The following is a 55,481-nucleotide window of genomic DNA, read 5'->3' as shown; positions in this document are numbered from 1 at the left end:
GGGCGGTGATTGACGGCGAAGCTGGGTTTGGGTTCACTCTTGTAGAGGATGCGACACTGCCGCCACTAGGTTTTCTCCCGGAGGAAATCGAAGCATTGGTTGTTGGTCTCAACGAGGTCATGGAGGTCGGCGATCCGTCCTTAGCAAAATCAGCCAAATCGGCTCTAACAAAGCTTAAGTCGCGTCTACCAGAAGCGCAGTCTCATCGCCTTAAACACGCTGTTCTCACCGCAAAACGCTTTCAGAGGCCGCCTCCGCCGGGGGTCAATGCCGGCACTTTGCGTCAGGCTGCATGGGAGGAGCGGACTGTGATCTTTGACTATGCAGATGTAGACGGGCATCGCACCACACGTCGTGTGGATCCGCTGTCGATTGTGTTTATGCAAAGCGCACATTGTTTGTTGGCGTACTGCCATCTGCGCGAAGCATTCCGCTCCTTCCGGTTGGACCGCATGGCCAACTTACAGGTGACAGACAAATCGTTTCGACCACGGCGCATCCCAATGTTGCGCGCTTTTAAAGCGCAGCTGCACGCGGAGTTACTGGACCGACAAGCCGCAGTGAAGAGCTGATCGGCAAATCCTCGCGGTTGCGATTATGATCGCTTTTGCCATCCAGTGCTTCGCGTTACACTTTGTAAAAACAGGCGAGGAGCAGAGCCATGTGGGTTACAGGTAAGTGTGCAGGTTTTTGTGCCATCGCACTGGCAACAACGGTGTCGGCGGCTGCTGCGCCAACACCAGCCGTGCGCCCAATGGTCCGACCTGTACCGGCTGTGTCTTCGGCAGAGCCGCTGGTGTATCAGGCATCCGCTCCAACGGCGTCGTTGCGTCCTGTGTTACGCCCTCTTTCGGCTGACCTTAACGCGCCCGAACTTGCCCCAACGGCAGCCGCCAACAACGGGTTTCAGCGTTGGATTGATGGGTATCGATCGCGGGCGATACGGTCAGGAATCAGCGCGTCGGTGTTTGATGAGGCGTTCCATGGTGTGCAATACAACACCAACGTTATCCAAAAGGACCGAAATCAAAGCGAGTTCACCAAGACAATCTGGGAGTATTTGGACAGCGCGACCTCTGACACGCGCATAAAAAACGGCCAAGCTGCCCTGAGCAAACATCGCGAAAAACTAGAGCGTATTGAAGCGCACTACGGCGTCAAAAAAGAAGTCATTGTGGCGGTCTGGGGCTTGGAGAGCGCTTATGGCACATACAAGGGCAGCACCCAAATCATAGAAGCTTTGGCAACTTTGGCCTACGATGGGAGGCGTGGAGAGTTTTTTGAACAGCAACTCACCGCTGCATTGAAGATTCTGCAAAACGGCGATGTCAGAGCGGCGGGCATGACCGGCAGTTGGGCCGGCGCCATGGGCCATACTCAGTTCATTCCAACGTCCTACCTGTCCTTTGCGGTGGATTTCACTGGTGACGGTAAGCGTGACATCTGGTCAGACGACCCCACCGACGCCTTAGCTTCCACCGCTGCGTACCTCAAGCAATCGGGATGGGTTACGGGGCAGCCCTGGGGTGTAGAGGTCACACTGCCCTCAAACTTTGACTACGCCGCGGCCAACCGGAAAAACCTAAAGACGCCAAGCGCTTGGGCGAAGCTTGGTGTGCGGGACATGCAAGGTCGCGCAGTACCCAACCACGGATCCGCGTCGATCCTTCTGCCAGCAGGCAGTCAGGGTGCAGCCTTTATGATTTTCCAGAACTTCGCAGCGATTGAGCAGTACAATACCGCGGACGCTTATGTGATCGGGGTGGGTCATCTGAGCGATCGCATCGAAGGGGGTCCAGCCATTCAAGCCACGTGGCCGCGTGGGGATCGGGCACTGACCTTCAAAGAGCGCAAAGAGCTGCAACGCCGCCTGACCCGGGCTGGATTTGACACACAAAAGATCGACGGCAAAATCGGCCCGCTTACCATTCAGGCTGTGCGGGCCTACCAACACTCTGTCGGTCTGAAGCCAGATGGCTACGCGTCACTAAAATTGCTCAAAGAGCTGCGATAGCGTGGTGGTTTAGGCCTCGCGCCCGGTGAATACAATGACTTCACTGCCCATTGGAACTTGTTCGTAAAGGTATTCGATGTGCTCGTTTACCATGCGGATACAGCCATTGGAGCTCGGTGTGCCAATCGATTGCGGTGCAGTGGTGCCGTGGATCCGAAACAACGTATCCCGACCGTCCTGATACAGATACATCGCGCGGGAGCCGAGTGGATTGGTCGGGCCGCCTTTCATACCGTCAGCATATTTTTCGTAGGCTGGATTGCGCTCGATCATTTCTTGTGTTGGTCGCCAGCTGGGCCATTCGACCTTGCGCTCGATGGTGGCGCGGCCTTTGAAATTTAGACCCTCCTGACCAATCGCGACCCCATAGCGCACGGCGTTGCGCTCATCCATCATGTGGTAGAGATGATATGAGGCCAATACGACCACCAGCTGACCAGCTTGAAAGCCATATTTCTTTTTTACCCGTACCTCTTTGGGCTTCAGGTGTTCCATAAGTTCAAATGAATCGCCCTGTGCCGCACGCAAAATTTGCGGGGTGGCGAGTAGGCTGGCTGTGCCAGCAAGGAAGTGACGACGCTGCATTTAGAGCCTCCAGTGTTTTAATCAGGATGACACAGGGCCATCAACGGACAAAGCCGGGTTACCCCGACTTTGCCCATAATCACCAAAATGTGCTTTGAAATACCTAACGCAGGTTAAGTTGGGGACATGCCCCGCAACCTTTCCGAGCGCCGGCGCAGCAACTCTACCGTTGCAAGCAGTAGGATCGAAATCCCAACAAGGATCGTCGCCACGGCCAAGATGGTCGGGCTGATCTGTTCACGCAGACCGGTGAACATTTGCCACGGCAGCGTTTTCTGGCTGGCTGAGCCGACAAACAGCACCACCACAACCTCGTCAAACGACGTGATAAAGGCAAACAATCCGCCCGAAATCACACCGGGCAGGATCAATGGCATTTGCACGCGGAAAAAGGTTGTGACCGGGTTTGCACCCATATTGGCAGCCGCACGGGTCAGAGAGCGATCAAAACCTACCAATGTGGCAGTGACGGTGATGATCACAAATGGAATGCCCAGCACCGCGTGTGCCAAAACCACTTTCACATAGCCAACAAATGTCTTGTTGAGACCCAATGTGCCTTCCATCCAATTGCCGATTTGGCTGTAGAAAAAGAACATGCCGGTGGCCGAAATGATCAGCGGCACAATCATCGGTGAAATCATCACCGCCATGATGGCGCGACGGCCCGGAACATGGCTTTGCGACAGGCCAATCGCGGCCAGTGTGCCAAGGCTGACAGAGATGATAGTGGCGATGGGGGCGATAATCAGCGAGTTTTTGAAAGAACGCTGCCATTCGTTGTTGGTGAAGAAGTCCTGATAGTGCTTGAGAGAATAGCCAGCAGGATCAAGCCGCAGCATTTCAGGTGTAAATGTAAAGAAGTCCTGCGCATTAAACGACAGTGGCATCACCACAAGGATTGGCGTGATGAGAAAGGTGAAGATCGCGCCACAGATCACGCGGAAGGTATAATGCCACAACACCTGACCCGGTGTCAGGTAGGGCAACAGACGCGCACGATACCGGCCCTCATAAAGCCAATAGGTGAACCATTGAATGAACCAGCCATAGAGCGCGCCAATGATAGCGGCGGCAATACCGCCGAACACAAACCCAAGCACCGCATAGAGCGCAATGGTCAGCCATTTGCCCAGCGTCTCGTTCTTGAGAAGGTTGATATAGATTAGTGCGCCAATCACGGCCATGGCGGCGCCAATCAAGACACCAAGAATACCAGAGCCGTTGGCAGTACCAATAAAGAGCCCAAAGAAGCCCCCTGCAGCTGCCGTGGTGGGCAGAACCAGAGACATGGGTTTGCGGGAAATCGGAGTGAGTGCAGCCATGTTTCTTACCCCAATTTCACGTTGTCGATGCCGACGATCTTGTCATAGCACCAGTAAAGTAACAGGACGACGGCCAGTAGGATGGTTCCAAGCGCCGCGGCCAAGCCCCAATTGAGCGAGCTGGAAATGTGGTATGCGATCCGGTTGGAAATAAACACACCTTTGGTTCCGCCCACAATTTCTGGCGTGATGTAGTAGCCAATTGCCAGAATGAACACGAGGATAGATCCCGCGCCAATGCCAGGCACTGATAGGGGGAAGTAAACGCGCCAAAAGGCCGTCCAATTGGTTGCGCCCATCGATTTCGCTGCGCGTAAATAGGTTGGCTGAATGGTCTGCATCACCGAATACATCGGCAGGATCATAAACGGCAGCAGGATATGGGTCATCGCCACAACAGTGCCGAACTGGTTGTTGATCATCACAAGCCGTGCATCATCTGCAACAAGCCCGATCCACACGAGGACTTCGTTGATCACGCCTTGTTGTTGCAGCATCACCTTCCACGCCGAGGTGCGCACCAAAAGCGAGGTCCAGAACGGCAGCAGAACCAATATCATCAGAACGTTGGCTGTACGCGCAGGTAAGTTTGCCAGCAACCAAGCCACGGGATAACCCAGCATGATACAGCTGACAGTGATCATCATCGACATGATCAGCGTGCGCTGAAAGAGTTTGATCAGAATACGCTTGTCTTCTGGCTGAGCAGCAGCCCCGTCGGGCGTGCGTTGCATGTCGATGGCATTGAGAAAGTAACCATTTGTAATGGTTACGGAGTGCGCTTTGATAACCGCCCAAGTCTGCGGGTCACCCCACTTCTTGTCGACATCAATCAGCTTTTCTTTAAACGGGCCATCGGTTGCCGGATCTATCCGTTTGATCTGGCGACCGGATTTCCGGAACAGCGACGACATGCCGGTCTGTTCATAGTTCAGACGGCTACCAAGACGCGTGTGTTTCTTGGCCTCAATCGCGACCACCATGTCAGCAACAAAAGCGGCGTAGAGAGGCTCATCTGGCAACTCGCCGGTTGAGGCATCCCAGTTTTCCAGCTCAGCAACTGTCAGCGGCAGAGTTTCCACCACGATGCCGTTCTCGACGGAACGGAACAGCATCGAACCGATTGGGATAACAAAAGAGATGAGGACAAAGACAAGAAGCGGTGCAATCAGCAGCAGCGCTCGCGTTTTTTGCAGCCGAAGGGCGCGCGCGAGGCTCTTCTTCAGTGGTGTGCCGTCTGCGGCAAGCATCGGCCCGCTTTGGGAAGTGGCGTCGGTCATAATGTCCCCGTTGTGTTTCACGTGTCAGGCTTCAGATGCGCCTGATCTTTTCGTGCGGGGAGTGGGCCCGCCATCATGCGGCCCCACTCCAATTCTTTAAGCGAACTTATTTCGCCAGCCACGCCTGGAATTTGGCGTCGATGTCGTCACGGTAGTCAGCCCAGAACTCGTAGTTGTAGAGGAACGTGTTCTTCGCATTGTTTGGATCGGTTGGCATGTGTGGAGCCATATCGATACCCAATTCGGCGTGCTGACCAACCAGAGGTGCAGAAGATGCACGTGCTGGACCATAAGAGATGTATTTCGCTTGATCGGCCAGACGCTGTGTGTCTGTTGCGAACATGATGTAGTCCAGAGCTTGTGCTTTGCGCTCATCAGACAGACCTGCTGGGATGATCCAACCGTCAAGGTCAAACACTTGTGCGTCCCACAGCATGGCAACCGGCTGTTTCTGCTCTTCGATTACAGAGAACAGGCGACCATTGTAGGTCGAACCCATGATAACTTCGCCATCGGCCAGAAGCTGCGGTGTGTCAGCACCAGCAGACCACCAGATCACGTCGTCTTTGATGGTGTCGAGTTTGGCCAGTGCCTGATCTTGACCTTCTGGAGTGGCCAGAACGTCATACACATCGTCTTTTGCAACACCGTCACACAGCAGAGCCCATTCCATGTTGTTGATTGGGCGCTTTTCCAGCGAACGCTTGCCAGGATATGCATCTGTGTCAAATACGGCGCAAATTTCGGTTGGAGCCGTGTCGCCAACCAAGTCGGTGCGGTAACCGAATGTGGTGGAATACACGATCTGAGGGATGAAGCACTCAGAGACCAACAGGTCGCCAAAGTCATCCGCGGCAGAGGTGCCATCAGGTGCGGCTGCAAGCATGGTGTCTGGATCGATTTCCATTGCCAGACCTTCGTCGCAAAGACGGATCGCATCAGCAGCAACAACATCCACAACGTCCCATGTCACGTTGCCAGCTTCGTTCATCGCGCGCAGCTTGGCCACGGCTTCGGCGGAGCTGTCATCGTTGATGATGCTAACGCCAGATTTCGCAGAATAGGGCTCGTGATACGCTTTGAGTTGCGATTTGGAATACGCGCCACCCCAAGATACGATGGTCATTTCCTGTGCCATAGCGGCTGGTGCCACCAGAGCAGTTGTGACGGCAAGAGCTGTCAGCTTGGTTTTCATTGGATACACTCCTTGTTGAATTTTATAGTCTTTTTGTTTGTTGTTCCGGATCTTCGGCCCGGTTCATGCACACAAGCCTTTGTCAGGCCTCCAACGCGCGGCAATCTTCTGGAAGCCAACCGATTTCAATCTGCTGACCTGGCGTCAGGCGGTCCACATCCGGCGCGTTCCGTGTTTTGATTACGAACTCGTCGTTGCCTGCCACCGAAAGTCGCGTGCGGAAGATGTCACCCATGTAGATGAACTCTTTCACTTCTGCTTTCAGAGTGTGGGCACCTTCTTGAATACGGTCTTTGTTGTACTCGACCCGCTCTGGGCGAATTGAAACCCGTGTCCGCGCGCCCGGCTTCACACTTTCATGTACCGGGTTGCAGTCGATCACTTCACCACCATCAAGCTGCACCAGAGCACGACCGTTGTTGATCTCTTTTACGGTGCCTTCCAGTGTGTTGTTCTCGCCGATGAACTGCGCCACAAAACTGTTTTGCGGTTCTTCGTAGAGTGTGTCTGGCGCGTCCAGTTGTTGAATGCGGCCATCGTCAAACACCGCCACGCGGTCCGACATGGTAAGCGCTTCGGTCTGGTCGTGGGTCACGTATACTGTGGTGATGCCCAAATTATGAGCCAGGTTGGTGATCTCAAACTGCATCTTTTCACGCAGTTGTTTGTCCAGCGCACCGAGCGGTTCGTCCATAAGCACAAGCTCGGGCTCAAACACCAGTGCCCGCGCCAGTGCGATTCGCTGCTGTTGTCCACCAGACAGTTGGGCGGGGCGGCGGCCGCCAAAGGCCCCCATTTCCACCATGTCCAGTGCCCGTTTGATTTTCGCTTCACGGTCGGTTTTGCCCATTTTGCGCACTTCCAGAGGAAAGCTCAGGTTCTCCGCAATCGTCATGTGGGGGAACAGCGCGTAATTTTGGAACACCATACCGATGCCGCGTTTGTGCGGTGGAATGTTGTTGATCGATGTGCCGCCGAGGCGAATGTCGCCGTGTGTCGCAGTTTCAAAACCGGCCAACATCATTAGGCATGTGGTCTTGCCGGACCCTGATGGCCCCAGCATGGTCAGAAACTCACCTTTCGGCAGGCTTAGGTTCAAGTCTTTGACGACGAGTGTCTCACCGTCATAGCTCTTCTGAACGCGGTCGAACTCGACAAACGCGTCGTTAGATGCACTATCAGCCAAAATCGGCTCCCTGTGTTTTCTGTCGGCAGATTTTCTCTGCTCATCTGTTCCAAGTGTAACCACACCTGTGTTGAGAAGCGCAACCCGCATTTCCTAAGGGAAAGTTTGGCAAGCCTTGATTTTTTCCGATAGCCAATTGCGACGCTTCGTGTCTTTTTTTCGTCATGCTAAACATCAGAACGGTCGATTTCTTGCGAAAATAGCAGAGAATGGGCTCTGAAATGCGCAATTCCTTGCGGCAATTTTCTGTTTTGAAATGAAATGTTGCAAGTGTACTCGATCTGAAAAAAAGAAATTGCTTCGAGCAGCATTGCCGCTCGAAGCATCGAGTTTGCACAAACTATTGGCGATCTACTTGTAAAGACCCTCTGCTTTAACCTGATCAAATGTTTGATCAAGTGCGCGGGTTGCGCGATCAATCAACACATCGACCTCATCGCGAGTCATTACCAAAGGAGGCGAAATAATCATCCTGTCGCCTACATGACGCATCACCAAGTTGTTGCTGAAACAATGCTCACGGCATTTATAACCCACTGTCCCGGTCTCTGCTGCAAAGGCGGCACGGGTCGTTTTGTTGGGCGTCAGCGCGATTGAGCCCATCATGCCAACAATTTTCGCTTCACCGACCAGAGGATGGTTGGTCAGGGCTTCCCATTTGGTTTTCAGATATGGGGCCACGTTATCGCGAACATGCTCAATGACTTGCTCTTCTTCCAGAATGCGCAGGTTCTCCAATGCGACTGCGCAGGATACGGGATGACCCGAATATGTGTAGCCGTGGTTGAATTCGGTTGCGCCGACAACTTCGGCCACCTCATCGCACACTATGGAGCCACCAATTGGCGCGTAGCCTGACGACAGACCTTTGGCGATCGACATGATGTGCGGCTTGATGCCCACGGTTTGGCTGCCAAACCAGTTGCCGGTGCGTCCAAATCCACAAATCACTTCGTCGGCGATCAGCAGGATCTCGTATTTGTCACAGATTCGCTGAATTTCTGGCCAGTAGGTCTCGGGGGGGACGATCACGCCACCTGCACCTTGAATGGGCTCGGCAATGAAGGCGGCCACACGGTCCTCACCTAATTCAAGAATGGCTTCCTCCAGCTCCTTTGCGCGCTGCAGGCCAAACTCTTCGGGCGATAAGTCACCGCCCTCAGACCACCAATTTGGCTGGTTGATGTGGTGAATGTCAGGGATTGGCAGGCTGCCTTGTTGGTGCATGGGCACCATGCCACCCAAACTTGCGCCTGCCACTGTGGACCCGTGATAGGCGTTCTTGCGGCTGATAAAAACGGTTTTGCTGGGTTTGCCTTTGGCCGACCAGTAGTGTCGGACCAAGCGCAGATTGGTGTCATTGGCCTCAGAGCCCGACCCAGCATAAAACACGTGATTCAAATCACCTGGTGCCAACTCCGCCAGCTTTGCCGACAAAGCAATCACCGGCACATGAGTGGTCTTGAAGAACGTGTTGTAGTACGGAAGTTCGCGCATCTGCCGCGCAGCCACGTCAGCCAACTCTTCGCGACCATAGCCAATGTTTACACACCAAAGGCCCGCCATCGCATCCAAGATCTGGTTGCCTTCACTGTCTGTCAGCGTCACACCTTTGGCCTGTGTGATCACCCGCGCACCGGTCTCATTGAACTCATTCTGAGTGGAAAACGGGTGCATATGATGCGCCACATCCAGCGCCTGAAGTTCCGCTGTGGGCAGATGGTTGGTGATCGCGTTCATGGCAAACCTCGCAGAGCAAAAAGGGCGGGGCGCAGGTAATGCACACGGCCCCGAATATCTCTTCCAAAAATATGATCAAATTTTGATTAGTCAATCACGTCGCTGAAACCAGTTCCATCCAACATCGCCGCGCGGATCTGTTCCATGCCCTGAACCACGTCTTCGCGCATGGCTTCGGCGGCCGCATCTGTGTCTTGAGCGCGCAAAGCGGCCAAAGCGGTTTTGTGATTGTCCGGAAGGTTTTGGGTTCCCATACGACCACATACAACGCGCATTGATGGCCCAAAGCGCAGCCAAACACTGTCGGCTACATCCAAGAGAATCGGGGCTTGAGCCGCCCCGTAGAGCAACGCATGAAAGTCGTAGTTTCGACGCAGGTACGCGGGGACATCCCCCCGTGTGATCGCATCGTCCAGGCGTGCATCAATCGCTTCTAACCGCGCAATCTGCGCTTCGGTTACGCGGGAAGCCGCGCGCTCGGCTAGCCGCGTTTCCACAGATTCTCTGAGGAAAATAAGGTCGTCTATGGTATCCAAAGTCAACAGAGGGACAACCACCCGGCGGTTGCCTTGAAATTCCAGCGCACCCTCACTGGTCAAGCGGCGAATCGCCTCGCGAATGGGTGTCATGCCTGCACCTGTGCGCTTGATCAGGCCCTGGATGGTCACCGCCTGTCCTGGTGCAAGCTCCCCAAAAAGAACCGCGTCTCTCAGTTGGGCATAGACTTGTTGATGCACCGGCACGCGTGGCGCGTTTTCATCGCTTTGTTCAAACCCTTGTGCCAAATTACCAGTGCCTTCCATTTGTGCAATCCCATGCCCGAAGTGATGTGTCTGAACCTACAGCGGCGGGCAAAATGCACAAGTATGTTGCCATAACGCAAAAACTTGATCAAATTAATCTCACAGAATTTGACCGGGACACAGCCCGGCATCCAACGGGAGAATATTATGAAGACATCCTTCATCACGCTGGCCGCCACTCTGGCGCTGGGCGCAACGGCTGCTGCTGCCGACGAAGTGCGCGTGTACAATTGGTCCGACTACATCGACGAAGCGCTTCTGGCCAAATTTGAAGAAGAGACTGGCATCAAGCTCATTTATGACGTGTTCGATAGCAATGACGTTTTGGAAACCAAAATGCTCGCAGGTAATTCCGGCTACGACGTTGTTGTGCCATCAGGCACGTTCCTGCAGCGCCAAATTTCAGCTGGTGCGTTTCAGAAGCTCGACAAATCCAAGCTGACCAATGCGGGCAACATGTGGGATGTGATCGAAGCCCGCACCGAGAGCTACGACCCCGGCAATGAATACTCCATCAACTATATGTGGGGGACCACCGGCATTGGCGTGAACGTTGGTAAGGTGCAAGAAGTGCTCGGCGCAGATGCACCTATTGGCTCTTTGGAATTGATCTTTGATCCCGCAAACATGGAAAAACTGGCGTCCTGTGGCGTGCATGTTCTGGATGCTCCAGATGAAATGATCCCAGCTGCGTTGGCCTATCTGGGCGAAGACCCTGATAGCCACGATCCAAAAGTGATCGCCAAAGCAGAACCCCTGTTCACCGCGATTGCGCCTCACATTCAGAAATTCCACAGCTCTGAGTACATCAACGGTCTGGCAAATGGCGACATCTGCGTGGCCGTGGGGTGGTCCGGTGACATTCTTCAGGCGCGTGACCGTGCATGGGAAGCGGAGAACGGAGTGGAAATCGCCTACAACGCCCCATCCGAGGGTGCGCTTATGTGGTTTGACCAAATGGCCATTCCAGTTGACGCCCCTAATTCGGAAGCCGCACACACGTTCCTGAACTTCATCATGGATGCGCAGAACATGGCGGATGCGTCTAACTACGTTTATTATGCCAACGGCAACAAAGCCTCCCAACCGATGTTGGAAGAAGATGTGATCGGTGATCCTGCGATCTATCCGGATGAAGCGACTTTGGAAAACCTCTACACAACCTCGCCTTACCCTCCAAAGGTACAGCGCGTGGTCACCCGTATGTGGACCAAAATCAAATCCGGCACCTAAGCCGCGACAACACCGGGCTCGCGCAAAAATTGCGCGGGCCCTCGTCTTGCCACTGACACCCCCCGGAGACCGCCATGGCGCTTGATGCGTTTGCCCCTTGGGAAGATCCCAACGCAAAACCCTTGATCCAGTTTCAGAATGTGACCAAACGTTTTGGCGATTTTACCGCCATCGACAATCTGACTGTCGATATCTTTGAGCGTGAATTCTTTGCGCTCTTGGGGCCTTCGGGCTGTGGAAAGACCACCATGATGCGCATGCTGGCGGGATTTGAAAACCCTACCGAAGGCAACATCCTGCTTGCTGGGCAGAACATTGCGCCTATCCCACCCAACAAACGCGCTGTGAACATGATGTTCCAATCCTACGCGCTGTTTCCGCATCTCTCAATCTGGGACAACATTGCCTTTGGACTCAAACGCGACAACCTGCCCAAAGATCAGATTGCTCAACGCGTAGACGAGATGCTGCGCTTGACCCGGATGGAGACATTTGCCCGTCGCAAGCCCCATCAAGTGTCCGGTGGCCAACGCCAACGTGTCGCGCTGGCGCGATCCTTGGCCAAAGCGCCCAAATTGTTGCTGCTGGATGAGCCGCTTGGCGCGTTGGATAAGAAACTGCGCCAAGACACCCAGTTTGAGCTGATGGACATTCAGGAGAAGACCGGCACAACTTTTGTGATTGTAACCCACGATCAAGAAGAGGCCATGACGGTCGCCAGCCGCGTTGCGGTGATGGATCACGGCAAGATCATTCAGGTTTCTACCCCTGACGTGATCTACGAGGCGCCGAACTCCACCTATGTGGCAGACTTCATCGGCGAGGTGAACTTGATGCGCGGCAAAGCCGACCCGAAAGGTGACACGGTGCAAATGCACTGGGCTGAAGGTCAACCCGCGATCCACGGCACCGGTTTGGAAGGGATCACCAAAGGCACCGAGGTGCACTACGCTATTCGACCTGAAAAGGTCTCTATTTCAGCTGAAAAGCCGACAGATGCAGCAAATGCAGTGCAGGGAAAAGTGCTTGATATTGCCTATCTCGGCAATATCTCAACCTATCATGTGGAGCTGGCCGGAGGCCAAGTGATCAAGGCACAAACCGCCAACAACCGGCGTATTTCTCGCCGCGCGTTCACTTGGGAAGATCCGGTGTGGCTCAGTTGGACCGCCACTGCTGGCGTGTTTTTGGAGCGCTGAGGGATGCGTCGTCTGCTGATAGCCATCCCGTTTCTCTGGTTGCTGGCACTGTTCATTGTGCCTTTCCTCATTGTATTCAAAATTTCGCTTTCGGATGCAGCGATTGCCATTCCACCTTACGCGCCTACGCTCGATCTCAGCGAAGGTTGGTCAGGGTTCAAATCCTTCTTTGCGGCGCTGGATCTGGAAAACTACATTTGGCTGACCGAGGATGCGCTGTATTGGAAAGCCTATCTCTCAAGCCTCAAAATTGCGGTGATATCGACCGTACTCACGCTGTTGGTAGGCTATCCAATTGCCTACGGCATGGCCCGCGCCCCCGAAGAGTGGCGCGCCATGTTGTTTATGCTGATCATCTTGCCGTTCTGGACCAGCTTTCTAATCCGCGTCTATTCGTGGATGGGTATCTTGAGCCAAGAGGGTTATCTCAACCAACTCCTGATCTGGACCGGTCTCATCAGCGATCCACTGGTGATCCTCAACACCAACATCGCAGTCTACATTGGCATCGTGTACACTTACTTGCCGTTCATGATCCTGCCGATCTACGCCTCTCTGGAAAGGCTTGATATTAGCCTTTTGGAAGCAGCGGAAGATTTGGGATGTTCACGGCTCTCAGCGTTCTGGCTGGTCACCATGCCGCTGTCTAAACAAGGCATCATCGCAGGCAGTTTCTTGGTCTTTATTCCCACCATCGGTGAATTTGTCATCCCCTCGCTCTTGGGCGGTTCAAGGACGCTGATGATTGGTAAGGTGCTTTGGGAGGAGTTCTTCTCTAATCGCGATTGGCCGGTGGCCAGCGCCGTCGCTGTGGTGCTCTTGCTGATCTTGATTATCCCCATCGTTCTGTTTCAACGCAACGAGCAAAAACAGCGCGAGGCTGAGCAATGAGACGGATGACATGGTTTAACGCGACCTCGCTCTCGCTTGGTTTCGCCTTCCTATATCTGCCTATGGTCATCTTGATGATCTACAGCTTCAATGAAAGCAAACTTGTCACCGTTTGGGCCGGATTCAGCACAAAGTGGTACGGCGAGCTGCTTGCGAATACCGCATTTCTGGATGCCGCATGGGTGACACTAAAAGTGGGTTTCATCAGTTCTTCGCTGGCGACTGTGCTGGGCACTATGGCCGCCATCGTCATGGTTCGCGCTGGGCGTTTCCGGGGCCGCACGGCATTTTCCGGCATGATCTACGCACCGATGGTCATGCCCGAAGTCATCACTGGCCTGTCGCTGTTGCTGTTGTTTATCAGTCTCGGCATGGACCGCGGCGTGTTCACCATTGTGCTGGCACATACCACATTTGCGATGTGCTACGTGTCGGTGGTGGTCAGTTCGCGGTTGGTCAGTTTTGATCAGTCACTTGAAGAGGCTGCGCTGGATCTTGGCTGTTCGCCCTTTGAGGCATTCCGGTTGGTGACATTGCCGATTATCGCGCCCGCGGTGATTTCCGGCTGGCTGTTGGCGTTTACACTGTCGCTGGATGATCTGGTGATTGCTTCCTTTACCTCTGGACCATCCGCCACCACGTTGCCGATGAAAATCTGGTCATCGGTGCGTCTGGGTGTCAGTCCGGAAATCAACGCTCTTTCGACCATTATGATTGTCATTGTTGCAGTCGGGGTGATCACTGCGTCAGTGATAAGCAAACGCAATGTGGTGCGCCAACGCCGCGAAGAGGCAGAAGCGGCGAAGTTGTCATGACCCGTATTTGCAATGACTTTGTCTATGGCGATGGCCCAATTAAAGATAGCTTTTGGGCTGAAACAGTCTCTGTTCCGACACGTTCTGCGTTGGAAAAGGACATCAAGACCGACGTTGCCATCATCGGTGCAGGTTTCACTGGGCTGAACGCCGCGCTGTCTCTTGCACAGGCTGGTACTGGTGTGGCTGTCCTGGACGCCAAACAGGTTGGCTGGGGGTCCTCCGGGCGCAATGGCGGCTTTTGCTGTCTGGGCGGATCTGGCGCCTCTTACCCGAGCCTTCAGAAACGCTTTGGCCTGCCGGCTTTATCCGACTACGTTCAGGCGGAGCGGTCCGCTGTGGATTATGTTGATCGGTTAATTGATGATGGGAACTGGCAGGTTGACCGCCACAGCAACGGCGAAACTCTTCTGGCACACACGCCTAAGATTGCGGAAAAATTCGCCCCAGCGGCGCGCGATCTCTCTGCCACCTATGGCGTGCCCATAGAGGTGCTTCGCAAAGAAGAATTGTCAGAACATGGCTTCGGCGGCGCTTTCCATGGGGCTCTTACAAAGCCTATTGGATTTGCGCTCAACCCGGCCAAATATGTCTCTAACTTGGCCCAATCCTGTGAGACCGCAGGCGCTGTGATCTACGGAGATACCCCTGTCACACAAACCGAACACATAGATGGTCACTGGCATGTCCACACCCCGAAAGGCCGGATCATTGCCAAGACGTTGATTGTGGCAACCAATGGATATTCCAGCGAACATATCCCAGCGTGGATGGCTGGGCGCTACCTGCCGGCGCAATCCAGCATTATGGTCACCCGCCCGATCACCCAAGCGGAGCAAGCTGATCAGGGGTGGACCTCGGCACAGATGGCCTATGACAGCCGAAACCTGTTGCATTATTTCCGCCTGATGCCAGACGGCCGGTTCCTGTTTGGCATGCGGGGGGGACTCGCGACCCACAAACGTGCGGATGATCACATCCGACGTCAAATCCGGCGCGAATTTGCCAAAATGTTCCCGGCCTGGGCCAACGTTGAGGCAACCCATCATTGGTCAGGTTTTGTGTGCTACAACCGAAAGATGTCACCCTTTGCCGGTGCGGTGCCGGGCGCGGAGAATCTCTATGCCGGGTTTGCATATCACGGCAATGGCGTCGCCATGGGCAGCTATGCTGGCGCCCTGATTGCACAGGACATTCTCGGTGCCTCTGATCTGTTGCACCCAGACATTCTGCGCGCCACGACCGGGCGCTTCCCATTGGGGCGCTACCGTCGCTTGCTGATGTATCCCGCCTATCTGCTCTACGGTCTCAAAGATCTCTGAAGCGCGGCAACCTCAAGTCGTAGCCCTGTCCCGTAGTCCTGACGTCCATTCTCAAATTGCCAGAGGCAATAGGCTGCCATTCGGGCGTGGTAAAACGGTGCGAGCGCCTTGTACCGTGCGGCCACCTTCGCATCATCATAGGCGATCAAAAACGCCGCGATCTCCTGCTCAGACAACGGATTGCCGCGGTAAACCTGCTGCATCGCAGGAGATAAAAACACCGCAATGTCCTCACAAGGGTCCCCTACAGCGGGACATTGCCAATCAATCAGGTGTAGGCCATCGTCATTCTCGATGAGGTTTCCGGGTACGATGTCGCTGTGCAAAAGGGCTGAGGCGCCACTTGGCAATACGGCGGCGCGGGGCAGGTGAGACAGAAAATCGGGCATCACACCACATTTTCCGACGATTCCGAGTATTTGTTCCAGCAAAGCTGCAGAGCCATCGGCGACTTGTCGCAGCCCATCGGGACGGTCGAGCACATGCAGACGGCGCATCAAACGTGCCACCGTGGGTGTGTCCCGTTGCCACGTGGTGCCGGGAACATGGGTGTAGACGTTGCAGCGGCCTGCAAGCGTGTCAAAACTGGCGAGAAACGCGGGCACCATCCGGCGACGCTCCAAAAACTGCAACAAAGCAGCTTCGGCACCGGGATTGTTGGGGAACAATGGGTTGAGCGCAGCCCCGGCATAGAGCTTGAGTACTATGTCATCGCCGTTTTCGCATTCGCCGCGCCAAGCGGCGTTTGTACGCCCTCCAGTCAACGGGTGCCAACCCTGACATGGCGTTTGCTCTGGCAGAGCTTGTTCCAGAGCCACAAGCACGGGCTCTGGTGGAGAGGGAGGCAAATCGATCAGCGCGGCGGTCCTTAAGCAGAGCGCCGCGACGCTAGTTCACCATGGCCTCATAATCAAGGATCAGGTCGGTTGGCGCAGTGACAGAACTTTGTCAGATGTGAACTCAATCCCACCGGGCGCAATCAAAGTCACGCCATCAGTGCCCGTGCGTGCTTCTGTAACGCGCACATAAACGTCTCCATACACCGTATCCATCAGATCGCCGTTTGAGTAACTCTCTGTTTCAAAGGTATAGAGCCCATGTGGGAATGGATTTCCTGCATCGTCTATCCCGGCCCAGTCAACCGAGGTATCTGACGGGTCAATCGCAAAACGCTGCACCTCGGCGCCGCTGTCATCCTTCACGACCAGGAACGCCGAGTTCGCCAATGCGTTCGCGTTCGGCACCACTTCGATGGGATCGCCCGTAAAGTTGCCCGGCGCGGTCACACGTGCTTCCATACCTACCCAAGTGGCGAGATTGCTAAGTCCCATGGCGCCCATCTGCGTGCCAAGATTGGTCAAAAGGGTGTTGGTTAGGGTCTGTTGCTCTACTGTAGAGAACTGCGCAAGTTGCGAAGCAAACTCGGTGGAATCGGTTGGATTCAGCGGGTCTTGGTTCTGCATCTGTACAGACAACATGTGCAAGAACGTCTCGAAATCCGAAGCCAGTGCCTCGTTGCCTTGTGTGCCAGTGGCCGCCGCGGCAGTATTGTTCTGCTGAGCTGCTGCTGTTGATGTTGGGGAAACGGTTGTCATTGAACTCTCCTAGAGTCTGATATCAAGACCTGTATCGGGAAGGGATTGGGTGCGGCCATTCTGCGTGGTCACAGAGGCCAGCTCACCAAGCAAAGTGCCATCACCTCGATCTTGACCGGACCCGTTACCGCTGCCAAACCCGTCACCAGATTGGGCTTGGTCTTGGGAAGAATCGCTGCCGTTTTGCTCAAAGGAAAAACTGACACTCTCATATCCGAGTTCCATGAAATCTTTGCGCAGCATGTCGATATGGCGACGCATCAATTCGGTGGTGGCTTGATTTTCGGCTGCGATGGTCACTGTCATGACGCCTGAGGTCTCCGACATAGACATCCGAACTTTGCCCAATTCAGGCGGATCCATAGCCAATTCGATAAGATTCTTATCAGACATTTTCACAGCATCCGCCAATTGGCGTACAACATATGCGGGGTTGGGTGCGCTATTGTTGAGGCGCGCCTGAGACGCGGCCTCCTGTGCACTTAACAAGCCTCGCGTGTTTGTGTGTGTGTCCTCAACCGCAGCCACGGATACGTCCATGCCTTGGGTGGCCTGAACATCGGCTCCTTTGGACAACACAGACTGTCCACCGGCCTGAACCTGTTCCATGATCGCACGGGCTTGCATTTGTTGCGTGGTGGAAATGGTCGGTGTTGAGGGTGCTTCCGCTTTCGGTGCGGTGGTCTCCTCCACCTGATCGACGGCGCGACCAGCCGAACCTTCCTCGGTCGTGGCTGGAGCAACAGATCCCTGTGCGGCGGTGGCTTGGCTCTGTGCGGTTTGAGCTTGCGCCGCCAGTACGGACTGCGCGACCGGGCTACGTGTTTGCCCCTCGCGTCCGTTCAGACTGCGGACTTCGACACGCATTGGATCAAGATCCTCTGGTGTCTCTACAGCGAGTGTTTCTACGTCACCCGGATGAGGGGTGTCCGGTGGATCAATCACATCTTGGATATCGGGACCTTGCGGTTTGATACCTTTGACAGTGTCGTCCTGAATGTCAGGACCAGGTCCTGTGGGCGCGGCTTTTTTGGGCGTGTCCACATCGACCCGCGCAGTATTGGGCAGCGTTGTATCATCGCCTGGTGCCACGCGCCCTTCGTTGGGGCGGCCGAGAGGGCTGGTGGTCTCGTCAGGTGTCTGCGCAACCTCAGTTGCGACAAAATCCGCGTCTTCCCGAGATTCGGGTTCGCGATCGCTGTCTGATCTGGACCCATCGCGATCCGATGGCGAATCGGGGGCTGTTCTATCCTGATCAGAGGTGTCAGCCGTGGCATCGCGGGTGTCAGACACGTCATCTGAAGGGCGATCGTTGCCACTCTCAATAGCATCGTAAGTATCAGAAAAATTGGATTTTTCCTGACGAGAGTCGGTTGGTTTCTTTGGCGCTGCCGGCTCCATCAAAGAGGGCTGCGAAGAGATAAGGGGCAGGTTGAGCATAGGACCTCCGGGAATTCTTCCACTGCAAGTCCTTTAACGGGATTATCCTTACCACTTCTTTACCGTCCTCGGTCACAACAGAAAAATATCCACAACCCGAGAGGCAAGAAATGCTCACAACCACGGCCCCTGTGGCACCTGCCACCCCGCCCATACAACCGCTCCCCACTGTGCAAGAAGACGCCATGCGGGAAGCGGCGAAAGAACTGGAAACCACGTTTCTTGCAGAAATGCTGAAGTCTGCCGGTTTCGGCGAATCGCGTGAAACCTTCGGCGGTGGCGCAGGAGAAGAACAGTTCTCCTCGTTCCTACGTCAGGAACAGGCCCGCGCGATGGTCGACGCGGGCGGCATTGGCCTGTCTGAGGCGTTCTTTAATGCCCTAAAGGAGCGCACCAATGTCTGAGGACACGGAAATCACACTGGTTGATGCGCTGCATGCTTTGCTTGAGGAAGAGCGCGAAGCGCTCATCAATGGCAAGCTTGATGCGCTGCCTGATCTGCTAGAGCGCAAAGAAGGTCTGTTCGAAGAGCTACAGGCGCAGCAAAACGAAGAAGACTTTGATGCCGACGATTTTGCGCCGCTGCACACTGTCTTCACACGCAATCACGCTTTGCTGGAATCAGCACAGCGCGGTTTGCGCGCCACAACGGAGCGCATGGGAACCCTGCGCCGCGTGCGCACGTCCTTTGAAACTTACAACAACACCGGTCAACGCGAGGCCGTGCAGCTTAACTCCGGTCAACGCGTTGAAAAGAGAGCGTAAATTTAGGTCTCTCAAGTTTTAGTGAAATGCCAGTTATTGCGCGGATCGTGTTTAGGAAAGCATTAGCACTTCTCGCCGCATGTTGAACCCGCACTCCACAGAGGGTGGCACCGATCCAATCCAACGGACGGTACATGTCAGAATGACGTTCAGGAGCGCCTTTTCAAAAGGCGCAAAATACAAACCCGACGCAAAAGCGTCTCGACACATATAGGAAATGCCATGTCCAGCATTCTGACTAACAACGGCGCAATGGTTGCGCTGCAGACCCTGAAATCCGTAAACTCCAGCCTGTCTGAAACTCAAGGCGCCATTTCGACTGGTAAAAAAGTCGCAACCGCCAAAGACAACGCAGCAGTTTGGGCCATCTCTAAGACGATGGAAGCGGACGTCAAAGGTTTCAAAGGTATCTCTGAAAGCCTGTCTCTGGGTCAGTCCACTGTTTCCGTGGCGCGTCAAGCGTCCGAAAGCGTGACCGACCTGCTGACCGACATCAAAGGCAAGATCGTCGCGGCGCAAGAAGAAAACGTTGACCGTGACAAGATCCAAACTGATATCGCAGCGATGCGTGATCAGATTGGTGCGATTGTTGGTGCGGCTCAGTTTAACGGCCAAAACCTTCTGCAGAACACCGATTCTACCGCAGGCAGCGGCAGCATCAACGTTCTGGCTTCTCTTGACCGTTCCGGAGACGGTGTTACTGCGTCTGACATTAACGTGTCTAAGCAAGACCTTGGCACCGGCGCATCTGCCGCTGGTACAACGTCTGTCAACAGTGGCGCAGTCGTTGCTGCTCTCGCTGATGGTGCGACTGCAACTTTTGCAACTTTTGCTGAAGACACCGCAGGCGGTATCGCTGCAGCTCAGACCTTTAGCTTTGACTCCGGCGGATCCGGTGCAATTGCTCTGACAGCAGACGTCAACTATATCTCCCGTGATGGGGATACACTTGGTGATGTTGTGTCCGGTATGGTTGATGCGTTGAATGCTCAAGCCGAAGAAGACGGTCTTGACGTCACTTTCGCAGCAGGCGGTAACGCTGGCGAGATCGAAGTAACCAACAACACCGGCGCAGCCTTTGGTGCAGCTTCTGTAGCTGCTGACTTTACTCGCTCGGCATTGGACGGCTCTGAAAACGACGCCACCATCGGTGGTGGTCTGGAAGATCTGGCCAACATCGACGTAACAACTCAGGCTGGCACTGACTCTGCTCTGGCTGACATCGAAGCTCTGATCCAGACTTCGATCGACTCCGCAGCAAGCTTCGGTTCCGTTCAGGGTCGTATCGAAACTCAATCTGACTTCATCTCCGGTCTGACCGATGCTCTGAAGTCCGGTATCGGTACGCTGGTTGACGCCGACATGGAAGAGACTTCTGCTCGTCTGCAGGCTCTTCAGGTTCAGCAGCAGCTGGCAACTCAGTCGCTGTCGATGGCCAACCAGGCTCCACAGCAGCTGTTGTCGCTGTTCCGTTAATTCGGACTTTTGGGGGCGCGGTAAAACTGCGCCCCCTCTCCTGACCAAAGAATTTTAGTCTCGCAGCAGAAGGCGGTCAAAATGACTCCGAATAAGCTTGCGCATCGTGCCTACGAAAAGGCCGCCGCACCCACCAAAACTCCGGGTAAAATGGAATACGACGTCGTTGCACGCGTGACATTTAAGCTCAAGGAAGCCGCCAAGCGGGGCAAGAGAGGGTTCCCTCAACTTGCGGAAGCCCTTCATGAAAATCGTTCTATGTGGACCATCTTTGCCACCGACGTTGCCAGTGGCGACAACGGATTGCCGCAAGAGTTGCGCGCCCAGATTTTCTATCTCGCAGAATTCACCCAACATCATAGCGCGAAAGTGCTGAGGGGGGACGCCAACGTGCGCCCCTTATTGGAAGTAAACGCCGCGATCTTGCGCGGTCTTCGAAATGGAGCAGCAGCAGCATGAGCGGTCTTGTTCTCAAACTAAGCCCAAAAGAGCGGGTTCTGGTCAATGGCGCGGTAATTGAAAACGGTGATCGCCGTTCGCGCTTGTCGATTATGACTCCAAACGCCCACATTCTACGTTTGCGGGATGCCATTCATCCTGAGGAAGCCAACACACCCGTACGTCGTGCCTGCTACTCGCTACAGCTGGTTTTGTCGGGAGACACGGATGCAACCGAAATCGAGCGCACCTTGTTACGCCACATCGAAGACCTAAGCCAGGTGTTCACTGACAGTGACAGTCGGCGCCAGATCGCAATGGCAACTGAGGCTGTTATAGAAGGTCGACACTATCAGGGTCTTAAGGCTTTGCGTGCCTTGTTGCCACGTGAGGATCGCCTTATGGCGGTGGCACGTCAATGACCTACCAACCCATCGTCGCAGGCAGCGGTCTCGTTGCATGGAATTTTCTGCAACGGACGATGGACACGCAAACCCAAGCGTTTGAGGCGTCTCCTGAGATCAGTCGTGATCTGGACTATTTTGCCGAGAATATTGGCAACGTCGAAACTGCCGAAGATCTGACCAGCGACCGCCGTTTGATGACTGTGGTGCTGGGGGCCTACGGGCTGGACGACGACATCAACAATACCTTCTTCATGAACAAGATTCTGTCGGAAGGGTCTCAGGCAGATGATGCTCTCGCCAACAGATTGGCGGACAAGCGCTATTTGAAGCTGGCGGAAGATTTTGGATTCGGAGATATCGGCGGACCATGGCACAAGGTGCCCGGGTTTGTCGAAGACGTCCAAGAGAACTTCACCACACGTCAGTTTGAAATCGCCGTAGGCAACCAAGACGACTCCTTGCGATTGGCAATGAACGCCGTGCGCGAGCTTGAGGAAATTGCCACCAGTGGCTCCAGTGATAACGCGATGTGGTACACCGTTATGGGGTCCCCGCCGTTGCGCAGCGTGATGGAAACCACTTTCAATCTTCCAAGCTCTTTCGGAACGTTGGATATTGATCTGCAGCTGGAAACTTTCCGGGACCGGATGGAGGGGATAACAGGCGACGGGGAGGTCAGCCAGTTCGCCAACGAAGAGGTGCGTGATCAGATTGTGCAGAGGTATTTGCTGATGTCTCAGATCAGCAATACACAGACCTATAGCTCAAATCAGATCGCCTTAACCTTGTTGTCGTACTGATCCAACACACACAATATAGAACCTCCGCAAAACAGTCGTAATACAGACGCAATACCGACGTTGATTTTGCCCCAAGGCGCGCCGTATGGACGCGCCTTTTTTGTTGGCATCATATGCGTGCGCCGGAGCGTCTCAGCAGCAGCGTGAGCTTGGCAAAGGCGGTCTCGATTGACGGACTATTGCCATCACCGAGATAGGCGTCCAGCTCGGGCCAGGCATTAATCGCCACGTCCAAAACAGGGTCTGATCCAGCGGAATACAGTCCCGCACGTATCATCGTTGAAGATTGCTCGTAGGCACCCAGAAGTCTGCGAGCTTCTGAAATTGTTGCGTTTTCTGGCTGTGTTGCACAGTGCGGCAAACTCCGAGAAACCGATCTCAGAAGATCCACCGCGGGATAACGCCCGCGTTCAGCAATCTTGCGATCCAGAACCACATGTCCGTCCAAAACCCCGCGCAGAATGTCGGCAATGGGTTCGTCCATATCAGAGCCGGCCACCAAGACACTAAAAATGCCCGTGATATCGCCTTGCCCCTCCAAGCCAGGACCGGCCCGCTCACAGAGCGACATGATCATGTGAGACGTCGACGGTGGGTATCCCCGCAGCGCTGGCATTTCTCCAGAGGCAACGGCCACTTCGCGATGGGCTTCTGCGAATCGAGTGATGGAATCCGCCATAAAAATTACATGCTTACCCTGATCTCTAAAGTGTTCCGCGACAGTCATCGCTGCCAACGCGCAACGCCTGCGTACGAGCGGTGATTGGTCGGATGTCGCAGCGATCACAATCGAACGCGCCATACCTTCTGGGCCCAATACATGCTCGACAAACTCCCGCAATTCACGCCCGCGCTCACCAATCAATGCAATCACAGCAATGTCACCGGTCATGTGCTTGGCGAATTGGCCCATCAGGCTCGATTTCCCGACGCCAGAACCTGCAAACAAACCAATACGTTGGCCTTTGACGATGGGCAGCATGGTGTTGAACACGGCCATACCTGTTTCTAGTCTATCCCCAAGTGCGCGCCGTGCTGCCGGAGGCGGTGGCGCATTCTTGAGCGGACGGACTTCGGGGCCGCGCAAAAGAGGCTTTCCGTCCAGTGGTTTGCCATAGGGATCAATAATGCGGCCAACCCAAGAATTCGCGGGCGCAATGCCAATTTGGTCAAGTCGCGCAACCCTATCACCAATCGAGATTCCATCAGGTGCAGAATCCGGCAGCATGGTGATATCGCCACTGTGCAGTTGAATAACTTCGCCCGTGACCCTTTTGTCGTCGTGCAGGCGCACTTCAAGCAGGTCTCCGATTCGCGCGACGTTGTTTAGTCCGCGCACACGCAATAAGTTCCCCTCGACCGCGCATACACGCCCTATATCTTTGATAGAACGTACTCTTTTGAGTTCTGCGCCGAGACTGTCTAGCCCTAAAGCATTCATTGGTTTCTCCAAGCTGTCTACGAAACACTTTCTAAAGGAATCAGGGTTAAGCCTTGATTTAAGTTATTCGAGGGAGAAGCCCCGATGTTCAAATCATTGGACGTTTTTAAAACTGCACACGCTATGGCCCAACACGCTGGCACCCGCCAAGCCGTGGTGGCGCGGAACATGGCAAACGCGGATACGCCGGGTTACAAAACCCAGGATATTGTTCCGTTCAAAGAAATCTACAGAAACGATGGCGCTGCAGGAAACATGCGCGCCACACGTTCGGGTCACAATGGCCATGGCCTTCAAGCTGGTGACCTAAAACAATCTCTTTCTACCTCCGAAGTCTCACCAAACGGAAACAGTGTTTCGTTGGAGGAGGAAATGCTCAAGGCGGTCGAAATCAAACGTGAGCACGACCGCTCGATGGCCATTTACAAATCTTCATTGTCCGTATTGCGCACTGCGCTCGGACGCTAAGACAGAAAGTCCTGATCAATGAGTGATTTCGGATCCGCACTAAGCGTTACCTCATCTGGATTGCGCGCCCAGGCTGCGCGCCTGCGCCACGTTTCGGAAAACATCGCAAACGCCGATACCCCCGGATATCAGCGAAAAACCGTACGGTTTGAAGCCGACACCAACACACGCAATGGAAGCGTGCAGGTTGGCCCGGTGCAACTGGATCGCAGCGAGGGAACAAAAATCTTTGATCCCAGCCACCCTATGGCTGATGCGACTGGCAACTACTTAAGCTCAAACGTCGACATGATTATCGAAATTGCCGATGCGCGCGAAGCACAGCGCAGCTACGAGGCGAATTTGAAAATGTTCGAGCAGACACGCCAGATGTCGTCGTCGCTTATGGAACTACTACGCAGATAAATCTTACCTAGGAGACCCAGAATGGATGTCCGCACAGTACTGGCCGCACAGAAATACACGGCCTCAAAACCAGCAACTGGACCGGCCGAAAATGGACAGAGTGGCAACGCTCTGTTTGGCCTCGCAAAAGACTTCGCTGCTACGCTTCAAGAAAGCGAGCAGGTGTCGATGCAGTCTATGACCGGCAAAGCCGACCCACACACATTGGTTCAAGCGCTTGCCCAGACTGAATTGGCCGTCGAAACGGCTGTCACAGTTCGTAACAAGGTTGTGGAAGCTTATCAGGAAATACTGAGAATGCCGGTCTGATGTTTGAAGAGGCCATCTTCTTTGACACTTTGCGCCAAGGCCTTTGGGTTGCGGTGATGATTTCCACACCAATTCTGGCTGTGGCGCTCATCTCGGGTGTATTGGTTGGCCTATTTCAAGCGCTTACTTCTATCCAGGAGATGACCCTAACGTTTGTGCCAAAGGTGCTTTCGATCGTCATCGTGTTCTGGGCGACCATGGGCTTCATGAGCCAATCGCTTGTGTCGTTCTTTCAATCCCAACTCATCCCGCTGATCGCAGGAGGCTAAAATGGACAACGCCGGCTATACAACATTGACTCGTCAGTCCGGACTGAAGCGCGAAATGACGGTGTTGGCGAACAACATCGCCAATGCTGCGACCACAGGCTATCGAGCTGGAGGTATTACCTTTTCCGAATTCATAAAATCGGCGCCGGGCACAGAGAGTATCTCCATGGCCACCGCAAACGTGCAAACCACATCTATGGAACAAGGCGCTCTGAAGCGCACTGGCGGTACGTTTGACTTCGCTGTCGAAGGCGCGGGATTCTTTATGGTGCAAACGCCAGACGGGGATCGTTTGACCCGCGCCGGTGCGTTCACACCAAATGAAAATGGTGACCTGGTGAATATGGACGGGCATCTTGTTTTGGATGGTGGCGGCGCTCCGATCTTTATTCCTCCGGATGCGACCGGTGTGGATGTTGCCTCCGATGGAACATTTAGCGTTGACGGTTTGCCGATTGGTCAGATTGGGCTCTACAAGCCACTCAATCCACTGGATCTTAAGCGTGAAACTGGCGTGTTATTTGATGCTCCAGATGGGGTGGAACCTGTCGAAGAGGGTCGCGTGTTGCAAGGATTTTTGGAGAATTCCAATGTGAATCCGATCCTGCAGATGTCTCGTATGATCCACGTACAGCGTGCTTACGAGATGGGTCAGACTTTTCTTGAAAACGAACACAGCCGTATCCGCGACGCGGTTAAAACCTTTGTGAAGTAAGAGGACAACGATATGCGTGCCCTGACGATTGCAGCCACCGGTATGAGCGCTCAGCAACTGCGCGTTGAAACCATTTCCAACAACCTCGCAAACATGTCCACCACAGGATACAATGCTCGCCGAGCTGAGTTTGCGGATTTGCATTATCAGCAAGTGTCGCGGGCAGGAGCTATCAGCTCAGCAGATGGCTCTGTCCTGCCAACAGGTGTCCAAGTTGGCTTGGGCGTTAGGCCTTCTGCGATTACTGTTCAGCTAGAACAGGGTTCCCTGTCCAATACAGGTGGTGATTTGGATGTGGCGATTGAGGGTAAAGGCTATTTGGAGGTTACGCTTCCATCTGGCCAATCTGCGTATTCGCGCGACGGTGGTCTAAAGCGCAGTGCGGATGGCCTTATTGTAACCTCAGATGGCTATAGCGTCGTCCCCGAGATCACGATCCCAGTCGATGCGCGCAGCATCTCCATCAATGGAGATGGCGAAGTGTACGCCTATTTCGCCGATACCCCAGACGCCGAACTGCTTGGCCAGTTTACTCTGGCTTCTTTCTCGAACGCCAAAGGTTTGGAAGCGATTGGTGGCAACCTGTTTGTCGAAACTGAAGCGTCCGGCGCACCCGTGATTTCTACACCAGGTGAAGATGGTTTGGGAACACTGCGCCAAGGGTACTTGGAGGACAGTTCCGTTGATGCAGTACGTGAAGTAACTGAATTGATCGAAGCACAACGAGGCTACGAAATGAATGCTAAAGTGATTACCGCAGCGGATCAAATGATGGCCGCAACGGCGCAGGTTCGTTGATATGAAACAGGCTTTGCTTCTTGCGCTGTCCACATGGCTTGCTGTGCCGGCTGCTGCAGACATTGTTGTAGCCACCGCAATAATTCGTGCCAATTCGATAATCGAACCAAGTGCGGTCGGCCTCAAACGAGGCGACGTAGCGGGCGTACACAGCGACCTCAACTCAGTTATCGGTCTGGAAGCGCGCAAAGCGATATATCCTGGTCGCCCAGTGCGCCTCAGCGACGTCGGAGCGCCCGCTTTGGTGGAACGCAATCAGATTGTGACCCTCAAGTACAACACTTCAGGTTTGGTTATCGAGACCGAAGGTCGTTCGCTCGCCCGCGCAGGAGAGGGCGAACCACTTCGCGTGATGAACCTTAGCTCCCGCTCCACGATAACGGGTAAAGTCTTACCGGACGGCAGCGTCTTGGTCTCAAACTAAAGGAACAGAACCGTGCGAATTTTATATGCCATTTTTCTTCTGTCGACGTTGGCCATTTCTGGTTGCGCACGCACGGACCATATAGGCAAAGCGCCGAGCTTTTCTCCCACCACAAACAACCAAGAACACTACGCGATGATGAACCCTCCATTGCCAACACAGGCAAGTGTGTCACGTCGTTCAGATACCGCCTCACTTTGGAGCCGCAATAAGCAGTCGCTTCTTGGCGACCGTCGCGCTGCAGGCCGTGGTGACATCCTAACTGTTGTGATCGAAGTGGATGAAAAGGCCCAAATCAACAACGAGACCGAACGTAGCCGCAGCGGATCAGAAAGTATGAGCATTCCTCAGCTTGCAGGTTTGCCACAGCGCTTGAACACCCGTTTGCCCGAAGGTGCAACGACCGATCCACTGGTTGATTTGAGCTCAAATAGCTCGAGCAGTGGAGATGGATCCGTCAAACGCAGTGAAAAACTAACTTTACGTGTCGCAGCGACCATCGTTGACGTTCTTCCCAACGGTGTTTTGGCCATTCAAGGGACACAAGAGTTGCGGGTAAACTACGAGCTTCGCGAATTGCTGGTCTCAGGATTCGTTCGATCTGAGGACATCTCCCGGCAAAATGAAATTACATTCGATAAGATTGCTTCTGCGCGCGTTTCTTATGGCGGGCGTGGACAGATCTCTGACATGCAACAACCACGCTTGGGGCAGCAAGTCCTCGACGCTGTGCTACCTTTCTAAACGAGGCGAGATATGAAAAAGCTACTTCCGATCATTTTGCTGGTTTTGGGGCTTGGTGGCGGCGTTGGTGCTGGTCTCGCTTTGCGGCCAGATCCCGTTCTACCAGTTGCCGAAGATGGCATGGAAGTGGACGGTAAGGCATATGCGAATTCGCAGGCCAACGAAGATAAGGAAGAAGGGCCGCCACAGGGGCGGGAGTATGTCGAACTGGTGGATCAGTTCATCATCCCTGTTGTGAATGACAACGCTGTTGCTTCGCTCATTTTGATCACATTGACACTGGAAACAGATGCCGGTGAAAACGAGCGGATTTTTCAAGCAGAACCTCGCATTCGCGGCGCTTTGCTTCAGGCGATGTTTGATCATGCTAATATTGGCGGGTTTGATGGCGCTTTCACGAACTCAAGCAAACTAGACCCACTTCGTAAGATGTTCGTGGAGGTCGCGCAGAAGGTCTATGGCGAAGAGATCTCAGACGTATTGATCGTGCAAATTACACGTCAGGACGTGTCCTAACATCGCTCCAAAAATCTTGGAATTAAATAGTAATGAGGCACGAGAACTCTTATGACACAGCACCCTGCCACTCAGTGGCAGGGTGCTGTGTCATAAGCAGCTCAATTTCGTGTCGATCACACTGTTAACGAGCGAGCGCTGGCGTTTTTGCCGTCTTTGGTTTTCGGCGTGATCTAGTAGCGTCTCCATGACATCGGCCTTGCCGAAATGGCTTTGCAGATCTTTAAAGGCCATCTCTTTTCTAACCAGAATGTTTGCCAACTGGTGGTTTAAGATCTTGCGATTTCGCCCGATCCAGTTGTTCCAAGTGAGGTCCCCTCCCGTCATTTGCAGGGTCTTGTCGGTTTGCATCACTTCTCTCCCGGACTTTTCCTGGGCCGTCAGATCGTCAAGCATGCCGCGCAGTTTGTTTTCTTCGGCCTGTAAAGCCTGCATTGCAGCTTGAGCTTTCTGGTAGCGCGCCTGCGTGATGACATTAAGTTCGATTAGATCATTGTTCATGCTTTGCCCTTCGCACGTTGTCGCATCGCATCTGCAAATCGGATTGCTGCTGCCACTGGGCGATACTGATCCGGAGGAATTTCTTGACCGATCTCAACAATGGCATGCAAAGCTCGTGCTGTTGGTGGGTCTCGATGGATTGGAACGGCTGAGCTCTGTGCGGTTTCTCGAATACGCGCAGCTATTTCATCGACACCCTTTGCCACACAGACGGGCGCTTCGCCTGGCATACGTGTCCACTTCAATGCTACCGCATAATGCGTAGGATTTACGATTACCACATCCGCGTCCGGCACATCCGCGAGCATTTGGTTCATTGCAATTTCTTGGCCCTTTTGGCGCCGTTTCTGCTTCGTGTGTGGGTCGCCTTCAGAGTCTTTTTGCTCATCGGTCATTTCTTTGCGAGTCATCATGTTTTTGCGCATGTGCTCGGCGCGTTGCCAGAAATAGTCCACTGTCGCAATGGAGGCTGCAACCACTATCACAATCATCAAGAACTCGAGCATGAGTCGCCCAAGAAGCGCGGGCACCATGATGGCATCCAGTTGGATTGCCGACGCCATTTCGGCCATCCGAAACTTCAAAAAAAATCCTAAGCACACCGAGTAGATCACCAGTTTGGCAAAACTCTTCGCAAATTCGAAAAGACCACTGCGACCAAATTTGTTCTTCGCGTTGGACAACGGATTGATTCGAGATAACTTTGGAGCGACTTTGGAAGGCACAAACAAAAACGCGTTTTGAGCGATCACACTCAAAATGACAGCAATCATGGGGATCCCGAACCACGGTGTCACAGCCCAAAGAGATTCCATGAGGATTCCGCCAATTGGCGTTGAAGGGTTGCCTTCAAACACCAGCGGTGCGAGAGATTCAGCTTGATCGAGCAAAACCATAAGGCCATTCCCTGCGGCCTTGATCGTGCCAGCACCTACGGTAAGAAACGCGATGGTGAGGCCCAGATAACCAGCCGCGACGGAAACGTCCATCGACTTTGCGATCTCCCCCTTTTTCCGTGCCTCATCCAGCTTGTGCTGTGTCGGCTCAAAGGACTTTTCGCTGTCGTCCTCCTGCCCACTCATTGCAGGCCCTCAGTTGGATTGATCATAAAACCTTGTAGTGCGCTCCACCAAAGTGTGAGCAGTGCTGGCGCCACAAGAAACAAAAGGAAAAGACCGCCAGCGGTAATCAAGGGCGCACCTACAAAAGCAACCATGAGTTGCGGCATGGCACGGTTGATGACGCCCAACATTAGATTGTAGATCGCGGAAATAATGATAAATGGAGCCGCCAATCTAAATGCTAGGCTAAAGGCAGAGGCAACCTGTGCAACGCCCCATTCGGTCATGATCTCTACGACTGGGAAAGTGCCCGCCGGAAACAAGATGTATGAACCGATGAAATAGCGCGCGACATAGACATGTAGGCCCATTGTTACCGCCAGTGCCAGAGCGGCGAGAGACAACACATTACCTATCGCCGGAAGTGGCTCTCCTGAGGCGCCGCCAAAGATTTGGGCGAGGGATGTGGACTGCCCCGCAATCGTACCTGCGGTTTGCAATGCCATGACAAACATTCTGACCCCTATACCAATCAGGAACCCGTTTAGACCTTCGGTGAGCGTATATTTGGCAATCACCTCAAAACTTGGCTGAGCGGTTTCAAAGGTAGGTAGTGCAGGCGCTACGATGACGGTAAAAGCCAATGCGATGCCGATTTTTATGCGGGGTGGCACCGTGGTTTCACCAAAGGCCGGCAAAATTGAAACTGCAGCAGCGATGCGCAAAAACACAAGGAAGCCATGCCAAAGCATAGCTTCCGTCATGTTCAATACAGTAAGCGCATTTTCCATCATGCGGCGACAACCCCAACTAGTGCCGGGCGAGCATCCAATCCGATTTCCTCAAAGGACAACACGGGATTGGCAATTCCTTTGGCGCTAAGAACCGTACGGAGAAAGCGACGGCGACGTGTCGATGTCACAAGCGCGGCAAAAATTCCACTGTTCCCAGCATCTGACATTCGGTCTGCAATAGACTGAGCAAGAGCGTTGAAAACATCTGGCGGCAGGGCAACGTCCATGCTGCCAGCGTCACCGTCTACCTGATACGTCGCAAATGTGTCTTCCCATTCGGGTGCCAGCTGTACGAGAGGAATTGTGCCGTCTTCTCGTTTGAGATCTGAGATCAATTGAAACCCAAGACGTTGGCGAACATACTCACAGATTGCGTCGGGGAGTGCGCTCACATGTCGTGCCTCCGCGATAGCTTCTAGGATTAGAGGGACATTTCGGATGGACACTTGCTCGTCCAGCAACATGCGCAAGATTCGATGCAAGAGATCTAGTGGCACTTTGTCTGGGACGAATTCATCCATCATTCGGCGGTTGGCTTCTGCGCGATTTGGATCCGACAAGTTGACCATCTCGTCCAGTATTCGACGCAGAGCTTTAAAGGTCAACAAACGCCCAAAGTTTGTTTTGATGGTTTCCAGAAGGTGGGTCGCCAGTACTTCGCCGGGCGTAACAATTGTTATGCCAGACAGGGACGCCTGTTCCTGGGCTTTGCTTTCGATCCAACGCGCGGGCGCGCCATAAACGGGTTCGGATACATCCTCTCCGGTGGGCAGTGCCTCTGGTGTGTCACCGGCCAATGCCAGAACCTTTTCGGGCTCAAGCCGATCACGAACTTGCTCAACACCTTGGATGCGAATTGTGTATGTGCCGTTTGGTAGAGAAGGTTCGTCAGTCAGTCGGATTTCTGGAAGTATCAAACCAAAGGTCGAGGCCACATGTGTCCGCATGTTGGTGATGCGCGCATCAAGACCTGCGCCCGGATCCAGGACCATATTTACAAGATCTGTGGCAAACTCTACGTGGATGTCATCCAAATCCAATACGTCGCCGATTGGTTTGTCTCTGGGGAGAACTGGTTCGTCGTCGAGTTCTGGCAATTCGACTTCGTCGGTTTTGTTGCGATACAAAAAGTATGCAGCTGAACCCAAAACACCACCTCCCGCAATAAATGGAATAAACGGTAGGCCGGGAACCAAAGCAAAAAGCACCATTAGAACTGCGACCGTTGCAATCGCTGGCGGATATTTGCCCAGCTGTTTAACTAAGGTCAAATCTGTAGAACCGGTGGTGCCGCCACGCGCCAAAAGCAAGGCGGAAGCGATTGAGATAACCACGGCAGGAATTTGAGTTACCAGTCCATCTCCGACGGTCAAGATCGTGTATGTTTCAAAGGCTTGACCAATTGGCATGCCGTGTACGGCGACGCCCATTATCAGTCCCATTACCAGATTCAACAATGTGATCAACAAACCAGCAACAGCGTCACCTTTTACGAACTTTGAAGCACCATCAAGCGAACCGAAGAATGTGGTTTCTTGCTGTTCTCGTTCGCGACGCTCTTTGGCCTCGGTGTGATCAATTGCTCCCGCAGACATATCACTGTCAATCGCGAGCTGTTTGCCTGGCATACCATCCAAAGCAAAGCGCGCCCCGACCTCCGCCATTCGAGTTGCGCCCTTGTTGATCACCATGAAGTTTACGATGAGCAAAACACAGAACACCACCAACCCCAAAAAGACGCTTCCGCCCATGACGAAATTCGCAAATCCTTCGATCACGTCCCCTGCCGCACCTGTTCCGGTGTGACCCTGACCGATGATCAATTTGGTCGATGACACATTGAGTGATAAGCGGAGCATCAAAGATGCCAAGAGGATGGTGGGGAAAGCAGAGAAGTCTAGTGGTCTCTCTATGAACAACGTGACTGTAAAGATTAGGATTGCCAGCGCGAATGATGCGGCAAGACCAATGTCCAACACCCATGCAGGCATCGGCAGGATCATCATGACAATGATTGCCATCAACGCCAAAGCTAGCAAAATTGTAGGGCTGAACAGTGCTTTAAGAGATTGTGGTGTCACGGATCAGCCTCCATTTCCCAAAAACGGGCGCGTCGTACCGGAAGTACGAGGGACCAGTGAGCCCAATGCACCTGCGCTCTGACCATGTTGTAGCAATGGGAAATTGTTTACGTGTTCAACTTTTGCTGTGCGCAACAAGGGTTTGGCCGGTGTCGGTGAGGACAAAGGCATCGACCCAGCGTCGGGCAGATTGGCCATGATCCGTTTGAAGCGTGTCTTATATTTGTCTGCGTATTTGGGCGTACGAGAGTGATATGCCGCCGCTGCATCATCCCAATTCGTTGTTTCAGCATAGAGGCTAGACAAAAACTCCGCTGCATATCTTGCGTTTGAAGTCGGATCAAACATATGGGCAATGTCGTTGAAATGTTGTCCATGCCAACGATAATTGAGTTGAAAGCATCCGATATCAAAGCTACGCGCACCAGCTTTGAAATGGCTTAGAGCGTAGTTTAGCGCTTCTTGCTGTGAGTTGAACCAAACACCTTTGCCGTCCATGTTAACCGTCCAAGGCCAAGGGGAAAGCACACCATTCTTGTTGCGCCCGGTTTCTGTTCTGGTGATAGCCAACAACACATTTGTAGGTACGCCGGTTTCGTTCGCTACGATCCGCGCAACGCGGTCACATGTTCCCGCGTTGTTTGTGTTGGCAGATGCTGAGTTTGTAAAGATAACCGCAGAGACAACGCGAAATGCACGCGTTAAATAGTTCCGAAGTGAGTCGCACGAGCAACTCAATAATGTTTTGAAAACATTCTGTTTTTTCATACCGATAGCTTTCTGCCCCAGTTCGAGGCCCAAGCTATCGGTCGTTCCTTTACATTTAGTAAGCGTGGTTAAGACGAAGGATCGGAAAGACTATGCCAATCCAAAAGGTTGCCTAAAATCCCCCTGCTTTCGGAGCTTTCTTCAAGCAGGCTTCTGTTGCTTTCTAACATGCCCTGAGTTACCCGCGCTTCAGTTTCTTCACCCGACGGTGTGCTTGTTCCGTCGTTTCGAAACAGTTCGGACGCTTGACGATAAACTTCTGTTTCTGAAGTTGCGAGAGCTTGCAGATTGCCGCCTAGCCAACTTTCGGTTTCCGCATTTGCAAGATCACCCAAATTTGTCAGAATCTGTGCGGCAACTTCATGGTCACCCGCTTTTGATCGCGCTTCAGCACGTAGTCGGTCAGCCTCCGGAGTGTCGAGGCCCATTAACTCTGCCTCGGCGCGCCTGGGCAACGAGTCTGCGAGCGCCACACGGGCCTTAAGAATTCGCTTCTTATCGTTTTCATGTGCGTTTTGGGCGGCTTGCAACAGGCGACGTGTCTCGCCCACGAAGCCAAGGTCAAAGAGTTTGTGTGCTAGGATCAGTGCTGTATCAGGCTTGATCTTTCCCGGTTCCGCAAGGTTTTGATCTAGGGTTGACTTAAGAACATCGAAATCGGTTGCATTCTCAATCATGGCCTGAGCGACCAAATCGCGTACTTCTGCTGACGCTTCAACACCATCGTGCTTTTCGATATCTTTGACTACGTTGAACGCAGGTTCAAACTCTCCAGTCAACATTCGTGCCAAAGCATGGGCGCGACGCAGTGAAGGTCCCATGGCCCCCGCTTTGTGTTCCACCGCAAGCGCGCCAACAAGAGAAATGGTATCTGCCGACGGCGGTAAATCTTGCTTCAGGTGTGAACTGATGAGTTCAACCACAGCAACCGTTGCCATGTCAGAATTCTGAGATGCGATCTCGGAAAGTGTTTGTTCGGCTTCTTCGGTATTGCCCAGCTCTGCGTCCAAAGTCGCTTGAGCGAATTCATAACTCGCATCCAGCTTTGGGCTAGAACGTTCGATGGCGTTCAGTACTAAAGTCGCGCTCTCAGTGTTACCTTGTTCAACAAATTTGTTGCTGAGTTTGGGACCGAGATGTTCGCGAAGATGGCGTGGCAAAGTTGCCAGTGCATCCATTGCACCCAAGGCGGCACTGTCGCCCGTTAGCGTCTGATCGGACAACGCTGCCCAAAGCGAAACATGTCCAGAGCAATGGCCTTGGTGCGCAAAGGCGTTTTCGGCATCGTCCAGTGTGTCGCCATCTACAAGATGAGCCATTGTCATCAGAATCTGATTTGCACCGGTGTCGGGTAGAAGCTCCAAAACCTGACGGGCTTCGGCACCAAACGTGTAGTGAATATAGAGTTTCGCAAGTTCAACAAGCGCGGCGTCATTTGTTCGATCAAATTCGCCGACTAGTTTTCTCCGCAAGCGAGCCAACTCTTTGGAGAAAGATTCCGTCCCGCTCCAGTCGGCGATATTGACGGCGGAATTCGGCAAGCAACCTCCACGAGGAATTTGGCCGTTCAAGATCGCGGCTATGTCACGCCCAACTTCATCGATGACGTTATATGCAACAATGTTGAGATCCTGCCCTTCCAAACCTTTAGCTGCTTGAGGGGGGACGTGATCACGCTTCAGAACAGGCTCGCCAGGCGTCTTGAATTGTTCAACTGATGCCAGTTCTAGGGAAGGCTCTTTTGCCGGCCTTGTCTCGCTTAGTGCAGTTTGCGCTTCGAGAAGATCCTGAGTTGCCGCGCGATCTACTTGTTTGATCAAATCCTGCCGCAACGTTGTCACTTGTACATTACGAGTCACAAAATTTTCGAGTGCAAGAAGACCAGAAAAATCAGGCTTGAGAGAGACTTCAGCCTTTGGCATTGGCGCCAAAGTAACGGGTTTTGTCGCCTCCAATGCAGAAAAACGAAAGATACGTTCTGCGCTATTGGACGGCACTGCTTCGCCAAATGACAGAGGAATTTGCGGAACTTCCTCTGGCTCAATTGGCTGCCCCTCGCGGATATCAAAAATCACATACCGCTCATTGTATGGAATTGAAACAACCCGACAGGCGCAAGACAATGTCAGCTCCACAGTTCCATTCTCAGAATGCGTTTCAACGCTCGACAAGCGCGTCCTAGGAATTCGATCAAAGATCCTATTGGTGCGCATATTTAGGTTATCGCCATCAATATGAATCTGATAGGTATTGTGACCACTTTTTGTGATGGTCCATTCTGTGTCGGGTGTCGGCAAAGTTGCGACCAGCCGCGTAAAGTCTTCGTGCTCCCCGGACCGAAACAACACGTCCTGAGCATGGGCCGATGCAGCAACCGCAACAAAGGGTAGAGCCAGGAAAAGGGATCTCATGCGGCGTCCTTTTTTACTTCTGCCAGAGCTTCTTCCAGTTCGGAAAATTGTGGGCGGTTATGCGCAGGGGTGTTTTGGCGCCCCACTTCGATGCAGATATTCGGAGAGTGGTTGTGCAGGTTCGCAATCAAGACTTCACGGATAAGTTGATAAAAGTGTGCGTCTTCTTCGACGATGCTCTTAATCTTTGCGGCAAAGGGCCCGACCAAGCCATAGGCTAGAAAAACCCCAAGGAAGGTTCCCACCAGTGCCCCACCGATCATTTTTCCCAACACTTCTGGTGGTTGATCGATAGAGCCCATGGTTTTGATAACGCCCAGAACGGCCGCAACAATTCCCAAAGCAGGGAGCGCATCGGCCAAGGACTGGAGGGCATGCGGTGAATGCATGGAATGATGAAAACTGGCTTCGATTCGTTTCTCCAAAACCTCTTCAACCTGATGGGGGTCATCGTAGTTCATGGACGCCGAGCGCATGGTGTCGGAAATAAGATTAACCGCTTCTTTGTCAGCTTGGATTCTAGGGTAGCGCAGGAAAATAGACGATTCCGTTGGGTTTTCGATGTGTTCTTCGATTGCCACAGGGTTTTTCCTTGCAAGCCTGATCAACTCAAAAAGTAGGCAAAGAAGGTCGCTGTAGTCTTTCGGCTTCCATTTCGGGCCTTTGAAAACTTTTCCTAGGTCCTTGAGAGTGTGTTTCACTGATGCACCGTCGTTGGAAAGCAAAAATGCACCCACGCCTGATCCGCCAATGATGATCATCTCAAATGGTAGGGCTTTCATGATTGGTCCGAGGCTACCGCCAGACAAGGCGTATCCACCCAAGACCATGATGAAAACAACAGCAATACCGATAATGCTGATCATGGATCCAAACTCCTATTTGCGTTCCCAAGCGACACTAATCGGACGCGGGTTAACAATGTCTCATTCCGTGGGCGTATTTGCGTTCCGACCGGCCAAAATAACGCTGATCGAATACGCTGCTTCCGGATTCATGCCCGCCATGACACCTGCGGCAGCTTCGGGTTTCATCCGGGCGATGAAGCCAGCGGCAAAAGTCGGGTCCATTTCTTCAAACAAAGCTGCAACGCTTTTCGGTTTCATGGTTTCGTACACTTGCGTCAGCTGTGTCACATCGTCTTCTGCAGCTGTTTCGGCCATAGCAATCAAGGAACGGAGACGTTCTTCGGCACCTTTGAGGGCTGCTAATTTTCGGTTTACTTCCTCATCGGCCACATCAAGGGCTTTCAAACGCTTTTTGATTTCTGCTTCACGGCGTTCGATGCGCGTTTCGCGTTCTTCAAACACCGCCATCAGTTCGCGTAAGTCCTCCGGTGGTTCGCAGGATTGAGGTTCCACCATTCCGGACACAGGCGTTTCAAAAAGTGGCTCTTCCCGCGCAAGGGCTTCGTTGGCACTGATACCCACCCGCAACGTCGCAGAGCCGATCAGAAATGTGGCAATCATGAACAGGCTGCCTCTTGCCCGTTTTTTGGCGGTCTTCTTTTTGGGTTTTGCGCGAGGTTGAACCGTGGGCGATGCATTTTGGGGAGGGGAGGCTTTTTGCGGCTTTTTCATCGAAAGTGCTCCGGGTTAGGCCACGTGGCGCGTAAAGACAGGCGTGCTGGGTGCAGATTCTTCAGGCTCAGGTTTTGCAGATTTCTTCTTTCTGGAAGATTTTGACGCCGCTTCTTTGGCAGCCTTGCGCTTTGCCTTCTGCTTTTCCTTCTTTTTGGCCTTACGCCGCCGTTTTTCTTTGCTGTCAGCCTCTGAAGCTACCTGTACAAACTCTTCGTCGAAGGCTTCTTCAGCTTCTGAAGTTAGATCGGCGTCATCAGAAGCGAGGGCCGATGTTTCAGCCATCAGGTCGCTCACGGCAGCTTCCCCCTGTGCATTGGCGACACCAACTTCTGAAGTTTCAGGCAAGTCATGCATAGCGGCAAGCATCAGTTCCAAACGTTTGGAAACACCTTCAGCACGTTGAGTGAGTGCTTCCAACCTTTGTGTGGATTTCCCCGCTGTCTGTTGCGCGACCTTCAGTGTCCGGGTCATGTCGTCGACTTGTGCTGAAAGAACCGCGACAGCGCCGCCAACACCTGCTTCTAAGTCGTTGAATTTGCTCAAGCGACGGGCAAGAACAAAACAATAGATTCCAGCGCCCAGGGCACCAGCGACAAGCAAAATATCTGCGATTAAGTTCATCTCTGTTTCCCTTAGTTCAGTACAAATTCCATGACCAGTAGGTCAGATACACGTTCTTGCCCGGTCACAATTTGTACGCGTCTCAGCATCTGTGAGCGAAGTTTCACGAGCGCATCTGGCGATTCAATGTCGGCTGTGCTCAGTGCGCGAAGATACCCGTTCAGGACATCAACAACCCGAGGGAGCACACGCTCAACCTCCTCTTGGTGGTCGCTCGGAACCTCAAGCTGTGCACGAAATCGAAGATAATCCGCACCGCCACCTGACGTGAGGGACACCACAAATGGATCTAAGCCGACATACGAAACATCTGGGAGTGGGTCTGATGTTTTCGGCGCTACAGTTTCTTCTTCTAATGACGCAGAATCGCTTCCTAGAATCATCCCAGAGTAGACAGCAAAGAAGCCGCCGCCGCCGCCGGCCAAAGCCAGTACGATCCCTATGATTAAAGGGAGTTTTGACGCCTTTTTGGGCGTTTCATCTGTCTCGACAGTTTCGTCAGTCATGGCAGGTTCCAAATTCTTTGTTCCTGCAACTTCAACCACACAGAAACTAACCGATTGTTAAGCCTGTTGAGAGAAACAGTTGCTGAAGGTCGTGCAGAAAGTGCGGCATCACGGAGCAAAAAAACGTGCAACAGATATTGAATATGTGGACAGGGTTGGATTCGCGGCGGAAGGTCATTGTCGTGTTGGCGACCGTTGCGATGTTTGCAATTGTTTTGTCCTTGGGGCGAGTTGCGACAAAACCAGGAATGTCTCTGCTTTATAGTGGTTTGGAGAGCGGCTCGGCAGGGGAGGTGGTGCGTGCATTGGAGCAACGTGGCGCTGTCTACGAGGTTCGTGGTGGATCAATTTATGTAGCTTCTGCCGCCCGCGACGAGTTGCGGATGACCTTGGCCAGTGAAGGTCTGCCTGCCAACACAACGCAGGGTTATGAACTTCTCGATTCGCTTTCGGGATTTGGGACCACGTCGCAAATGTTTGACGCTGCATATTGGCGCGCAAAGGAAGGCGAGTTGGCTCGGACAATTGTTGTCAGCCCGTTGATCAATCAAGCACGTGTACACATTGCCAACGCCTCATCTAATCCATTTCAACGTCAAATTAAGCCCTCAGCGTCGGTGTCAATTACCACTGCTGCGGGCGATCTGCCTACCAAACACGCGCAAGCTCTTCGCTTCCTCGTTGCATCAGCTGTGCCGGGCCTGTCGCCTGAAGATGTTGCCGTCATTGATGGAAGCGGTGGTCTCGTTGGAACCGCTGAAGAAACAACAACCAAAGTTGGCGAAAACAGAGAAGAAGAAACACGGCTTGCTGTGCGGCGGCTGCTCGAGGCACGTGTGGGACCCGGAAACTCTGTAGTAGAGGTCAGCATTGAGACCGTGACAGAAACTGAATCTATTACAGAGCGGATTTTTGACCCTTCGAGCCGTGTAGCGATCAGTACCGATACGGAAGAGCGCAGCACTGATTCTCAAAATGCCAACGGACAGGTGACCGTTGCGTCCAATCTACCGGATGGCGATGCCGCGGAGGGGCAGGGTTCAACCAACCAAAACCGCGAAACACGTGAGAGAATCAACTATGAGGTGTCTGAAACACAGAGGGAGGTGTTGCGGGAACCCGGCGCTGTTCGTCGTATGACAGTCGCCGTGCTGGTTAACGGTACACCGACAGAAAACGAATTGGGCGAAACCGTGATGACGCCACGTTCTGACGAAGAAATGGAGGCCTTGCGGGAATTGGTTGCTTCGGCCGTGGGATTTGATGAAACGCGTGGTGACGTGATAACTCTGAAATCTATGATGTTTCAGCCGATACTACCTCAAGGTACCTCTGCTGACTCATCTGTGCTTCAGGGGATGTCTCTTGACTTGATGTCCATCATCCAAACGGCTGTTTTGGCTATTGTGGCATTGGTATTGGGCCTCTTTGTCATTCGCCCTCTGCTCAGTGGAAGCAAGACTGGCGAATTGAATGACTTGCCTGACGCCCCAATGTTGCCTGGTCTGGACGATGGTGATGGCTTCCCCGCGATGTCACCTATGATGGGAGGCATGGATGACGATGACATGATGAGCATGCCTATGGCCATCGGAGATATGGGAGGGGAAGTTGGCGACCTTCCTGCTCTGGGTGGCATGGCGATGGGCGATGGTGGCATGTCGCAATCGGATGCTGCAGACCGCCTGCGGTCGCTCATTAGCGATCGCAAAGAAGAGACCGTAGAGATTTTGCGCCATTGGTTGGATGACCAAGAGGAGCGCGTCTAATGTCAGTTTCCCATCTGTTTGAGGATTTCGGTGGCATAAAAGAAACGCAACCGGCACCCGTTGAAGCTGAAAGCGCCAGCGAGGACGATCTGCTTGCCAGTTTTGAGCAAGGTTACAAGGCTGGTTGGGACGATGCGATCAGCGCAAAATCCGAAGAGCACGCGAGTGTCTCCGCTGAGTTGTCCCGCAAATTACAAGACCTTTCTTTCACGTACCATGAAGCCAGAGAAGCGATTGTCGCAGACTTGGCACCGACTGTGGAACGGGCGGTCATGACGGTTCTTCCTGAATTGGCAAAACAGGCGGTGGGCGTGGTGGCAGTCGAACAGCTAAATGAAATCATTAGAGAAAACAGTTCAACTCCAGTGGTGTTGTCTGCTGCGCCTGATGCTTATCAGCCCGTTATTGATGTCCTCCCAGAGGATCCGCAATTCCCGGTGGAAGTGGTGCGAGATGAAAAGCTCGGAGAAGGACAAATACGATTTGAGTTCGCAGAACGCGAACGTCTTCTAGACATGAGCGAAGTTCTTGAGGCTGTTGCAACAGCTTTAACTGCGTTCACACATGAAACCCGCAAGGAGGCCCAGAATGGCTGATCCAATCATGAAAACCGATTCTTCTAACCCTTTTACATCTGTTCCTGTTGAGATCACGATCTCGGTCGGCAAAGCCCGTCCATTGATTGGTGATCTGTTGAACATGAATGAGAATTCTGTTCTTGCTCTGGACAAGCGGGTAGATGATCCGGTCGAATTGTATGTTGGCGACAAGCTCATCGCGCGTGGTGAATTGGAAGAAATGGAAGGTGGTCAAGAGGGTCAACTCGCTGTGAGACTGACCGAAGTAGCCGAGTTCGAAAGCGGTCTGTGATGACCAAAGCGGTGCATTTTGCCGCTGCCTTTCTCATCCTGACAATTGTTTCTGTGGGCCCCGCGGCCGCTCAGGACCTAGCCTTGTCATTGGGTGATGATGGGTCGCTTTCAGCGCGCAGTATTCAAATCTTTCTTCTGATCACCGTCCTAAGCTTGGCGCCGGGCATCGCTATCATGGTGACGTGTTTCCCGTTCATTGTGACGGTGTTGTCGATACTGCGGCAGGCCATTGGTCTGCAACAGTCGCCGCCAAACATGATGATGGTCTCTTTAGCGATGTTCCTGACGTACTATGTGATGGAACCTGTGTTCATGCAGGCTTGGACGACTGGCGTTGATCCTCTTCTGAACGAGCTGATTGACCTAGAAACAGCGTTTCAGCGCACCGCAGAACCGTTTCGCATTTTTATGGCGTCACGCTTGGATCCTGACACCTATATGCATTTGGCTTCATTGCGGCCTGACACTGTTGAAACTGCGCCAGGGCCTGAATCGCCTTTGTCGGTTCTTGTGCCCAGCTTCATGCTGTCTGAAATCGCGCGCGCGTTTCAGATTGGTTTCCTGATTTTCTTGCCATTCCTGATCATCGACTTGGTTGTTGCGGCAGTGCTTATGTCGATGGGTATGATGATGGTTCCACCGGCCATTGTGTCTCTGCCTTTCAAACTCTCATTCTTTGTGATCGCTGATGGATGGAGTTTGATTGCAGGAAGCTTGGTACGTAGTTACTTCTAAACAAGACACGTGCATTGCTTTATTTTTGAAGCCACGCATGTCACATAGACGCTAGCGTAATTAGACGCGGAGACAGCCCCATGAACCTCAAAGCAACCTTGCTTGCATTGCTCGCGTTCGCGATCTATTCGACGCACGATGTCGTCGTGAAAAATCTTGGATCGACGTTTACACCATTTCAGATCGTGTTCTTTTCGTCGCTGTTTAGCTTTCCGTTGATCACTCTTATGCTGGTGCGTGATCCGACATACGGAAACCTGCGCCCTGTTCATCCTTGGTGGGTTGCATTGCGATCACTTTGTGTTGTTGTGTCTCCAACAGCTGCGTTTTATGCATTTTCCACACTACCTTTGGCACAGGTATATGCGCTGCTTTTTTCAGCTCCCCTACTAATCACAATTCTGTCGATCCCAATTTTGGGAGAGAAGGTGGGTATATTCAGAATTTTGGCCGTCGTTGTCGGGCTTTGCGGTGTCCTTATTGTCGTGCGACCTGGGGCAACGTCACTCAGTGGTGGACACTTTTCGGCACTCTTAGCGGCAAGCGCGGCTGCGCTACAGTCGGTGATCGTGCGAAAAATCGGTCGAGAGGAACGCCGGGTTGTCCTGATGCTCTACCCGCTCTTGATAAGTGTCGCGACAATGTCGGTGGTCATGGCTTTTGTGTACGTTCCGGTTGAACTTGAGGATCTTGCGGGTTTTGCAATTGTTGCGCTGTTTGGGTTTGTGGCAACGCTCTTGATGGTGGTTTCTTACACGTTGGGAGAAGCTGCTTTGGTGGCTCCGATGCAATATTCTCAGATCATCTGGGCTGTGCTTTTTGGCGTTTTGTTATTTGATGAAACACCAGATGTCGCAACTCTACTCGGCGCAGCTATCATTGTTGCAAGCGGTCTGTTCATTATTGCGCGCGAAGCGATGGGTGGGACATCTGAGCAGACGCCGGTATTGCGGACGAGATCTCGTGGGATTTCTCCAGGGAGTTTGCGTGTGAGCCAAGCAATGCGTCGCCCAAAGCGCGATGCAGACGACTGATGGACTTTGGTGCTGGGGTTTGTTTTTGCAGCGCAGCTGTTCGGCGGTTTCTGCCGATGCGGCAGATGTCGGATTTCCATTGCATATCCCGCTGGAAGCTCTATAGAACACCGTCATACATGCGCGTGTAGCCCGCTCTGGCTTGATCTGATTCTCTGAAACAGGAGAAGCCCGTTCGGGACATTGCACGCATTCAACCGTACCGAACCTGAAGGTAAAAGATCATGGCAAATTCGCCCCAAGCAAAGAAGCGCGCACGTCAGAACGAGCGTCGCCTCGAAGTTAACAAAGCCCGTCGCTCCCGCATCCGCACCGAACTGCGTAAAGTTGAAGAAGCGATCGCATCCGGCGACAAGGAAGCGGCAACTGCTGCTTTGCGCTCTGCTCAGCCTGAACTGATGCGCGGCGTGACCAAAGGTGTTTATCACAAGAACACAGCGGCACGTAAAATGTCCCGCCTGTCTTCACGGGTTAAGTCGCTGGCTTAAATTGCTGACGACGACATCTGAAAAGCGCCGCTGGTTTTGCGGCGCTTTTTTGTTTTAGCTGTAGGCAATGACCAAAAGAATTAGGCCCAATATCACGCGGTAGATGACGTATGGCGTGAAGCTGACCGAGCGCAACAAGCGCATCATTAAGCTGAGCGCGATCAGGGCGGCAGCGAAGGAAAACACAGCCGCGAATGCGCTGTCCTTTGCGGTTTGCCAATCCGCTTGTTGGGCAACATCAATGGACAGCAACGCGCCGCTAGCAATGATTGTTGGTATCGACATCAACATTGCTAGTTTTGCGGCATCATGGCGAGCATAGCCGAGCATACGTGCGCCAGTGATGGTGATCCCAGAGCGAGACGTGCCCGGGATCAGGGCGACGGCTTGCCATAGGCCTAGTTTCCATGCTTCGCTTATAGACCAGTCTTGTGCAGTCTTTGTTTGTGATCCCTTGCGATCCGACCACCAAAGGACAAGACCAAATCCAATCATAGTCCACCCGATCACAGCGATGGAGCGCAGGGCGTCCGCAAGGCCGGTGAGTTTAAAGATCAGTCCGAGTACAATGACCGGGAGGGTGGCTATGATCAGCAAGAAAGCCAAGCGTGCGCCGGGCGTATCGATGCGGCCGGTGAGCATGCGTGGCAGACCAAGCAGTGCGACGCGTACGTCTTGCCAAAAATAGATGACCACCGCAGCCAGCGTACCGACATGTGCGGCTACATCAATAGCGAGGCCTTGATCTGGCAATGGCGTGACCTGCGACAGCAGAATCAGGTGCCCAGAGGAGCTCACTGGGAGGAATTCGGTGAGGCCCTGTAGGATTGCCACCAAAAGTATATGAAAAAGTGCCATAATAGGAGCGGCCTTGTGTTGGACGACTCACGTATAAGTGGCCAATGATTCAAGGGGAATACGGAATTTAATACCGAATCGGACCTAAAAATGCGAGAAAATTTGCATTTTGTGGTCGAAATGACCAAAAAACTCAAATATAGGTCAGCACAACTTACTTTTATCTCCTGTGATTATTAATTAGACACTCCGAACTGGAAAAATCTGGAGGCAGCTACCCGTGGCCAAGCAACCTATGTTGAAATTTGTGACCGTAGACCGTGACATGCCCGAGAAGCGTGATGCGACGGTACGCAAAGAAGATTTCAATGAAATCTATGCAGAGTTCGCTAAAGCGAAGGCTGAGGAGCAGGCGAGCCGGTGCAGTCAATGTGGCGTGCCGTATTGCCAAAGCCACTGCCCATTGCACAACAACATTCCTGATTGGCTGAATATGACGGCTACGGGCCGCCTCAAAGAAGCCTATCAGCTGAGCCAAGCGACCAACACGTTCCCTGAAATCTGTGGCCGTATCTGTCCGCAGGACCGCCTGTGTGAAGGCAACTGTGTGATCGAACAGTCTGGCCATGAAACTGTCACCATTGGCGCCGTGGAAAAATACATCACTGACACCGCTTGGGAAAAAGGCTGGGTCGAGGCGTTGGTGCCGGGGCAGGAACGCAGCGAAAGCATCGGAATCATTGGTGCAGGTCCGGGTGGTTTGGCCGCAGCGGATCGCCTACGCCGCGCAGGCTTTCAGGTGACGATCTATGATCGCTACGACCGTGCCGGTGGCTTGCTGACCTATGGTATTCCCGGGTTTAAGCTTGAAAAAGAAGTGGTTATGCGCCGCAACAAGCTGTTGGAAGACGGTGGCGTGACCTTCAGGCTGAACTGTAATGTGGGTGAAGACATCTCTTTTCAAGAGATCCGCGAGACACATGACGCGGTGATCCTTGCGACCGGTGTCTATAAAAGCCGAGATTTGCAGGGTCCGGGCGCAGGTGCTGCAGGCATCGTCAAAGCAATTGACTATCTGACCGCATCCAACCGTTTGAACTTTGGCGACACCGTGCCGGAGATCGAAAGCGGTGAGTTGAATGCTGAAGGCAAGAAGGTTGTGGTGATTGGCGGAGGGGACACGGCGATGGACTGTGTGCGCACCGCGATCCGTCAAGGCGCGGACAGCGTGAAATGCCTGTACCGTCGTGACAAAGCCAATATGCCGGGGTCTCAACGGGAGACACAGAACGCCGAGGAAGAAGGTGTTGAATTTGTGTGGCTTTCTGCCCCTAAAGGCTTCACTGGTGGCGAGCAGGTCGATGGCGTGATGGTGCAGAAGATGCGCCTTGGTCAGCCCGATGCATCCGGTCGTCAGAGCCCCGAGGTGATCGAAGGCGCAGACTATGTTGAAAAGGCTGATCTTGTGATCAAGGCGCTGGGCTTTGAGCCCGAAGACCTGCCAACTTTGTGGGACCAGCCAGAGTTGGAAGTGACACGTTGGGGCACTGTCAAAGCGCAGTTCACCACCGGCGCGACTGATCTTGAGGGTGTCTATGCGGTTGGCGACATCGTGCGCGGTGCGTCGTTGGTGGTTTGGGCCATCAAAGACGGGCGCGACTGTGCTGATGCCATCATCGAGAAGTTGGCCACAAAGCAGGCTGTGGCCGCAGAATAATCCTTAACGACCCGTGGCACCCGGCCAAAACCGGGTGTCGGTATCACGTCGGTATTTTGACTGTATCGCGGAGGTGCCAAAAAATGCGGGGAAATGTAAATAATGCAGAGGTGTTGACCTAATGGCGCAAACTGAAACCACATCACGCAAGACCGGCAAGTGCCTGTGCGGTGCTGTTCGGTTTGTGTCTGACAAGGTGCCATCCAGTGCGGGGATTTGCCATTGTGAGCAATGTCGCCGCTGGACGGGTTTGGCGCTGATGGGGGTTACCATTCCAACGGACACGATCACGTGGGAGGGGGCTGAGCACATCGGCCGCATCCAAAGTTCGGAATGGGCAGAGCGGGCGTGGTGCACAAAGTGTGGCACCGGCCTTTTCTACCGGGTGACAGCGGACAATGAGTGGTCCGGTGGCACCGAAATACCGGTGGGGCTTTTTGACGATCCAAACGGGTTTGAACTGAAGAATGAGATCTTCATAGATCAAAAGCCAGACGGGTTTGCCTTTGCCGGAGACGGCCGCAAAGAAATGACGCGCGCCGACTGCATCAAGTTATTTTCGCAACTTGACAGCGAATGAACAGCCGGCGGCCCAGAGGGTGCGCTGATGACGAGACGAGAAGTGGAGACTGACATGACCAAGTATGATCAAAACTGGGTGCGGGCCGAAGAAGCCAAGCGCAAGTGGATGGCTGAAAACGGTCTGTATGATGAGAGCGAAGAGCACTCTTCATGTGGCGTGGGCCTTGTGGTGTCTATCGACGGCAAACCAAGCCGCAAAGTTGTGGAAGCGGGCATCACCGCGCTGAAGGCAATCTGGCACCGCGGTGCGGTGGATGCGGACGGCAAGACCGGTGACGGCGCGGGCATCCACGTGCAAATTCCAGTGCCCTTCTTTTATGACCAGATCGAACGCACAGGACATGAACCTCACAAAGATGAGTTGATTGCGGTTGGTCAGGTGTTTCTGCCACGCACCGATTTTGGCGCGCAGGAATCCTGTCGGACAATTGTGGAAACCGAAGTTCTGAAAATGGGCTATCGCATTTATGGCTGGCGCCATGTGCCGGTGGATGTGACCTGTCTTGGCGAAAAAGCAAACGCGACGCGTCCTGAGATTGAGCAAATTCTGATCTCCAACTCCAAAGGGGTGGATGAAGACACATTTGAGCGTGAGCTTTATGTGATCCGTCGCCGGATCGAAAAGGCGGCCTTGGCGGCCAATATCAACGGGCTCTACATCGCATCTTTGTCGTGCCGGTCGATCATCTACAAAGGTATGATGTTGGCTGAACAGGTTGCGGTGTTTTATCCCGACCTGTTGGACGAGCGCTTTGAAAGTGCCTTTGCGCTGTATCACCAGCGCTATTCTACCAACACGTTCCCTGAGTGGTGGCTGGCCCAGCCGTTCCGCATGTTGGCGCACAACGGCGAGATCAACACGCTCAAAGGCAACCTGAACTGGATGAAGAGCCATGAGATCCGCATGGCGTCAGCGTCGTTTGGCGACTATGCCGAGGACATCAAACCGATCGTGCCAGGCGGCGCTTCTGACTCTGCTGCGCTGGACGGTGTGTTTGAGGTTCTGGTGCGCGCTGGACGCTCTGCCCCAATGGCGAAAACCATGCTGGTGCCAGAGAGCTGGTCCAAGCAGGCGGTGGAACTGCCACAGGCATGGCGTGACATGTATTCCTATTGCAACTCTGTGATGGAGCCATGGGATGGCCCTGCTGCGTTGGCAATGACCGATGGACGCTGGGTTTGTGCGGGTTTGGACCGCAACGGACTGCGCCCAATGCGGTATGTTGTGACTGGTGATGGCCTGCTGATTTCCGGGTCTGAGGCGGGCATGGTGCCGATTGATGAAGCCACCGTGGTGGAAAAAGGCGCGCTGGGTCCGGGGCAATTGCTGGCCGTGGATATGAAGCATGGCAAGCTGTATCATGACACCGAAATTAAAGACAAACTGGCCGCTGCGCGTCCGTTTGGCGAGTGGGTTGGCAAAATCCGCGATCTTGCGGGGGAGCTGGAAAGCGTAACAGAGACCGCGACCTACGCGGGTGAAGAGCTGCGCGCGCGTCAGATCGCGGCGGGCTATTCGATGGAAGAGGTTGAGCAGATCCTTGCGCCGATGGCAGAGGATGGCAAAGAAGCGCTGGCCTCTATGGGGGATGACACGCCGTCTGCGGTTTTGTCTAAGATGTATCGCCCTCTGAGCCATTTCTTCCGTCAGAACTTTTCTCAGGTGACCAACCCCCCCATCGACAGCCTGCGCGAATATCGTGTGATGAGCTTGAAGACACGGTTTGGCAATCTGAAGAACGTGCTGGGCGAAGATGGCAGTCAGACGGAAATCGCCGTGTTGGAGAGCCCATTTGTGGCGAACGCGCAGTTTGCGCGATTGCTTGAGGCGTTTGACGACACTGTGGTCAAGATTGACTGTACCTTTCATGCGCACGGTTCAGCGGGAGCGTTGCAGGCTGGTCTGGAGCGTATCCGGGCTGAGGCCGAGGATGCGGTGCGGTCTGGTGCGGGCCACATTGTGCTGAGCGATGAGGCACAGGGTGCGGAGCGTGTGGCGATGCCCATGATCCTTGCGACCAGTGCCGTGCACAGTCATTTGACACGCAAAGGCTTGCGGACTTTCTGCAGCCTGAACGTGCGGTCTGCAGAATGTATCGACCCGCACTATTTTGCGGTTTTGATTGGGTCTGGCGCCACCGTGGTGAACCCGTATTTGGCGGAAGACACGCTGGCAGATCGCATTGAGCGGGGGCTGGCCGATGGCACGCTGACTGAGAACATGGCGCGGTACCGGGATGCGATTGATCAGGGCCTTCTGAAAATCATGGCGAAGATGGGGATTTCGGTGATCTCTTCCTATCGCGGTGGTCTGAACTTTGAAGCTGTGGGGCTGTCACGCGCCATGTGTGCGGAATATTTCCCCGGCATGATCAGCCGGATTTCCGGCATCGGTGTGAGCGGCATTCAGACCAAAGTTGAGGATGTGCACGCCAAAGGGTTCTTGTCAGGCACGGATGTGTTGCCGATTGGTGGGTTCTACAAAGCCCGCAAATCTGGCGAGACCCACGCGTGGGGCGCCCAAACGATGCATATGCTGCAAGCGGCGTGTGATCGGGCGTCTTATGAGATGTGGAAGCAGTATTCGGCGCAGATGCGGGCCAACCCGCCAATCCATTTGCGCGATTTGCTGGACATCAAGGCGATTGGCAAAGCCATTCCAATTGAGGAAGTGGAAAGCATCACAGCGATCCGCAAACGTTTTGTCACGCCGGGTATGTCCTTGGGGGCGTTGAGCCCTGAGGCGCATAAGACGCTGAACGTGGCCATGAACCGCATTGGCGCGAAGTCTGACTCTGGTGAGGGTGGCGAAGATCCGGCACACTTTGTGCCGGAGCCAAATGGCGACAACCCTTCTGCGAAGATCAAGCAGGTGGCGTCTGGCCGGTTTGGTGTGACCGCTGAATACCTCAACCAGTGTGAAGAGCTGGAAATCAAAGTGGCGCAGGGTGCGAAACCCGGTGAGGGCGGTCAATTGCCGGGCATGAAGGTCACCGACCTGATTGCACGTCTGCGCCACTCCACCAAAGGTGTGACGCTGATTTCCCCACCACCGCACCATGACATCTATTCAATCGAAGACTTGGCGCAGCTGATCTACGATCTCAAGCAGATCAACCCGCGCTGTAAAGTCACGGTGAAGCTGGTGGCCTCTTCTGGCGTTGGCACAATTGCGGCTGGTGTGGCGAAGGCGAAAGCCGACATCATCCTGATCTCTGGCCACAACGGTGGCACAGGCGCGTCCCCTGCGACCTCGATCAAATACTGCGGTCTGCCATGGGAGATGGGTCTGACCGAAGCGCATCAAGTGCTGGCGATGAACAACCTTCGTGAGCGGGTCACTCTGCGGACCGATGGTGGTTTGCGCACAGGTCGTGACATTGTGATGGCCGCGATGATGGGTGCCGAGGAATACGGCATCGGCACCGCTGCCTTGATCGCGATGGGTTGTATCATGGTGCGTCAGTGCCAATCCAACACCTGCCCCGTGGGTGTCTGTACGCAGGACGAAGACCTGCGCAAAAAATACACCGGCTCTGCGGACAAAGTGGTGAACCTGATCACCTTCTATGCGCAAGAAGTGCGTGAAATTCTCGCCTCTATCGGCGCGCGTTCCTTGGAAGAGGTGATTGGCCGTGCTGACCTGCTGGCGCAGGTGTCGCGTGGTTCCGCCCATTTGGATGATCTGGATCTCAATCCACTGTTGATCACCGTCGATGGCGCACATGACATCGTCTACAACCGGGACAAAGACCGTAACTACGTGCCAGACACGCTGGATGCGGAGATTGTACGGGATGCGGCGCGCTTCCTTGAGGATGGCGAGAAGATGCAGCTTAGCTATGCGGTGCAGAACACGCACCGGACCGTGGGCACGCGCACCTCAAGCCACATTGTGCGCAACTTCGGCATGCGCAATGCGCTTCAGGACGATCACCTGACCGTCAAGCTGACCGGTTCTGCTGGTCAGTCGCTTGGGGCCTTTGCGGCGCCGGGTCTGAAAATCGAAGTCTCTGGTGATGCAAACGACTATGTTGGCAAAGGTCTGTCTGGTGGCACGGTTGTGGTGCGCCCACCAATGGCGAGCCCGTTGACTGCGGCGGATAACACCATCATCGGCAACACCGTGCTTTACGGTGCGACCGATGGGCATTTGTTTGCGGCAGGTCGTGCAGGCGAGCGTTTTGCGGTGCGAAACTCTGGTGCAAAGGTTGTCATCGAAGGCTGTGGCGCCTGCGGTTGTGAGTATATGACCGGCGGCGTGGCTGTGATCCTTGGTGATATTGGTGCAAACTTTGGCGCGGGTATGACCGGAGGTATGGCCTATCTGTATGACCCAGAAGGCAAAGCCGAAAGTGTTATGAACATGGAGACCTTGGTGACATGTCCGGTGACAGTGCAGCATTGGGAAGACCAGCTGAAAGGGTTGATTGAACGCCATCTGGCAGAGACCGGCAGCCGCAAGGCCGCGGATATTCTGCAACACTGGGACATGGAAAAAGGCAACTTCCTGCAGGTCTGCCCAAAAGAGATGCTGGTGCATATTCCAGCACCGTTGACGCTAGACAGCGCGGCGGTTCCGGCGGAATAAGTCCCCATATATACTGAATTTTAATCCCCGGCTGCTTTGTCTGTCGGGGATTTTTATTTGTCTCGTGTGTTTTGCAGAACGTGATCGGAGCGCGGACGGTTTGCAATGGAGATAACGATGAAGATGACACGCGTGTTTGCCGCGACCATGACAGCTGCCATTTTTGCAGGGCAGTCAGTGTTGGCGGGTCAATGTGGCTATGCCTATTGTTGGGGGGCGGTTGCCATTGGGCCAAATGGCGCATGGGGGTATTCCCACAGCCACTATTCAGAGCAGAATGCAACTCACGCGCTGCAGACGGAATGTGAGTGGGATTGTGACAACGTTCACACGTTCTACAACACGTGCGGCGCGATTGCGAAAGCACATGCGGGCAATTGGGGCTTTGGTAAGGGCAGCACGCGTCAAAGTGCTGAGTACTCTGCATTGGCCTATTGCAGCCAATACGGCGATGGCTGTGAAGTCAAAGTTTGGTCCTGTTCCCCTTAGTGCCTGAGAACACCACGCGGCTTACGGACTTAGGTTGCTGCGTGCCCGGCCTTGAATATCCAGAGAGCCAAAAGCGGGAAGAGCACCAGCTCTGCGATGAGCGAAGGCAAGATGGACATGTTCAAGAGGGTTGCAAACTCGGGTGTGGTCAGGCGTGATAGGCCGCCCAGTACGACCGTGGCACAGAGCACCAAAAGCGTGATGCGCAGGGTGTGGAATGCCACGGAGGCGGCCACGAAGACCAGGCCAAGACCGGTCCAAACGCCACCAAGAAAGCGGACGTGATTGTCCTGTATCGCAAATCGAGAAGGGTCCGCGACGTCAATAAATGTTGTCGGACCCATCCAACCCATGGTGCGCATGCCTCCAAGGACCACATCCAGCCCCAAGAAAACAATGATGGCGCCAATGACGGCCAATGACAGCCTAAGGGGGAGTGCGGATTTGGTCATGTGAACATCCAGAAAAAGTGTGATTCTTGGTCGGTTGAAGAGATAGCAGCTTTGGTGGCGTATTTAAGGTGTTGTGATTGATGTCGGGCGCGCGTCGGGCTTGCGTGGTGACGGGGGAGGCTCTACTTCGGTAGCCGAGCGAACACGGCAGGGTTATGGCGAAGACAGCAGCCAAGAAAAAGCGGGCAAAGGCCTCTACGCGTAAAGCGGGCGACGCATCCACGGGTGTGATCAAGCGCCAATGGCTGCGGATGCGCTATTGGTTGCGCCGTGCCGGGATATGGTTGGTGTCTTTGGTGATTTTCTCGGTGCTGATTTACACGGTCATCAACCCGCCCATCACATGGACCATGGTGGGAGAGAAGCGTCGGCTTGGTGCAATTGATCGTCAGTGGGTGCCGATAGAGCAGGTGGCGCCGGTGATGGTGCGTTCCGTGGTGGCCGCCGAAGACGCAAATTTCTGTCTGCATTGGGGATTTGATATGGCCGCGATCCGTGAGGCCATTGAAGAGGGCGCTGGGCGTGGTGCCAGTACGCTGAGCCAGCAGACCGTCAAAAACGTGTACTTTTGGCAAGGCCGCAGTTGGCTGCGCAAAGTGATGGAGACATTGATGACACCTTTGGTGGAAATGGCTTGGTCTAAGCGCCGTATTCTGGAGGTCTACTTAAATATAGCGGAGTTTGACGAAGGGGTGTTTGGGGTCGAGGCGGCGGCGCGTCACTACTTTGGTGTAGGGCCCGAAGATCTGAGCGCAGTGCAGGCGGCGCGACTGGCAGCGGTGTTGCCCAACCCCAAAAATCGTTCGGCCAGCAAACCCACAGCCAGGTTGCGCCAGCGGGCAGCGTCGATCCTGGATGGGGCAGAGACCATACGCGGAGAAGCGCGTGCAGCGTGTTTTGCGGATTGAAAAAAGCCCGACAGCAAGGCATTGAGGGTCAAAGCCCAACAAAATTGTGACCTGTCTGATGAACCGTCTGTTCCATGTTCCCCTGTCTCCCTTCTGTCGCAAGGTACGTCTTGTGCTGGCTGAAAAGCGGATCGAGGTTGAACTCGTGGAGGAGCGCTATTGGGAGCAAGATCCGGATTTTCTGCGGCGTAACCCTGCAGCCAAAGTGCCGGTGCTGAAGATGGACGGCAAGATGATGGCGGACAGCAATGCCATCTGCGAATATCTGGAAGAGAAGCACCCGGAGCCCGCCTTGATGCCGCGCGATGTGGATGGCCGGTATGAGGTGCGCCGATTGGTGGCGTGGTTTGATGACAAGTTTCATCAAGAGGTGACCACCAAGCTGTTGTATGAGCGGGTCAATCGCAAACTGATGGGCACAGGGTATCCGGACAGCCGCAACGTAAAGGCCGGCGCAAAGGCGGTGAAATACCATTTGGACTATATGCATTGGCTGTTGGATCACCGGCGGTGGTTGGCAGGTGATGTGATGAGTTTGGCGGATTTTGCGGCCGCCGCGCATTTGAGTGCGCTGGACTATATATCGGATGTGGATTGGAACCGCTCAGCGGTGGTGAAAGACTGGTATGCGACCATCAAATCGCGCCCGGCGTTTCGCGCGATACTGGCTGATCAGGTTCCCGGGTTTCCGCCCCCTGCGCATTATGCTGATCTGGATTTTTAGATCTTTGAGCAGGCACAGGGGCTGTTTGCCCTGTCGGCCTGAACAAGCAGAGCAGCCCTATGTCTGAGACTTTGACCGAGCGCATGAAAACCGAAGCTGCGGCCATGGGATTTGATTTGGCGCGGGTGTGCAGGCCAGATGCGGTGAGCCATGTTGCGGCGGGGTTGGCCGGGTTTTTGGACAAGGGCTACAACGGGCAGATGGGCTGGTTGGCGGAGCGCAGTCATTGGCGCTCTGACCCCTCTGTTCTGTGGCCGCAAGCGCGGTCTGTGATTGTGTTGGCGGAGAGTTATACGCCGGACCATGATCCGACGTATGTACATGGTCAGCCCGATTGTGGGGCGATTTCTGTTTATGCGCAGAATCGTGATTACCACGACACGGTGAAAAAGCGGCTCAAGCGGTTGGCACGTTGGTTGATTGCACAGGCCGGGCCTGAGACCGAGGTGAAGGTGTTTGTGGACACAGCACCGGTGCCAGAGAAACCGTTGGGCCAGGCAGCGGGGCTGGGGTGGCAGGGCAAACACACCAATCTTGTGAGCCGTGACTTAGGATCATGGTTCTTTATTGGGTCGGTGTTTACCACCGCTGAGCTGACGGTGGACGCGGCGGAGGTGGATCACTGTGGATCTTGTCGTGCCTGTCTGGATGCCTGTCCGACCAACGCGTTTCCGGCACCCAATCAGATCGACGCGCGGCGGTGCATTTCCTATTTGACGATTGAGCATCATGGGCCGGTGGATGAAGACCTGCGCGCGCTTATGGGCAACCGGATTTATGGCTGTGACGATTGTTTGGCGGCCTGTCCCTGGAACAAGTTTGCGCAAGAAGCGCAGGAGATAAAATACCACGCGCGCGACGACTTGTTGGCGCCAAAACTGGCAGAGCTTGCGGTTTTGGATGATGCGGCATTCCGCACGTTTTTCTCAGGTTCGCCAATCAAGCGGATTGGGCGCCATCGCTTTGTGCGCAATGTGCTTTATGCGATTGGAAATTCGCGGGACGCGGGTTTGATGCCCGTGGCGCAAGGGCTGTGTGAGGATGCAGACTCTACGGTGGCGGATGCAGCGCGCTGGGCGGTGCAGAAGTTGTCTGCGAGATGACTGGCGCAGCATCCATCTCGCAGGGAATTGCTTAACCGTTGCGTTTGGGCAAGACCCAATCTGGGCGCACAAAATGGCAGGTGTAGCCGTTGGGGTTCTTTTCCAAGTAGTCTTGGTGATAGCCTTCTGCCAACCAGAAATCACTTACTGGATCAAGTTCGGTGACCACTTTGCCGGGCCACAGACCAGAGGCGTCCACATCTCTGATGGTGTCTTCCGCCACCGCCTTCTGCTCCGCATCTGTGTAGTAGATGGCAGAGCGATAGGAGGTGCCCCGATCGTTGCCTTGACGATT

At 53.9% G+C, this 55,481-nt stretch carries 59 protein-coding genes (2 of these 59 running past the window's edge); 35 read left to right on the top strand and 24 right to left on the bottom strand.

What is annotated here, in order from left to right:
* A protein-coding gene (locus ABWV47_RS10245; RefSeq protein ID WP_353311380.1) for a helix-turn-helix transcriptional regulator crosses the window boundary here: on the top strand, positions 1-572 show its 3' portion. The gene continues 142 nt to the left of window position 1, outside the view; the window shows 572 of its 714 coding nt (coding positions 143-714); the start codon falls outside the window, past its left edge; it ends in the stop codon at positions 570-572.
* Positions 573-661: 89 nt separating this feature from the next.
* On the top strand, positions 662-2,014 hold the full coding sequence (locus ABWV47_RS10240) for a lytic murein transglycosylase (protein WP_502959695.1): 1,353 nt from the start codon (positions 662-664) through the stop codon (positions 2,012-2,014).
* 9 nt (positions 2,015-2,023) lie between these two features.
* Here ABWV47_RS10240 and ABWV47_RS10235 read toward each other — a convergent pair whose 3' ends face one another.
* The 7 genes from ABWV47_RS10235 to ABWV47_RS10205 form a co-directional block, all read right to left on the bottom strand.
* Positions 2,024-2,599, bottom strand: coding sequence for a L,D-transpeptidase (locus tag ABWV47_RS10235; protein WP_353311378.1), 576 nt, complete (start codon positions 2,597-2,599; stop codon positions 2,024-2,026).
* A 113-nt stretch (positions 2,600-2,712) separates the two neighbouring features.
* On the bottom strand, positions 2,713-3,924 hold the full coding sequence (locus tag ABWV47_RS10230) for an ABC transporter permease (protein WP_353311376.1): 1,212 nt from the start codon (positions 3,922-3,924) through the stop codon (positions 2,713-2,715).
* A gap of 5 nt (positions 3,925-3,929) precedes the next feature.
* Positions 3,930-5,204 carry an ABC transporter permease gene (locus ABWV47_RS10225; RefSeq protein WP_353311374.1) on the bottom strand — a complete coding sequence of 425 codons (1,275 nt, stop codon included), beginning with the start codon at positions 5,202-5,204 and terminating at the stop codon, positions 3,930-3,932.
* A 106-nt stretch (positions 5,205-5,310) separates the two neighbouring features.
* Positions 5,311-6,399 carry an extracellular solute-binding protein gene (locus tag ABWV47_RS10220; protein ID WP_353311372.1) on the bottom strand — a complete coding sequence of 363 codons (1,089 nt, stop codon included), beginning with the start codon at positions 6,397-6,399 and terminating at the stop codon, positions 5,311-5,313.
* An 82-nt stretch (positions 6,400-6,481) separates the two neighbouring features.
* Positions 6,482-7,585, bottom strand: a complete 1,104-nt coding sequence (locus ABWV47_RS10215; protein ID WP_353311370.1) for an ABC transporter ATP-binding protein — start codon at positions 7,583-7,585, stop codon at positions 6,482-6,484.
* Positions 7,586-7,936: 351 nt separating this feature from the next.
* Positions 7,937-9,325: an aspartate aminotransferase family protein gene (locus ABWV47_RS10210; protein WP_353311369.1), complete on the bottom strand. Its 1,389-nt coding sequence runs from the start codon at positions 9,323-9,325 to the stop codon at positions 7,937-7,939.
* Positions 9,326-9,411: 86 nt separating this feature from the next.
* On the bottom strand, positions 9,412-10,128 hold the full coding sequence (locus tag ABWV47_RS10205; RefSeq protein WP_353311367.1) for a GntR family transcriptional regulator: 717 nt from the start codon (positions 10,126-10,128) through the stop codon (positions 9,412-9,414).
* A 147-nt stretch (positions 10,129-10,275) separates the two neighbouring features.
* On the opposite strand from ABWV47_RS10205, the gene ABWV47_RS10200 reads away from it, so the two are divergent.
* The 5 genes from ABWV47_RS10200 to ABWV47_RS10180 all read left to right on the top strand — a co-directional run bounded on the left by ABWV47_RS10200 (position 10,276) and on the right by ABWV47_RS10180 (position 15,588).
* The gene (locus ABWV47_RS10200; protein ID WP_353311365.1) at positions 10,276-11,361 is read left to right on the top strand and encodes a polyamine ABC transporter substrate-binding protein; all 1,086 of its coding nucleotides are present in this window, start codon (positions 10,276-10,278) and stop codon (positions 11,359-11,361) included.
* Positions 11,362-11,435: 74 nt separating this feature from the next.
* Positions 11,436-12,560, top strand: a complete 1,125-nt coding sequence (locus ABWV47_RS10195) for an ABC transporter ATP-binding protein (RefSeq protein WP_353311363.1) — start codon at positions 11,436-11,438, stop codon at positions 12,558-12,560.
* A 3-nt stretch (positions 12,561-12,563) separates the two neighbouring features.
* The gene (locus ABWV47_RS10190; RefSeq protein ID WP_353311362.1) at positions 12,564-13,451 is read left to right on the top strand and encodes an ABC transporter permease subunit; all 888 of its coding nucleotides are present in this window, start codon (positions 12,564-12,566) and stop codon (positions 13,449-13,451) included.
* Positions 13,448-14,266: an ABC transporter permease gene (locus ABWV47_RS10185; RefSeq protein WP_353311360.1), complete on the top strand. Its 819-nt coding sequence runs from the start codon at positions 13,448-13,450 to the stop codon at positions 14,264-14,266. Before ABWV47_RS10190 ends, ABWV47_RS10185 begins: the two co-directional genes overlap by 4 nt.
* Entirely contained in the window at positions 14,263-15,588 is a 1,326-nt protein-coding gene (locus ABWV47_RS10180; protein WP_353311358.1) for an NAD(P)/FAD-dependent oxidoreductase, read from the top strand. Before ABWV47_RS10185 ends, ABWV47_RS10180 begins: the two co-directional genes overlap by 4 nt.
* Here the strand turns inward: ABWV47_RS10180 and ABWV47_RS10175 are convergent.
* The 3 genes from ABWV47_RS10175 to ABWV47_RS10165 form a co-directional block, all read right to left on the bottom strand.
* Positions 15,567-16,412 (bottom strand): phosphotransferase family protein, encoded by an 846-nt coding sequence (locus ABWV47_RS10175; RefSeq protein ID WP_353311356.1) that lies wholly within the window; start codon positions 16,410-16,412, stop codon positions 15,567-15,569. The genes ABWV47_RS10180 and ABWV47_RS10175 overlap by 22 nt on opposite strands.
* 93 nt (positions 16,413-16,505) lie before the next feature.
* Entirely contained in the window at positions 16,506-17,183 is a 678-nt protein-coding gene (locus tag ABWV47_RS10170) for a flagellar hook capping FlgD N-terminal domain-containing protein (protein ID WP_353311354.1), read from the bottom strand.
* Between the two features lie 9 nt (positions 17,184-17,192).
* Entirely contained in the window at positions 17,193-18,623 is a 1,431-nt protein-coding gene (locus ABWV47_RS10165) for a flagellar hook-length control protein FliK (RefSeq protein WP_353311352.1), read from the bottom strand.
* Positions 18,624-18,733: 110 nt separating this feature from the next.
* On the opposite strand from ABWV47_RS10165, the gene ABWV47_RS10160 reads away from it, so the two are divergent.
* From ABWV47_RS10160 to ABWV47_RS10135, 6 genes are all read left to right on the top strand, one after another.
* On the top strand, positions 18,734-19,027 hold the full coding sequence (locus ABWV47_RS10160) for a rod-binding protein (RefSeq protein WP_353311350.1): 294 nt from the start codon (positions 18,734-18,736) through the stop codon (positions 19,025-19,027).
* Positions 19,020-19,388, top strand: a complete 369-nt coding sequence (locus tag ABWV47_RS10155; protein WP_353311348.1) for a flagellar biosynthesis protein FlgN — start codon at positions 19,020-19,022, stop codon at positions 19,386-19,388. Before ABWV47_RS10160 ends, ABWV47_RS10155 begins: the two co-directional genes overlap by 8 nt.
* A 222-nt stretch (positions 19,389-19,610) precedes the next feature.
* On the top strand, positions 19,611-20,864 hold the full coding sequence (locus tag ABWV47_RS10150) for a flagellin N-terminal helical domain-containing protein (protein ID WP_353311346.1): 1,254 nt from the start codon (positions 19,611-19,613) through the stop codon (positions 20,862-20,864).
* An 81-nt stretch (positions 20,865-20,945) separates the two neighbouring features.
* Complete coding sequence (gene flaF / locus ABWV47_RS10145; RefSeq protein WP_353311344.1) at positions 20,946-21,323, top strand: flagellar biosynthesis regulator FlaF; 378 nt, start codon at positions 20,946-20,948, stop codon at positions 21,321-21,323.
* On the top strand, positions 21,320-21,724 hold the full coding sequence (gene flbT / locus ABWV47_RS10140) for a flagellar biosynthesis repressor FlbT (protein WP_353311342.1): 405 nt from the start codon (positions 21,320-21,322) through the stop codon (positions 21,722-21,724). The genes flaF and flbT overlap by 4 nt, the downstream gene beginning before the upstream one ends.
* The gene (locus ABWV47_RS10135) at positions 21,721-22,509 is read left to right on the top strand and encodes a DUF1217 domain-containing protein (RefSeq protein WP_353311340.1); all 789 of its coding nucleotides are present in this window, start codon (positions 21,721-21,723) and stop codon (positions 22,507-22,509) included. The genes flbT and ABWV47_RS10135 overlap by 4 nt, the downstream gene beginning before the upstream one ends.
* 109 nt (positions 22,510-22,618) lie before the next feature.
* Here ABWV47_RS10135 and ABWV47_RS10130 read toward each other — a convergent pair whose 3' ends face one another.
* Complete coding sequence (locus ABWV47_RS10130; RefSeq protein ID WP_353311338.1) at positions 22,619-23,950, bottom strand: FliI/YscN family ATPase; 1,332 nt, start codon at positions 23,948-23,950, stop codon at positions 22,619-22,621.
* 84 nt (positions 23,951-24,034) lie between these two features.
* Between ABWV47_RS10130 and ABWV47_RS10125 the strand changes: the two genes are divergently transcribed.
* From ABWV47_RS10125 to ABWV47_RS10085, 9 genes are read left to right on the top strand one after another with little or no spacing between them, the layout of a single operon-like run.
* Positions 24,035-24,418 (top strand): FlgB family protein, encoded by a 384-nt coding sequence (locus tag ABWV47_RS10125; RefSeq protein ID WP_353311336.1) that lies wholly within the window; start codon positions 24,035-24,037, stop codon positions 24,416-24,418.
* Between the two features lie 18 nt (positions 24,419-24,436).
* Positions 24,437-24,823, top strand: coding sequence for a flagellar basal body rod protein FlgC (gene flgC / locus ABWV47_RS10120; protein ID WP_353311334.1), 387 nt, complete (start codon positions 24,437-24,439; stop codon positions 24,821-24,823).
* Between the two features lie 21 nt (positions 24,824-24,844).
* Positions 24,845-25,132: a flagellar hook-basal body complex protein FliE gene (fliE, locus tag ABWV47_RS10115; protein ID WP_353311332.1), complete on the top strand. Its 288-nt coding sequence runs from the start codon at positions 24,845-24,847 to the stop codon at positions 25,130-25,132.
* A complete protein-coding gene (locus tag ABWV47_RS10110; RefSeq protein WP_353311330.1) occupies positions 25,132-25,401 on the top strand; it encodes a flagellar biosynthetic protein FliQ in 270 nt (89 codons plus the stop codon). The genes fliE and ABWV47_RS10110 overlap by 1 nt, the downstream gene beginning before the upstream one ends.
* Position 25,402: 1 nt before the next feature.
* Positions 25,403-26,116, top strand: coding sequence for a flagellar hook-basal body complex protein (locus ABWV47_RS10105; RefSeq protein ID WP_353311328.1), 714 nt, complete (start codon positions 25,403-25,405; stop codon positions 26,114-26,116).
* 12 nt (positions 26,117-26,128) lie between these two features.
* Entirely contained in the window at positions 26,129-26,914 is a 786-nt protein-coding gene (gene flgG / locus ABWV47_RS10100) for a flagellar basal-body rod protein FlgG (protein ID WP_353311326.1), read from the top strand.
* Position 26,915: 1 nt separating this feature from the next.
* Entirely contained in the window at positions 26,916-27,338 is a 423-nt protein-coding gene (flgA, locus tag ABWV47_RS10095) for a flagellar basal body P-ring formation chaperone FlgA (RefSeq protein ID WP_353311324.1), read from the top strand.
* 18 nt (positions 27,339-27,356) lie between these two features.
* Positions 27,357-28,082, top strand: a complete 726-nt coding sequence (gene flgH, locus ABWV47_RS10090) for a flagellar basal body L-ring protein FlgH (protein ID WP_422063203.1) — start codon at positions 27,357-27,359, stop codon at positions 28,080-28,082.
* Between the two features lie 12 nt (positions 28,083-28,094).
* Entirely contained in the window at positions 28,095-28,598 is a 504-nt protein-coding gene (locus ABWV47_RS10085; RefSeq protein ID WP_353311320.1) for a flagellar basal body-associated protein FliL, read from the top strand.
* Positions 28,599-28,688: 90 nt separating this feature from the next.
* On the opposite strand, the gene ABWV47_RS10080 is transcribed toward ABWV47_RS10085, so the two are convergent.
* From ABWV47_RS10080 to ABWV47_RS10035, 10 genes are all read right to left on the bottom strand, one after another.
* Positions 28,689-29,099 (bottom strand): hypothetical protein, encoded by a 411-nt coding sequence (locus ABWV47_RS10080; RefSeq protein ID WP_353311318.1) that lies wholly within the window; start codon positions 29,097-29,099, stop codon positions 28,689-28,691.
* Positions 29,096-30,181 carry an EscU/YscU/HrcU family type III secretion system export apparatus switch protein gene (locus ABWV47_RS10075; RefSeq protein WP_353311316.1) on the bottom strand — a complete coding sequence of 362 codons (1,086 nt, stop codon included), beginning with the start codon at positions 30,179-30,181 and terminating at the stop codon, positions 29,096-29,098. Before ABWV47_RS10075 ends, ABWV47_RS10080 begins: the two co-directional genes overlap by 4 nt.
* Complete coding sequence (locus tag ABWV47_RS10070) at positions 30,178-30,924, bottom strand: flagellar biosynthetic protein FliR (RefSeq protein WP_353311314.1); 747 nt, start codon at positions 30,922-30,924, stop codon at positions 30,178-30,180. The genes ABWV47_RS10075 and ABWV47_RS10070 overlap by 4 nt, the downstream gene beginning before the upstream one ends.
* A gap of 26 nt (positions 30,925-30,950) precedes the next feature.
* Positions 30,951-32,975 (bottom strand): flagellar biosynthesis protein FlhA, encoded by a 2,025-nt coding sequence (gene flhA / locus ABWV47_RS10065; protein WP_422063204.1) that lies wholly within the window; start codon positions 32,973-32,975, stop codon positions 30,951-30,953.
* Positions 32,976-33,038: 63 nt separating this feature from the next.
* The gene (locus ABWV47_RS10060) at positions 33,039-33,836 is read right to left on the bottom strand and encodes a transglycosylase SLT domain-containing protein (RefSeq protein ID WP_353311310.1); all 798 of its coding nucleotides are present in this window, start codon (positions 33,834-33,836) and stop codon (positions 33,039-33,041) included.
* Between the two features lie 35 nt (positions 33,837-33,871).
* On the bottom strand, positions 33,872-36,214 hold the full coding sequence (locus ABWV47_RS10055; RefSeq protein WP_353311308.1) for a hypothetical protein: 2,343 nt from the start codon (positions 36,212-36,214) through the stop codon (positions 33,872-33,874).
* A complete protein-coding gene (motA, locus tag ABWV47_RS10050; protein WP_353311306.1) occupies positions 36,211-37,080 on the bottom strand; it encodes a flagellar motor stator protein MotA in 870 nt (289 codons plus the stop codon). Before motA ends, ABWV47_RS10055 begins: the two co-directional genes overlap by 4 nt.
* A gap of 60 nt (positions 37,081-37,140) precedes the next feature.
* Positions 37,141-37,683, bottom strand: a complete 543-nt coding sequence (locus tag ABWV47_RS10045; RefSeq protein WP_353311304.1) for a MotE family protein — start codon at positions 37,681-37,683, stop codon at positions 37,141-37,143.
* A gap of 126 nt (positions 37,684-37,809) precedes the next feature.
* Positions 37,810-38,418 (bottom strand): hypothetical protein, encoded by a 609-nt coding sequence (locus ABWV47_RS21050; RefSeq protein WP_502959694.1) that lies wholly within the window; start codon positions 38,416-38,418, stop codon positions 37,810-37,812.
* An 11-nt stretch (positions 38,419-38,429) separates the two neighbouring features.
* Positions 38,430-38,924 carry a flagellar basal body-associated FliL family protein gene (locus ABWV47_RS10035; protein WP_353311302.1) on the bottom strand — a complete coding sequence of 165 codons (495 nt, stop codon included), beginning with the start codon at positions 38,922-38,924 and terminating at the stop codon, positions 38,430-38,432.
* Positions 38,925-39,067: 143 nt separating this feature from the next.
* Between ABWV47_RS10035 and fliF the strand changes: the two genes are divergently transcribed.
* From fliF to rpsT, 6 genes are all read left to right on the top strand, one after another.
* Positions 39,068-40,693, top strand: a complete 1,626-nt coding sequence (gene fliF, locus ABWV47_RS10030; protein ID WP_422063205.1) for a flagellar basal-body MS-ring/collar protein FliF — start codon at positions 39,068-39,070, stop codon at positions 40,691-40,693.
* A complete protein-coding gene (locus ABWV47_RS10025; RefSeq protein WP_353311298.1) occupies positions 40,693-41,289 on the top strand; it encodes a FliH/SctL family protein in 597 nt (198 codons plus the stop codon). The genes fliF and ABWV47_RS10025 overlap by 1 nt, the downstream gene beginning before the upstream one ends.
* Positions 41,282-41,563, top strand: a complete 282-nt coding sequence (locus ABWV47_RS10020) for a FliM/FliN family flagellar motor switch protein (protein ID WP_353311296.1) — start codon at positions 41,282-41,284, stop codon at positions 41,561-41,563. The genes ABWV47_RS10025 and ABWV47_RS10020 overlap by 8 nt, the downstream gene beginning before the upstream one ends.
* Positions 41,563-42,300 carry a flagellar type III secretion system pore protein FliP gene (gene fliP / locus ABWV47_RS10015; RefSeq protein ID WP_353311294.1) on the top strand — a complete coding sequence of 246 codons (738 nt, stop codon included), beginning with the start codon at positions 41,563-41,565 and terminating at the stop codon, positions 42,298-42,300. The genes ABWV47_RS10020 and fliP overlap by 1 nt, the downstream gene beginning before the upstream one ends.
* Positions 42,301-42,380: 80 nt before the next feature.
* On the top strand, positions 42,381-43,334 hold the full coding sequence (locus tag ABWV47_RS10010; RefSeq protein ID WP_353311292.1) for a DMT family transporter: 954 nt from the start codon (positions 42,381-42,383) through the stop codon (positions 43,332-43,334).
* A 224-nt stretch (positions 43,335-43,558) separates the two neighbouring features.
* Positions 43,559-43,822, top strand: a complete 264-nt coding sequence (rpsT, locus tag ABWV47_RS10005; RefSeq protein ID WP_353311290.1) for a 30S ribosomal protein S20 — start codon at positions 43,559-43,561, stop codon at positions 43,820-43,822.
* A gap of 54 nt (positions 43,823-43,876) precedes the next feature.
* Here the strand turns inward: rpsT and ABWV47_RS10000 are convergent, their stop codons facing one another.
* Positions 43,877-44,680 carry an undecaprenyl-diphosphate phosphatase gene (locus ABWV47_RS10000; RefSeq protein WP_353311288.1) on the bottom strand — a complete coding sequence of 268 codons (804 nt, stop codon included), beginning with the start codon at positions 44,678-44,680 and terminating at the stop codon, positions 43,877-43,879.
* A gap of 220 nt (positions 44,681-44,900) precedes the next feature.
* Between ABWV47_RS10000 and ABWV47_RS09995 the strand changes: the two genes are divergently transcribed.
* From ABWV47_RS09995 to ABWV47_RS09980, 4 genes are all read left to right on the top strand, one after another.
* Entirely contained in the window at positions 44,901-46,337 is a 1,437-nt protein-coding gene (locus ABWV47_RS09995; RefSeq protein WP_353311286.1) for an NAD(P)-dependent oxidoreductase, read from the top strand.
* Positions 46,338-46,458: 121 nt separating this feature from the next.
* Positions 46,459-46,917 (top strand): GFA family protein, encoded by a 459-nt coding sequence (locus ABWV47_RS09990; RefSeq protein ID WP_353311284.1) that lies wholly within the window; start codon positions 46,459-46,461, stop codon positions 46,915-46,917.
* Positions 46,918-46,971: 54 nt separating this feature from the next.
* A complete protein-coding gene (gene gltB / locus ABWV47_RS09985; RefSeq protein ID WP_353311282.1) occupies positions 46,972-51,510 on the top strand; it encodes a glutamate synthase large subunit in 4,539 nt (1,512 codons plus the stop codon).
* Positions 51,511-51,627: 117 nt separating this feature from the next.
* Positions 51,628-51,999, top strand: coding sequence for a DUF4189 domain-containing protein (locus tag ABWV47_RS09980; RefSeq protein ID WP_353311280.1), 372 nt, complete (start codon positions 51,628-51,630; stop codon positions 51,997-51,999).
* Between the two features lie 29 nt (positions 52,000-52,028).
* Here the strand turns inward: ABWV47_RS09980 and ABWV47_RS09975 are convergent, their stop codons facing one another.
* A complete protein-coding gene (locus tag ABWV47_RS09975) occupies positions 52,029-52,451 on the bottom strand; it encodes a DUF4345 domain-containing protein (RefSeq protein WP_353311278.1) in 423 nt (140 codons plus the stop codon).
* A gap of 155 nt (positions 52,452-52,606) precedes the next feature.
* Here ABWV47_RS09975 and mtgA point away from each other — a divergent pair, with 155 nt between their 5' ends.
* The 3 genes from mtgA to queG are packed head-to-tail and all read left to right on the top strand — an operon-like array spanning position 52,607 to position 55,186.
* On the top strand, positions 52,607-53,359 hold the full coding sequence (gene mtgA, locus ABWV47_RS09970) for a monofunctional biosynthetic peptidoglycan transglycosylase (RefSeq protein ID WP_353311276.1): 753 nt from the start codon (positions 52,607-52,609) through the stop codon (positions 53,357-53,359).
* Between the two features lie 58 nt (positions 53,360-53,417).
* Positions 53,418-54,083 carry an FtsZ-binding protein FzlA gene (gene fzlA / locus ABWV47_RS09965; protein ID WP_353311274.1) on the top strand — a complete coding sequence of 222 codons (666 nt, stop codon included), beginning with the start codon at positions 53,418-53,420 and terminating at the stop codon, positions 54,081-54,083.
* A 59-nt stretch (positions 54,084-54,142) separates the two neighbouring features.
* Entirely contained in the window at positions 54,143-55,186 is a 1,044-nt protein-coding gene (gene queG / locus ABWV47_RS09960; RefSeq protein ID WP_353311272.1) for a tRNA epoxyqueuosine(34) reductase QueG, read from the top strand.
* Between the two features lie 31 nt (positions 55,187-55,217).
* On the opposite strand, the gene msrA is transcribed toward queG, so the two are convergent.
* Positions 55,218-55,481, bottom strand: partial view of a peptide-methionine (S)-S-oxide reductase MsrA gene (msrA, locus tag ABWV47_RS09955; protein ID WP_353311270.1) — the 3' portion only. Its footprint extends 237 nt past the window's final position; the window shows 264 of its 501 coding nt (coding positions 238-501); its start codon lies off the right edge, out of view; its stop codon occupies positions 55,218-55,220.

Origin of the sequence: Shimia sp. NS0008-38b (genome assembly GCF_040370365.1) — a bacterium.
In the GTDB taxonomy this organism is placed as follows: Bacteria; Pseudomonadota; Alphaproteobacteria; order Rhodobacterales; family Rhodobacteraceae; genus Shimia.
Note: the sequence above shows the minus strand (reverse complement) of the source record. Positions and strands in the feature narration are given on the sequence as shown.

What these genes read in the sequence shown, in the direction of transcription:
- ABWV47_RS10240 (WP_502959695.1), top strand. Translation starts at nt 662, where the DNA reads ATGTGGGTTACAGGTAAGTGTGCAGGTTTTTGTGCCATCGCACTGGCA.
- ABWV47_RS10235 (WP_353311378.1), bottom strand. Translation starts at nt 2,599, where the DNA reads ATGCAGCGTCGTCACTTCCTTGCTGGCACAGCCAGCCTACTCGCCACC.
- ABWV47_RS10230 (WP_353311376.1), bottom strand. Translation starts at nt 3,924, where the DNA reads ATGGCTGCACTCACTCCGATTTCCCGCAAACCCATGTCTCTGGTTCTG.
- ABWV47_RS10225 (WP_353311374.1), bottom strand. Translation starts at nt 5,204, where the DNA reads ATGACCGACGCCACTTCCCAAAGCGGGCCGATGCTTGCCGCAGACGGC.
- ABWV47_RS10220 (WP_353311372.1), bottom strand. Translation starts at nt 6,399, where the DNA reads ATGAAAACCAAGCTGACAGCTCTTGCCGTCACAACTGCTCTGGTGGCA.
- ABWV47_RS10210 (WP_353311369.1), bottom strand. Translation starts at nt 9,325, where the DNA reads ATGAACGCGATCACCAACCATCTGCCCACAGCGGAACTTCAGGCGCTG.
- ABWV47_RS10205 (WP_353311367.1), bottom strand. Translation starts at nt 10,128, where the DNA reads ATGGAAGGCACTGGTAATTTGGCACAAGGGTTTGAACAAAGCGATGAA.
- ABWV47_RS10200 (WP_353311365.1), top strand. Translation starts at nt 10,276, where the DNA reads ATGAAGACATCCTTCATCACGCTGGCCGCCACTCTGGCGCTGGGCGCA.
- ABWV47_RS10195 (WP_353311363.1), top strand. Translation starts at nt 11,436, where the DNA reads ATGGCGCTTGATGCGTTTGCCCCTTGGGAAGATCCCAACGCAAAACCC.
- ABWV47_RS10190 (WP_353311362.1), top strand. Translation starts at nt 12,564, where the DNA reads ATGCGTCGTCTGCTGATAGCCATCCCGTTTCTCTGGTTGCTGGCACTG.
- ABWV47_RS10185 (WP_353311360.1), top strand. Translation starts at nt 13,448, where the DNA reads ATGAGACGGATGACATGGTTTAACGCGACCTCGCTCTCGCTTGGTTTC.
- ABWV47_RS10180 (WP_353311358.1), top strand. Translation starts at nt 14,263, where the DNA reads ATGACCCGTATTTGCAATGACTTTGTCTATGGCGATGGCCCAATTAAA.
- ABWV47_RS10170 (WP_353311354.1), bottom strand. Translation starts at nt 17,183, where the DNA reads ATGACAACCGTTTCCCCAACATCAACAGCAGCAGCTCAGCAGAACAAT.
- ABWV47_RS10165 (WP_353311352.1), bottom strand. Translation starts at nt 18,623, where the DNA reads ATGCTCAACCTGCCCCTTATCTCTTCGCAGCCCTCTTTGATGGAGCCG.
- ABWV47_RS10160 (WP_353311350.1), top strand. Translation starts at nt 18,734, where the DNA reads ATGCTCACAACCACGGCCCCTGTGGCACCTGCCACCCCGCCCATACAA.
- ABWV47_RS10155 (WP_353311348.1), top strand. Translation starts at nt 19,020, where the DNA reads ATGTCTGAGGACACGGAAATCACACTGGTTGATGCGCTGCATGCTTTG.
- ABWV47_RS10150 (WP_353311346.1), top strand. Translation starts at nt 19,611, where the DNA reads ATGTCCAGCATTCTGACTAACAACGGCGCAATGGTTGCGCTGCAGACC.
- flaF (WP_353311344.1), top strand. Translation starts at nt 20,946, where the DNA reads ATGACTCCGAATAAGCTTGCGCATCGTGCCTACGAAAAGGCCGCCGCA.
- flbT (WP_353311342.1), top strand. Translation starts at nt 21,320, where the DNA reads ATGAGCGGTCTTGTTCTCAAACTAAGCCCAAAAGAGCGGGTTCTGGTC.
- ABWV47_RS10135 (WP_353311340.1), top strand. Translation starts at nt 21,721, where the DNA reads ATGACCTACCAACCCATCGTCGCAGGCAGCGGTCTCGTTGCATGGAAT.
- ABWV47_RS10130 (WP_353311338.1), bottom strand. Translation starts at nt 23,950, where the DNA reads ATGAATGCTTTAGGGCTAGACAGTCTCGGCGCAGAACTCAAAAGAGTA.
- ABWV47_RS10125 (WP_353311336.1), top strand. Translation starts at nt 24,035, where the DNA reads ATGTTCAAATCATTGGACGTTTTTAAAACTGCACACGCTATGGCCCAA.
- flgC (WP_353311334.1), top strand. Translation starts at nt 24,437, where the DNA reads ATGAGTGATTTCGGATCCGCACTAAGCGTTACCTCATCTGGATTGCGC.
- fliE (WP_353311332.1), top strand. Translation starts at nt 24,845, where the DNA reads ATGGATGTCCGCACAGTACTGGCCGCACAGAAATACACGGCCTCAAAA.
- ABWV47_RS10110 (WP_353311330.1), top strand. Translation starts at nt 25,132, where the DNA reads ATGTTTGAAGAGGCCATCTTCTTTGACACTTTGCGCCAAGGCCTTTGG.
- ABWV47_RS10105 (WP_353311328.1), top strand. Translation starts at nt 25,403, where the DNA reads ATGGACAACGCCGGCTATACAACATTGACTCGTCAGTCCGGACTGAAG.
- flgG (WP_353311326.1), top strand. Translation starts at nt 26,129, where the DNA reads ATGCGTGCCCTGACGATTGCAGCCACCGGTATGAGCGCTCAGCAACTG.
- flgA (WP_353311324.1), top strand. Translation starts at nt 26,916, where the DNA reads ATGAAACAGGCTTTGCTTCTTGCGCTGTCCACATGGCTTGCTGTGCCG.
- ABWV47_RS10085 (WP_353311320.1), top strand. Translation starts at nt 28,095, where the DNA reads ATGAAAAAGCTACTTCCGATCATTTTGCTGGTTTTGGGGCTTGGTGGC.
- ABWV47_RS10080 (WP_353311318.1), bottom strand. Translation starts at nt 29,099, where the DNA reads ATGAACAATGATCTAATCGAACTTAATGTCATCACGCAGGCGCGCTAC.
- ABWV47_RS10075 (WP_353311316.1), bottom strand. Translation starts at nt 30,181, where the DNA reads ATGAGTGGGCAGGAGGACGACAGCGAAAAGTCCTTTGAGCCGACACAG.
- ABWV47_RS10070 (WP_353311314.1), bottom strand. Translation starts at nt 30,924, where the DNA reads ATGACGGAAGCTATGCTTTGGCATGGCTTCCTTGTGTTTTTGCGCATC.
- flhA (WP_422063204.1), bottom strand. Translation starts at nt 32,975, where the DNA reads ATGGCAATCATTGTCATGATGATCCTGCCGATGCCTGCATGGGTGTTG.
- ABWV47_RS10055 (WP_353311308.1), bottom strand. Translation starts at nt 36,214, where the DNA reads ATGAGATCCCTTTTCCTGGCTCTACCCTTTGTTGCGGTTGCTGCATCG.
- motA (WP_353311306.1), bottom strand. Translation starts at nt 37,080, where the DNA reads ATGATCAGCATTATCGGTATTGCTGTTGTTTTCATCATGGTCTTGGGT.
- ABWV47_RS10045 (WP_353311304.1), bottom strand. Translation starts at nt 37,683, where the DNA reads ATGATTGCCACATTTCTGATCGGCTCTGCGACGTTGCGGGTGGGTATC.
- ABWV47_RS21050 (WP_502959694.1), bottom strand. Translation starts at nt 38,418, where the DNA reads ATGAACTTAATCGCAGATATTTTGCTTGTCGCTGGTGCCCTGGGCGCT.
- ABWV47_RS10035 (WP_353311302.1), bottom strand. Translation starts at nt 38,924, where the DNA reads ATGACTGACGAAACTGTCGAGACAGATGAAACGCCCAAAAAGGCGTCA.
- fliF (WP_422063205.1), top strand. Translation starts at nt 39,068, where the DNA reads ATGTGGACAGGGTTGGATTCGCGGCGGAAGGTCATTGTCGTGTTGGCG.
- ABWV47_RS10025 (WP_353311298.1), top strand. Translation starts at nt 40,693, where the DNA reads ATGTCAGTTTCCCATCTGTTTGAGGATTTCGGTGGCATAAAAGAAACG.
- ABWV47_RS10020 (WP_353311296.1), top strand. Translation starts at nt 41,282, where the DNA reads ATGGCTGATCCAATCATGAAAACCGATTCTTCTAACCCTTTTACATCT.
- fliP (WP_353311294.1), top strand. Translation starts at nt 41,563, where the DNA reads ATGACCAAAGCGGTGCATTTTGCCGCTGCCTTTCTCATCCTGACAATT.
- ABWV47_RS10010 (WP_353311292.1), top strand. Translation starts at nt 42,381, where the DNA reads ATGAACCTCAAAGCAACCTTGCTTGCATTGCTCGCGTTCGCGATCTAT.
- rpsT (WP_353311290.1), top strand. Translation starts at nt 43,559, where the DNA reads ATGGCAAATTCGCCCCAAGCAAAGAAGCGCGCACGTCAGAACGAGCGT.
- ABWV47_RS10000 (WP_353311288.1), bottom strand. Translation starts at nt 44,680, where the DNA reads ATGGCACTTTTTCATATACTTTTGGTGGCAATCCTACAGGGCCTCACC.
- ABWV47_RS09990 (WP_353311284.1), top strand. Translation starts at nt 46,459, where the DNA reads ATGGCGCAAACTGAAACCACATCACGCAAGACCGGCAAGTGCCTGTGC.
- gltB (WP_353311282.1), top strand. Translation starts at nt 46,972, where the DNA reads ATGACCAAGTATGATCAAAACTGGGTGCGGGCCGAAGAAGCCAAGCGC.
- ABWV47_RS09980 (WP_353311280.1), top strand. Translation starts at nt 51,628, where the DNA reads ATGAAGATGACACGCGTGTTTGCCGCGACCATGACAGCTGCCATTTTT.
- ABWV47_RS09975 (WP_353311278.1), bottom strand. Translation starts at nt 52,451, where the DNA reads ATGACCAAATCCGCACTCCCCCTTAGGCTGTCATTGGCCGTCATTGGC.
- mtgA (WP_353311276.1), top strand. Translation starts at nt 52,607, where the DNA reads ATGGCGAAGACAGCAGCCAAGAAAAAGCGGGCAAAGGCCTCTACGCGT.
- fzlA (WP_353311274.1), top strand. Translation starts at nt 53,418, where the DNA reads ATGAACCGTCTGTTCCATGTTCCCCTGTCTCCCTTCTGTCGCAAGGTA.
- queG (WP_353311272.1), top strand. Translation starts at nt 54,143, where the DNA reads ATGTCTGAGACTTTGACCGAGCGCATGAAAACCGAAGCTGCGGCCATG.